At 65.7% G+C, this 54,946-nt stretch carries 58 protein-coding genes and 1 riboswitch (2 of these 59 cut by a window edge); of the genes, 22 read left to right on the top strand and 36 right to left on the bottom strand.

All coding sequences use genetic code 11. The annotated features are described in order from the left end of the window. Positions 1-379, top strand: the 3' end of a protein-coding gene (purD, locus tag AB7M16_RS14235) for a phosphoribosylamine--glycine ligase (protein ID WP_453944256.1). 905 nt of this gene lie to the left of the window's left edge; 379 of the gene's 1,284 nt are visible here — the last part of the coding sequence; its start codon lies beyond the left edge, outside the window; its stop codon occupies positions 377-379. Positions 380-579: 200 nt separating this feature from the next. Further along, entirely contained in the window at positions 580-1,482 is a 903-nt protein-coding gene (locus AB7M16_RS14230; protein ID WP_453944255.1) for an alpha/beta fold hydrolase, read from the top strand. 102 nt (positions 1,483-1,584) lie between these two features. Here AB7M16_RS14230 and AB7M16_RS14225 read toward each other — a convergent pair whose 3' ends face one another. Further along, positions 1,585-2,043, bottom strand: a complete 459-nt coding sequence (locus tag AB7M16_RS14225; protein ID WP_453944254.1) for a nucleoside deaminase — start codon at positions 2,041-2,043, stop codon at positions 1,585-1,587. A gap of 117 nt (positions 2,044-2,160) precedes the next feature. On the opposite strand from AB7M16_RS14225, the gene AB7M16_RS14220 reads away from it, so the two are divergent. Together AB7M16_RS14220 and rsmD are read left to right on the top strand one after the other, a co-directional pair. Beyond that, positions 2,161-4,188 carry a pseudouridine synthase gene (locus tag AB7M16_RS14220; RefSeq protein ID WP_453944253.1) on the top strand — a complete coding sequence of 676 codons (2,028 nt, stop codon included), beginning with the start codon at positions 2,161-2,163 and terminating at the stop codon, positions 4,186-4,188. A 1-nt stretch (position 4,189) separates the two neighbouring features. Continuing rightward, positions 4,190-4,747 carry a 16S rRNA (guanine(966)-N(2))-methyltransferase RsmD gene (gene rsmD / locus AB7M16_RS14215; protein WP_212259348.1) on the top strand — a complete coding sequence of 186 codons (558 nt, stop codon included), beginning with the start codon at positions 4,190-4,192 and terminating at the stop codon, positions 4,745-4,747. 82 nt (positions 4,748-4,829) lie between these two features. Here the strand turns inward: rsmD and mutL are convergent, their stop codons facing one another. Continuing rightward, the gene (gene mutL / locus AB7M16_RS14210) at positions 4,830-6,644 is read right to left on the bottom strand and encodes a DNA mismatch repair endonuclease MutL (RefSeq protein ID WP_453944252.1); all 1,815 of its coding nucleotides are present in this window, start codon (positions 6,642-6,644) and stop codon (positions 4,830-4,832) included. A 317-nt stretch (positions 6,645-6,961) separates the two neighbouring features. On the opposite strand from mutL, the gene AB7M16_RS14205 reads away from it, so the two are divergent. Beyond that, the gene (locus AB7M16_RS14205; protein ID WP_453944251.1) at positions 6,962-7,270 is read left to right on the top strand and encodes a hypothetical protein; all 309 of its coding nucleotides are present in this window, start codon (positions 6,962-6,964) and stop codon (positions 7,268-7,270) included. A 58-nt stretch (positions 7,271-7,328) separates the two neighbouring features. On the opposite strand, the gene arfB is transcribed toward AB7M16_RS14205, so the two are convergent. The 7 genes from arfB to AB7M16_RS14170 form a co-directional block, all read right to left on the bottom strand. Further along, the gene (gene arfB / locus AB7M16_RS14200; RefSeq protein ID WP_172788784.1) at positions 7,329-7,745 is read right to left on the bottom strand and encodes an alternative ribosome rescue aminoacyl-tRNA hydrolase ArfB; all 417 of its coding nucleotides are present in this window, start codon (positions 7,743-7,745) and stop codon (positions 7,329-7,331) included. Between the two features lie 120 nt (positions 7,746-7,865). Next, the gene (locus AB7M16_RS14195) at positions 7,866-9,230 is read right to left on the bottom strand and encodes a M16 family metallopeptidase (RefSeq protein WP_271509135.1); all 1,365 of its coding nucleotides are present in this window, start codon (positions 9,228-9,230) and stop codon (positions 7,866-7,868) included. Further along, on the bottom strand, positions 9,227-10,621 hold the full coding sequence (locus AB7M16_RS14190) for a M16 family metallopeptidase (protein ID WP_453944250.1): 1,395 nt from the start codon (positions 10,619-10,621) through the stop codon (positions 9,227-9,229). The genes AB7M16_RS14195 and AB7M16_RS14190 overlap by 4 nt, the downstream gene beginning before the upstream one ends. Positions 10,622-10,809: 188 nt before the next feature. Next, entirely contained in the window at positions 10,810-11,535 is a 726-nt protein-coding gene (locus AB7M16_RS14185) for a hypothetical protein (RefSeq protein ID WP_453944249.1), read from the bottom strand. Positions 11,536-11,632: 97 nt separating this feature from the next. Next, the gene (lspA, locus tag AB7M16_RS14180) at positions 11,633-12,127 is read right to left on the bottom strand and encodes a signal peptidase II (protein WP_260380991.1); all 495 of its coding nucleotides are present in this window, start codon (positions 12,125-12,127) and stop codon (positions 11,633-11,635) included. Between the two features lie 10 nt (positions 12,128-12,137). Continuing rightward, positions 12,138-15,146 (bottom strand): isoleucine--tRNA ligase, encoded by a 3,009-nt coding sequence (gene ileS, locus AB7M16_RS14175; protein ID WP_453944248.1) that lies wholly within the window; start codon positions 15,144-15,146, stop codon positions 12,138-12,140. Positions 15,147-15,349: 203 nt separating this feature from the next. Continuing rightward, positions 15,350-16,321, bottom strand: coding sequence for a bifunctional riboflavin kinase/FAD synthetase (locus tag AB7M16_RS14170; protein WP_453944247.1), 972 nt, complete (start codon positions 16,319-16,321; stop codon positions 15,350-15,352). A gap of 230 nt (positions 16,322-16,551) precedes the next feature. Between AB7M16_RS14170 and AB7M16_RS14165 the strand changes: the two genes are divergently transcribed. Next, the gene (locus AB7M16_RS14165) at positions 16,552-16,947 is read left to right on the top strand and encodes a response regulator (RefSeq protein WP_008567674.1); all 396 of its coding nucleotides are present in this window, start codon (positions 16,552-16,554) and stop codon (positions 16,945-16,947) included. Between the two features lie 140 nt (positions 16,948-17,087). On the opposite strand, the gene AB7M16_RS14160 is transcribed toward AB7M16_RS14165, so the two are convergent. Beyond that, entirely contained in the window at positions 17,088-17,942 is an 855-nt protein-coding gene (locus tag AB7M16_RS14160; RefSeq protein ID WP_260380989.1) for a TIGR01459 family HAD-type hydrolase, read from the bottom strand. 15 nt (positions 17,943-17,957) lie between these two features. Continuing rightward, a complete protein-coding gene (locus AB7M16_RS14155; protein WP_453944246.1) occupies positions 17,958-19,436 on the bottom strand; it encodes an EAL domain-containing protein in 1,479 nt (492 codons plus the stop codon). A 315-nt stretch (positions 19,437-19,751) separates the two neighbouring features. On the opposite strand from AB7M16_RS14155, the gene AB7M16_RS14150 reads away from it, so the two are divergent. Continuing rightward, on the top strand, positions 19,752-20,591 hold the full coding sequence (locus AB7M16_RS14150; RefSeq protein ID WP_453944245.1) for a class I SAM-dependent methyltransferase: 840 nt from the start codon (positions 19,752-19,754) through the stop codon (positions 20,589-20,591). Between the two features lie 47 nt (positions 20,592-20,638). Here AB7M16_RS14150 and AB7M16_RS14145 read toward each other — a convergent pair whose 3' ends face one another. The 7 genes from AB7M16_RS14145 to uvrC all read right to left on the bottom strand — a co-directional run bounded on the left by AB7M16_RS14145 (position 20,639) and on the right by uvrC (position 26,898). Further along, a complete protein-coding gene (locus tag AB7M16_RS14145) occupies positions 20,639-21,769 on the bottom strand; it encodes a YihY/virulence factor BrkB family protein (RefSeq protein ID WP_260380988.1) in 1,131 nt (376 codons plus the stop codon). After that, a complete protein-coding gene (locus tag AB7M16_RS14140) occupies positions 21,769-22,353 on the bottom strand; it encodes a phage holin family protein (protein ID WP_172788775.1) in 585 nt (194 codons plus the stop codon). Before AB7M16_RS14140 ends, AB7M16_RS14145 begins: the two co-directional genes overlap by 1 nt. A gap of 91 nt (positions 22,354-22,444) precedes the next feature. Then, the gene (prmB, locus tag AB7M16_RS14135) at positions 22,445-23,404 is read right to left on the bottom strand and encodes a 50S ribosomal protein L3 N(5)-glutamine methyltransferase (RefSeq protein WP_453944244.1); all 960 of its coding nucleotides are present in this window, start codon (positions 23,402-23,404) and stop codon (positions 22,445-22,447) included. Beyond that, a complete protein-coding gene (locus AB7M16_RS14130; RefSeq protein WP_172788773.1) occupies positions 23,404-23,871 on the bottom strand; it encodes a molybdenum cofactor biosynthesis protein MoaE in 468 nt (155 codons plus the stop codon). The genes prmB and AB7M16_RS14130 overlap by 1 nt, the downstream gene beginning before the upstream one ends. A 4-nt stretch (positions 23,872-23,875) precedes the next feature. Further along, entirely contained in the window at positions 23,876-24,127 is a 252-nt protein-coding gene (moaD, locus tag AB7M16_RS14125; protein WP_172788772.1) for a molybdopterin converting factor subunit 1, read from the bottom strand. Next, positions 24,124-24,741, bottom strand: coding sequence for a CDP-diacylglycerol--glycerol-3-phosphate 3-phosphatidyltransferase (gene pgsA / locus AB7M16_RS14120; protein WP_172788771.1), 618 nt, complete (start codon positions 24,739-24,741; stop codon positions 24,124-24,126). The genes moaD and pgsA overlap by 4 nt, the downstream gene beginning before the upstream one ends. 96 nt (positions 24,742-24,837) lie before the next feature. After that, a complete protein-coding gene (gene uvrC / locus AB7M16_RS14115) occupies positions 24,838-26,898 on the bottom strand; it encodes an excinuclease ABC subunit UvrC (protein ID WP_453944243.1) in 2,061 nt (686 codons plus the stop codon). A gap of 248 nt (positions 26,899-27,146) precedes the next feature. Between uvrC and AB7M16_RS14110 the strand changes: the two genes are divergently transcribed. Beyond that, positions 27,147-27,770, top strand: a complete 624-nt coding sequence (locus tag AB7M16_RS14110; protein ID WP_172788769.1) for an outer membrane protein — start codon at positions 27,147-27,149, stop codon at positions 27,768-27,770. A 73-nt stretch (positions 27,771-27,843) separates the two neighbouring features. Here the strand turns inward: AB7M16_RS14110 and AB7M16_RS14105 are convergent, their stop codons facing one another. From AB7M16_RS14105 to AB7M16_RS14090, 4 genes are all read right to left on the bottom strand, one after another. After that, entirely contained in the window at positions 27,844-28,059 is a 216-nt protein-coding gene (locus tag AB7M16_RS14105) for a cold-shock protein (RefSeq protein ID WP_008544396.1), read from the bottom strand. Between the two features lie 266 nt (positions 28,060-28,325). After that, on the bottom strand, positions 28,326-29,186 hold the full coding sequence (locus AB7M16_RS14100; protein WP_453944242.1) for a 23S rRNA (adenine(2030)-N(6))-methyltransferase RlmJ: 861 nt from the start codon (positions 29,184-29,186) through the stop codon (positions 28,326-28,328). A gap of 128 nt (positions 29,187-29,314) precedes the next feature. Next, on the bottom strand, positions 29,315-30,007 hold the full coding sequence (locus AB7M16_RS14095) for a ribonuclease T2 (protein WP_260380984.1): 693 nt from the start codon (positions 30,005-30,007) through the stop codon (positions 29,315-29,317). Between the two features lie 117 nt (positions 30,008-30,124). Then, a complete protein-coding gene (locus AB7M16_RS14090; protein ID WP_172788766.1) occupies positions 30,125-30,586 on the bottom strand; it encodes a hypothetical protein in 462 nt (153 codons plus the stop codon). A gap of 182 nt (positions 30,587-30,768) precedes the next feature. Here AB7M16_RS14090 and AB7M16_RS14085 point away from each other — a divergent pair, with 182 nt between their 5' ends. Then, positions 30,769-31,077: a hypothetical protein gene (locus AB7M16_RS14085; protein WP_172788765.1), complete on the top strand. Its 309-nt coding sequence runs from the start codon at positions 30,769-30,771 to the stop codon at positions 31,075-31,077. Between the two features lie 45 nt (positions 31,078-31,122). Then, on the top strand, positions 31,123-31,653 hold the full coding sequence (locus tag AB7M16_RS14080; protein WP_453944241.1) for a DUF3617 domain-containing protein: 531 nt from the start codon (positions 31,123-31,125) through the stop codon (positions 31,651-31,653). Positions 31,654-31,828: 175 nt separating this feature from the next. Here AB7M16_RS14080 and AB7M16_RS14075 read toward each other — a convergent pair whose 3' ends face one another. The 3 genes from AB7M16_RS14075 to AB7M16_RS14065 are packed head-to-tail and all read right to left on the bottom strand — an operon-like array spanning position 31,829 to position 34,506. Further along, complete coding sequence (locus AB7M16_RS14075; RefSeq protein WP_172788763.1) at positions 31,829-33,217, bottom strand: ATP-binding protein; 1,389 nt, start codon at positions 33,215-33,217, stop codon at positions 31,829-31,831. Between the two features lie 18 nt (positions 33,218-33,235). Continuing rightward, positions 33,236-33,967: a response regulator gene (locus AB7M16_RS14070; RefSeq protein WP_212259367.1), complete on the bottom strand. Its 732-nt coding sequence runs from the start codon at positions 33,965-33,967 to the stop codon at positions 33,236-33,238. After that, complete coding sequence (locus tag AB7M16_RS14065) at positions 33,964-34,506, bottom strand: MarR family winged helix-turn-helix transcriptional regulator (protein ID WP_172788761.1); 543 nt, start codon at positions 34,504-34,506, stop codon at positions 33,964-33,966. The genes AB7M16_RS14070 and AB7M16_RS14065 overlap by 4 nt, the downstream gene beginning before the upstream one ends. Positions 34,507-34,844: 338 nt before the next feature. Between AB7M16_RS14065 and AB7M16_RS14060 the strand changes: the two genes are divergently transcribed. The 5 genes from AB7M16_RS14060 to AB7M16_RS14040 all read left to right on the top strand — a co-directional run bounded on the left by AB7M16_RS14060 (position 34,845) and on the right by AB7M16_RS14040 (position 39,279). Further along, on the top strand, positions 34,845-35,927 hold the full coding sequence (locus tag AB7M16_RS14060; RefSeq protein WP_453944240.1) for a branched-chain amino acid aminotransferase: 1,083 nt from the start codon (positions 34,845-34,847) through the stop codon (positions 35,925-35,927). A gap of 267 nt (positions 35,928-36,194) precedes the next feature. Beyond that, positions 36,195-36,719: a YegJ family protein gene (locus AB7M16_RS14055; protein ID WP_260380980.1), complete on the top strand. Its 525-nt coding sequence runs from the start codon at positions 36,195-36,197 to the stop codon at positions 36,717-36,719. A 203-nt stretch (positions 36,720-36,922) separates the two neighbouring features. Then, on the top strand, positions 36,923-38,491 hold the full coding sequence (gene hisS / locus AB7M16_RS14050; RefSeq protein WP_453944239.1) for a histidine--tRNA ligase: 1,569 nt from the start codon (positions 36,923-36,925) through the stop codon (positions 38,489-38,491). A gap of 126 nt (positions 38,492-38,617) precedes the next feature. Beyond that, positions 38,618-38,821 carry a tautomerase family protein gene (locus AB7M16_RS14045; RefSeq protein ID WP_025033847.1) on the top strand — a complete coding sequence of 68 codons (204 nt, stop codon included), beginning with the start codon at positions 38,618-38,620 and terminating at the stop codon, positions 38,819-38,821. A 53-nt stretch (positions 38,822-38,874) separates the two neighbouring features. Then, positions 38,875-39,279, top strand: a complete 405-nt coding sequence (locus AB7M16_RS14040; RefSeq protein WP_453944238.1) for a thioesterase family protein — start codon at positions 38,875-38,877, stop codon at positions 39,277-39,279. 103 nt (positions 39,280-39,382) lie between these two features. Here AB7M16_RS14040 and proC read toward each other — a convergent pair whose 3' ends face one another. Then, positions 39,383-40,210 carry a pyrroline-5-carboxylate reductase gene (proC, locus tag AB7M16_RS14035; protein WP_453944237.1) on the bottom strand — a complete coding sequence of 276 codons (828 nt, stop codon included), beginning with the start codon at positions 40,208-40,210 and terminating at the stop codon, positions 39,383-39,385. 198 nt (positions 40,211-40,408) lie between these two features. Further along, positions 40,409-40,909 carry a type III secretion system chaperone family protein gene (locus AB7M16_RS14030; protein ID WP_212259371.1) on the bottom strand — a complete coding sequence of 167 codons (501 nt, stop codon included), beginning with the start codon at positions 40,907-40,909 and terminating at the stop codon, positions 40,409-40,411. Between the two features lie 433 nt (positions 40,910-41,342). After that, positions 41,343-41,502: riboswitch (FMN riboswitch) on the top strand. A gap of 78 nt (positions 41,503-41,580) precedes the next feature. Between AB7M16_RS14030 and AB7M16_RS14025 the strand changes: the two genes are divergently transcribed. Beyond that, positions 41,581-42,138, top strand: coding sequence for a 6,7-dimethyl-8-ribityllumazine synthase (locus AB7M16_RS14025; protein WP_453944236.1), 558 nt, complete (start codon positions 41,581-41,583; stop codon positions 42,136-42,138). A gap of 205 nt (positions 42,139-42,343) precedes the next feature. Here AB7M16_RS14025 and AB7M16_RS14020 read toward each other — a convergent pair whose 3' ends face one another. The 8 genes from AB7M16_RS14020 to lgt all read right to left on the bottom strand — a co-directional run bounded on the left by AB7M16_RS14020 (position 42,344) and on the right by lgt (position 50,537). Continuing rightward, entirely contained in the window at positions 42,344-43,315 is a 972-nt protein-coding gene (locus tag AB7M16_RS14020) for an IS110 family transposase (RefSeq protein ID WP_453944235.1), read from the bottom strand. A 312-nt stretch (positions 43,316-43,627) separates the two neighbouring features. Further along, a complete protein-coding gene (locus AB7M16_RS14015; protein WP_453944234.1) occupies positions 43,628-44,662 on the bottom strand; it encodes a D-alanine--D-alanine ligase family protein in 1,035 nt (344 codons plus the stop codon). Then, a complete protein-coding gene (locus AB7M16_RS14010) occupies positions 44,659-45,687 on the bottom strand; it encodes a putative zinc-binding metallopeptidase (RefSeq protein ID WP_172788753.1) in 1,029 nt (342 codons plus the stop codon). The genes AB7M16_RS14015 and AB7M16_RS14010 overlap by 4 nt, the downstream gene beginning before the upstream one ends. A 222-nt stretch (positions 45,688-45,909) precedes the next feature. Then, positions 45,910-46,863, bottom strand: a complete 954-nt coding sequence (locus AB7M16_RS14005; protein ID WP_172788752.1) for a ribose-phosphate pyrophosphokinase — start codon at positions 46,861-46,863, stop codon at positions 45,910-45,912. A 194-nt stretch (positions 46,864-47,057) separates the two neighbouring features. Beyond that, the gene (locus AB7M16_RS14000) at positions 47,058-47,675 is read right to left on the bottom strand and encodes a hypothetical protein (protein ID WP_453944233.1); all 618 of its coding nucleotides are present in this window, start codon (positions 47,673-47,675) and stop codon (positions 47,058-47,060) included. Between the two features lie 113 nt (positions 47,676-47,788). After that, positions 47,789-48,556, bottom strand: coding sequence for a peptidoglycan editing factor PgeF (gene pgeF, locus AB7M16_RS13995; protein ID WP_453944232.1), 768 nt, complete (start codon positions 48,554-48,556; stop codon positions 47,789-47,791). Then, positions 48,553-49,671, bottom strand: coding sequence for an SAM-dependent methyltransferase (locus AB7M16_RS13990; protein WP_439401547.1), 1,119 nt, complete (start codon positions 49,669-49,671; stop codon positions 48,553-48,555). The genes pgeF and AB7M16_RS13990 overlap by 4 nt, the downstream gene beginning before the upstream one ends. A gap of 20 nt (positions 49,672-49,691) precedes the next feature. Further along, positions 49,692-50,537 carry a prolipoprotein diacylglyceryl transferase gene (gene lgt / locus AB7M16_RS13985; RefSeq protein ID WP_453944231.1) on the bottom strand — a complete coding sequence of 282 codons (846 nt, stop codon included), beginning with the start codon at positions 50,535-50,537 and terminating at the stop codon, positions 49,692-49,694. A gap of 197 nt (positions 50,538-50,734) precedes the next feature. Here lgt and AB7M16_RS13980 point away from each other — a divergent pair, with 197 nt between their 5' ends. The 4 genes from AB7M16_RS13980 to ychF all read left to right on the top strand — a co-directional run bounded on the left by AB7M16_RS13980 (position 50,735) and on the right by ychF (position 53,811). Beyond that, the gene (locus AB7M16_RS13980; protein ID WP_100235986.1) at positions 50,735-50,995 is read left to right on the top strand and encodes an accessory factor UbiK family protein; all 261 of its coding nucleotides are present in this window, start codon (positions 50,735-50,737) and stop codon (positions 50,993-50,995) included. A 329-nt stretch (positions 50,996-51,324) separates the two neighbouring features. Continuing rightward, positions 51,325-52,044: a 50S ribosomal protein L25/general stress protein Ctc gene (locus tag AB7M16_RS13975; protein WP_172788747.1), complete on the top strand. Its 720-nt coding sequence runs from the start codon at positions 51,325-51,327 to the stop codon at positions 52,042-52,044. Positions 52,045-52,102: 58 nt separating this feature from the next. Beyond that, on the top strand, positions 52,103-52,708 hold the full coding sequence (gene pth / locus AB7M16_RS13970; protein WP_439364641.1) for an aminoacyl-tRNA hydrolase: 606 nt from the start codon (positions 52,103-52,105) through the stop codon (positions 52,706-52,708). A 5-nt stretch (positions 52,709-52,713) separates the two neighbouring features. Beyond that, positions 52,714-53,811 (top strand): redox-regulated ATPase YchF, encoded by a 1,098-nt coding sequence (ychF, locus tag AB7M16_RS13965; protein WP_172788745.1) that lies wholly within the window; start codon positions 52,714-52,716, stop codon positions 53,809-53,811. A gap of 146 nt (positions 53,812-53,957) precedes the next feature. Here ychF and AB7M16_RS13960 read toward each other — a convergent pair whose 3' ends face one another. Then, complete coding sequence (locus AB7M16_RS13960; RefSeq protein ID WP_018648333.1) at positions 53,958-54,254, bottom strand: DUF4282 domain-containing protein; 297 nt, start codon at positions 54,252-54,254, stop codon at positions 53,958-53,960. Positions 54,255-54,433: 179 nt separating this feature from the next. Between AB7M16_RS13960 and AB7M16_RS13955 the strand changes: the two genes are divergently transcribed. Both AB7M16_RS13955 and AB7M16_RS13950 read left to right on the top strand, forming a co-directional pair. Further along, positions 54,434-54,886, top strand: coding sequence for a MaoC family dehydratase (locus AB7M16_RS13955; protein WP_172788744.1), 453 nt, complete (start codon positions 54,434-54,436; stop codon positions 54,884-54,886). After that, positions 54,886-54,946 carry the start of a MaoC/PaaZ C-terminal domain-containing protein gene (locus tag AB7M16_RS13950; RefSeq protein ID WP_439364640.1) on the top strand. Its footprint extends 419 nt past the window's final position, so the window shows 61 of its 480 coding nt (coding positions 1-61); the start codon lies at positions 54,886-54,888; the stop codon falls past the right edge of the window. The genes AB7M16_RS13955 and AB7M16_RS13950 overlap by 1 nt, the downstream gene beginning before the upstream one ends.

Genomic DNA, 54,946 nt, shown 5'->3' with positions numbered 1-54,946 from the left:
CATCGTGCCGGCGCTGCTCGCCTCCTGCGACGGGCAGCTCAAGAACTTCGACCTGCGCTGGTATCCGGAATCCGCCATCACCGTGGTCATGGCCGCGAAGGGCTATCCCGGCGACTACCAGAAGGGCACGCGCATCGGCGGGCTGGAGGAGGCCGCAGAGGTCGACACCGTCGAGATCTTCCACGCCGGCACGGTTGAGAAGGACGGCGCGATCCTCGCCAATGGCGGCCGCGTGCTCAATGTCTGCGCGCTAGGTGCGACCGTGACGGAGGCGCAGCGCCGCGCCTATCAGGCCGTCGACCGCATCGACTGGCCGGACGGTTTCTGCCGCCGCGACATCGGCTGGCAGGCGGTGGAGGCGGAGAAGGCCAAAAATTAGCGCCTTGACGGCGCGCAAACGCGCCGACGCGTCGATCCGGAATCTCGACGTTCGCGTCACCGCGCCGCCACATCTACAATCCAGAATGTGCAATCGAATGTTGGGGTTAGTCGCCCCGACCATAATACCGGTACTGTGCATGGGGTTGTTTTCGAACTTTTGTTTGTCGAGCGCTCCCACGACCATAAGGATGCAACAAGATGTCCGATCTCGCCGACCTCTATCCGGACTTTGCCGCCGAATGGATCGACACCTCGTTCGGCCGCATCTTCGCCCGTGTCGGCGGCAAGGGCCCGCCGCTGCTGCTCCTGCACGGCTTCTCCGAGACCCACGTGATGTGGCACCAGGTGGCGCCTGAGCTGGCCGAGCACTTCACGCTGATCATCGCCGATCTGCCGGGCTACGGCTGGTCCGACATGCCCGCGAGCGATGCGCTGCACATCCCCTACTCTAAGCGCGCCATGGCCAAGGCCATGATCGAGGTCATGGAGCGGCTCGGCCACGTGCATTTCGCGCTCGCCGGCCACGACCGCGGCGGCCGCGTGTCGTACCGCCTCGCGCTCGACCATCCCGGCCGGCTGTCGAAGCTCGCCGTGCTCGATATCCTGCCGACCTATGATTACTGGGAGCGGATGAACCGCGCCTACGCCCTGAAGATCTATCACTGGGCCTTCCTGGCGCAGCCCTATCCGCTGCCGGAGACGCTGATCGCAGGCCAAGGCGAGTTCTTCCTGCGCTTCAAGATGGCGAGCCAGACCAAGTCGAAGACGCTGGACGCGATCGACGAGCGCGCGCTCGAGCACTACCTCGCCCCGTTCCGCGATCCCGCCCGCATTCACGCGATGTGCGAGGACTACCGCGCCGGCGCCTATTTCGACTACGACCTCGACAAGGCCGATTTCGAATCCGGAAAGAAGATCACCGTGCCGATGCTTATCCTGTGGGGCAACGCCGGCATCGCCCAGGCCGCCGCGACGCCGCTCGACGCGTGGAAGCAATGGGCCACCAACGTCGACGGCAAGCCGGTGGATTCGGGGCACTTCCTGACGGAGGAGAATCCTGATGTGACCGCGAAGGCGTTGCGCGAGTTCTTCCTGGCCTGAGCCACCGCGTCATTGCGAGCGCAGCGAAGCAATCCAGACTGTCTCCGCGGAAAGACTCTGGATTGCTTCGTCGCTTCGCTCCTCGCAATGACGGGGAAGGGCCTACCGCCGCTCCCGAAAGAACTCCTTGAGCAGCCGCGCCGCCTCGCTCTCGCCGACGCCGGAATAGACGTCCGGCGCGTGGTGGCAGGTCGGCGAGGCAAAGAACCGCACGCCCGACTCCACCGCGCCGCCCTTGGGGTCGGCCGCGCCGTAATAGAGCCGCCTCACCCTTGCAAACGAGATCGCGCCCGCACACATGGTGCAGGGCTCCAGCGTCACGTAGAGGTCGCAGTCGACCAGCCGCTCGCTGCCGATCTTCGCGGCGGCCATGCGCAGCGCGACGATCTCGGCATGGGCGGTCGGATCACGGTCGGTCAGCGTCCGGTTGGCGCCGGTGGCGATCACCTCGTGGTCGCGGACCACCACGCATCCGATCGGAACTTCGCCCGATTTTCCGGCATTTTCGGCCGCCAGAAGCGCCAAATCCATGAAAGAAGGGGCTTTCATGCCTCGTATCATCGCCAGAAACCTGCTACTAGCTCCGCCTTCAGCAAGAGTGGATACCGATTTTGCCTGAGCATGCGGCTCGGAACGAGCGCGCACACTGCTCGCGCCACCCCTTAAGTGAGATTAGTCATGCCTCGCGACAGCGACAAAGACAACGATTCCCGCGGCCGGCGAGGCCCGGCCAAAGGCGGCCGCAGCGGCAAGCCGCGCGGCCCTGAGAAGAAATTCGCCAAGCGCGGCTTCGAGGGCAAGGGCGCGCGCGACAGCCGCCCGCCCCGTGGCGACCGTGACAGCCGTCCATTCCGCCGCCGCGAGGAGGGCGATGCGCCGCGCCGCGATTTCAGTGACCGTCCCCGCTTCAAGCGCGACGACCGCGGCAGTGAGGGGCGCGGCGAGCGCAGCTTCAAGCCGCGCGGCGATCGCCCGTTCTCCGATCGCTCCTCGCGTGACGGCGAGAAGCGACCCTTCAAGCCGCGCGGTGATCGCCCGTCCTATGGCCGTGACGACCGTCCGCCGCGCAGGGATCGCGACGATGCCCGTCCCGCCGGCCGGTTCAGCGACAGGAAGTTCGGCGACAAGAAGCCCTACGCGCCGCGCGGCGACCGTCCAGAGCGCAAGTTCGACGGCGAACGGAAATTTTCTCGGGGTGGGCCGGATCGCGAACGCGACCGTGGGGATCGCGGGCCGCGCGAGGATCGTGGCGAACGCAGCTTCAAGCCGCGCGGAGACCGCCCGAATTTCGATCGCGGTGATCGCGCACCGCGCGGTGACCGCCCGCGCAAGAGCTTCGACAAGGATTTCGGCGGCCGCGATCGCGGCGAGGAGAAGCCCTGGCGTCAGCGCGACGATCGCCGCGAGGGCGGCCGTGGCGACGACCGTCCGCGTTTCTCCCGGCGCCGGGACGAGGGTGATGATCGTCCGCGTTTCTCGCGCCCGCGCGAGGAGCGTTCCGGTGACGACCGTCCGCGCTTCAACCGCTCGCGCGAGAAGCGCCCCGAAGGCCGCATGGACTGGCAGGAGCATCCGCGCAGCGAGGGCCGCTTCCGCGACCGGCCGCGCCGCGACAATGAGGACGACAGCAGAATTTTCGAGAAGCGTCCCGCCTTCGGCGGCCGCGGCGCCTACCGCGAGCGCGATCGTGATTTCGAGGGCCGGCCGCGCCGCGACGACGCGCCGAAGCCGAAGAAGGCCGGCGAGCGCATCGCCAAAGTGCTGGCCCGCGCCGGGCTTGCCTCGCGCCGCGATGCCGAGGAGATGGTCACGCAGGGCCGCGTGACCGTGAATGGCCGCGTGATCAACTCGCCCGCGCTCGACGTCACCAAGAACGACGTCGTCATGGTTGACGGCAAGCCGCTGCCGGAGCGCGAGCGCACGCGGCTGTTCCTCTACCACAAGCCGCGCGGGCTGATGACGACGCATGACGATCCCGAGGGCCGTCCGACCGTGTTCGACAATCTGCCCGAAGGCCTGCCGCGGCTGATCAGCATCGGCCGGCTCGACTTCAACACGGAGGGCTTGCTGCTGCTCACGAACGATGGCGGCCTCGCGCGCACGCTCGAGCTGCCGGACACCGGCTGGCTGCGCCGCTACCGCGTCCGCGCCCATGGCGACGTCACCCAGGCGCAGCTCGACGAGCTCAAGAACGGCATCGAGGTCGAGGGCGTCAAGTATGGTCCGATCGAGGCCACGCTGGAGCGCGACCAGGGCGCCAATGTCTGGCTGGTGTTCGCGATCCGCGAGGGCAAGAACCGCGAGGTGCGCAATGTCTGCGCCCATCTCGGGCTCGAAGTGAATCGGCTGATCCGCGTCTCCTACGGCCCGTTCCAGCTCGGCGAGATTCCGGAAGGCCAGGTCGAGGAGATCCGCGCGCGCGTGCTGCGCGAGCAGCTCGGCGACAAGGTGATCGAGAAGTCGGGTGCGCAGTTCGACGCGCCCTCGAAGTCATCCTCGCGCGCCGACGACGCACCGAGCGAGAAGAAGCCTGCCAGCAAGCGCGCCGTCATCAACGACCGCAAGGGCCGCCGCGTGCTGGTGCAGCGCACCGGCAGCGAGGAGGCCCGCGAGCGCAACGAGATGGAGGCGAACGGCTACGGCCCGCCGCGGCGTCCCAAGCGCGGCTATCACGGCAAGCGCGACCTGACGCCGCGGGAGGACTAGCTTGCGCGTCGTCGGCGGCAGGTTGAAGGGGCGCAATCTCGCCTCACCGTCCTCGCGCGACATCCGCCCGACGGCGGACCGCCTGCGCGAGTCCGTGTTCAACATCCTCGTGCACGCCTATGACGATCCGATCCAGGATGCACGCGTGCTCGATCTCTTCGCCGGCACCGGCGCGCTCGGCATCGAAGCCGCGTCACGCGGCGCCAAGTTCACGCTGTTCGTCGACAATGGCGCGGAAGCGCGTGCGCTGCTCCGCAACAATGTCGAGGCCCTCGGCCTCGGCGGCGTCACCAAGGTGTACCGCCGCGATGCGACCGATCTCGGCCCCGCGCATCCCGTCGAGCCGTTTTCGCTGGCGTTCCTCGATCCGCCCTATGGCAAGGGATTTGCCGAGAAGGCGCTCGCATCCTTGCGCGACGGCGGGTGGCTGACGCCGGGCGCGCTGCTGGTGGTGGAAGAGGCCAAGGCCGCGCAGTTCGCGACGCCGGAAGGTTTTGAGGAGCTGGAGCGGCGGGCTTATGACGACACGGAGTTCGTGTTTTTGCGTAGGGCGGATTAGCGAAGCGTAATCCGCCACTGTCTCTCACCGCGGACGCAGAAGAGGTGGATTACGCCTTCGGCTAATCCACCCTGCGGCACCGTCACCTCCGCCCGAACAATTTCTCCACGTCGCTCAGCTTCAGCTCGACATAGGTCGGCCGGCCGTGATTGCACTGGCCGGAGTTCGGGGTGTCCTCCATCTCGCGGAGCAGGGCGTTCATCTCCTCGGGCCGCAGCCTGCGTCCGGCGCGCACGGAGCCGTGGCAGGCCATGGTGGCGGCGACGTGCATCAGGCGGCGCTCCAGGGGAAGCGCCTCGTCCCATTCGGCCATGTGCTCGGAAAGATCGCGCAAGAGGCCGCCCGCATTGGTCTTGCCGAGCAGCGACGGTGTTTCGCGCACGGCGACCGCGCCGGGGCCGAAGGACTCGATGGCGAGGCCGAATGACGCAAGCTCCTCGCTGCGCTCCAGCAGGCGCTCAACGGTGGCCTCGTCCATCTCGACGATCTCGGGGATCAGCAGGATCTGCCGCTGCACGCCGTTGGCGGCGAGCGAGGCCTTCAGCCGCTCATAGACGATGCGCTCATGCGCGGCGTGCTGATCGACGATGATCAGGCCGTCGCGCGTCTGCGAGACGATATAGGTCTCATGGATCTGGGTGCGTGCCGCGCCGAGTGGGCGATCGACGAGGTCGCTGACGGGCTGGGTCTCGATCCGCACGTCCGCGCTGGGCGCGCCGACATCGAAGGCGGCCTGCGCGCGCTCCGCGAAAGCCGGTGCGGCAGCGCCATCGAACGACGGCATTGGCGCCACGGGAGCGGATGGCGAGGTCCGCCAATCCCAGCTGGCCGGACGCTGTGGCGTGAACGCGGGCCGGAACGAGGACAGCGCACTTTCGCCGCTGTTGGCGGCGGTGCGTCGGCCCTCGCGCGCCAGCGCCTCCTTCAAACCGTGCACGATCAACGTGCGGATGAGGCCGGCATTGCGGAAGCGCACCTCGGTCTTGGCCGGATGCACGTTGGCATCGACCTCGCGCGGATCGAGCGTGACGAACAGCGCCAGCACCGGATGGCGGTCGCGCGGCAGATAGTCGGAATAGGCCGCGCGCACGGCGCCGAGAATGAGCTTGTCGCGCACCGGCCGGCCATTGACGAAGAGATATTGCCCGAGCGCGTTGGCCTTGGTTAGCGCGGGAGCCGCAGCATAGCCGGCGACGACAACGCCCTCGCGCTCGGCATGGACCTCGATGGCGTGGCTGCGGAACTCGGCGCCGAGGATGTCGCCGAGCCGCGTCAGGCGACCGGCGGCACCGGGCAGGGCGGCAGCCCAGGTCACCGGCGCACGCTCCTCGCCGGCGAGCGTGAAGGCGATGTCGGGCCGTGCCATCGCGAGGCGCCGCACCACTTCGCGGATCGCTTCCGCCTCGGTGCGGTCGGTCTTCAGAAACTTGAGCCGCGCCGGCGTCGCGTAGAAGAGGTCGCCAACCTCGACGCGCGTGCCATGCGCCAGCGCCGCCGGCATGATCTCGGACTTTTCGCCGCCCTCGACCGACAGCGCCCAGGCGTGCGGCTCGCTGGCATGCCGCGTGGTGATGGAGAGGCGCGCCACCGAGCCGATCGAGGGCAGGGCCTCGCCGCGAAACCCGAGGGTGCGGATCTGAAGCAGGTCCTCGTCGTCGAGCTTGGAGGTGGCGTGACGCTCGACCGCGAGCCCAAGATCTTTCGCGGTCATGCCGCTGCCGTCGTCGGTGATGCCGATCCGCCGCCGCCCGCCGCCGTCGGTGAAGACGTCGATCCGGCTCGCGCCGGCATCGATGGCGTTCTCGACCAGCTCCTTGACCACGCTCGCCGGACGTTCCACCACCTCGCCGGCGGCGATGCGGTTGACGACCTGTTCTGGCAGTTGGCGGACGGGCATGAGGCTCACTCGGCGAATATTCTCAAGTCTAATGCCGCGCAGCAACAAATGCATGGGGGAGGTCGAGCTTCCCACACCCGAAATGGGGACATTTTCGGCGCGCCTCGCCCGTCGGGACGACGTGGCATGTTCCGCGTCGCCGCATATGAGGAGCACAATTCCGCGAAAGCGCCGCGAAAATCCTAAACGATCACCACACGGCGCAGCTTGCATCACACCGCGCCGTTCGAACTCTCTTTCGCGATGAACCGGTCCGGTGCAGGCGAACGGTGCAGAACGCAGCCGAACGGTTCATCGCGACATTCCAGGAGACATGGATGAAGTTGGTGAAGACCTCTGCGATCGCTTACGCTCTCGCGGCCCTCGTTGCAACGCCCGTTCTCGCCCAAGGCACCTCGTCTGGGGCGAGGCCCGGCGGCACCGTACAAAGCAAGCCCATGCAAGGCGGTGCGTCAGGCAGCGAGGATGAGGATCTCGGTGCCCAGCAGGGCGCTGCCGGCGAGAAGGTCGGCATGAAGTCGAGCAAGGGCACGAAGGGGTCCGTCGGAACCACCGGCAGCGCGACGCGCAAGGGCACGGCCGACGATTCGGCGGCGGGTGGTGCTGCCACCGGCAAGCGCTACTGACGCCAGCGTGCGAATTGGCAAACCTCCGGTCGCTTCGCGGCCGGAGGTTTTTCATTGCCTAGTCGTCGAAACCGCGCCCGCGCTTCGCCTTGATATCGCTGCGGCGTTTCTTGCCCTCGAGCCGGCGCTGCTTGGAGGCGAAGGTCGGCCGCGTCGCGCGGCGAGGCGTCGGTCGCACCATGGCCTCCTTGAGGATCTCGACGAGACGGTCGATAGCATCCTGACGGTTGCGCTCCTGGGTGCGGAAGCGCTGGGCGTGGATCACGATCACGCCGTCCTTGGTCATGCGCTGGCCGGCAATGCGGGCGAGGCGCAGCGCCGCGTCCTCGGGCAAGGTCAGCTTGCGGGTGTCGAAGCGCAGCTGCGCGGAGGTCGCGACCTTGTTGACGTTCTGCCCGCCCGGGCCGGAGGCGCGGACAAAGCCGATCTCGATGTCGTCCTCGTCGATGACGAGATCGCGGGATATCCGCAGCATGCTGGCACCATTCGTGATGTCAGGACATACCGCGGACATCTGCCTTCAGCAATGGCGCTGCCGCGACACGCAAATGGCCGGGGCGAGCCCGGCCATTCAGAAAAACGTCCAGAAAAGAGATCAGTTCGACTTCGGTGTCGCAGCCGCCGGTTGCGCGGCGGCCTGGGGGGCCCGGCCGACCACGACAGTCAGCAGCCCCTGGCCCCAGAGCCGCTTGGCGGCCGCCTTGGCATCGTCCAGCGTCACGGCGTCGACGATGGCGTTGCGCTTCTCGATATAGTCGATCGGCAGCTTGTCCTGCTGATATTGCAGCAGCGCCTGCGCCAGCTTGGACGAGGTGTCGAGCGCCAGCATCTGCGAGCCCTTGAGGTAGGACTTGGCCTCATCGAGCTCCTTCTGCGTCGGGCCCTCCTGGGCGATGCGGCGCACCTCCTGTTCGATGGCCTCGATGGTGTCGCCGGCGCGATCGGCGCGGGTGCCGGTATTGCCGATGAAAACCGCCGAGTGCTGCATCCAGAGCAGCGACTCGTACACCGAATAGGCCAGCCCGCGCTTCTCGCGCACCTCGCGATAGAGCCGGGAGGACAGGCCGCCGCCGCCGAGGATGTGGTTGACGACATAGGCCGCCATGAAGCTGGGGTCGCTGCGCTTCACGCCCGGGCCGCCGAAGGTGATCACGGTCTGCGGCACGTCGAGCGTCACGAAGGCGCGTTGCGGCGGCTTCGCGGCCTCGACGTCGGGGACCGGCGTCAGATTGGCCTTGGCCGGCAGGCTGCCGAAGGTGTGGTCGAGCAGCTTTCCGAGCGTGGCCGGATCGACGTCGCCGACGACCGCTACTTTGAGTCCATCCTTGGCGAGGACACGGCCGACATAATCCCTCATGTCCGCGACCGTGATGGTCGGCACGCTGTCGAGATTGCCGTTGCTCTGCCGGCTATAGGGGTGATCGCCGAACGCGACCTCCAGGAATTTGCGGCTCGCCAGCGAGGTCGGATTGGTGGTCTCGCGGCGCAGGCCCGAGATCACCTGCGAGCGGATGCGTTCGACGTCGGCCGTGTCGAAATGCGGCGAGGTCAGCGCCATCCTGAGCAGGTCGAAGGCCTCGTCCTTGTTGTCGCGCAGCATGCGCAGGCTGCCGCGGAAGGTGTCGCGGGAGGCGCTGAAGGAGAGTTCGATGGCGCGGCGGTCGAGCCGTTCATGGAACGTCTTGGAATCGAGATCGCCGGAACCTTCGTCGAGGAGATCACCGACCAGGTTGGCGACACCGGGCTTGTCCTTGGGATCCTGCGCCGAGCCGCCGGCGAAGGAATATTCCATCGCGATCAGCGGCACGGTTGCGTCCTGCACGAACCAGGCTTCGATGCCGCCCGGCGAGATCAGGTGCTGGATCTTCGCGGCGGCCTGCGACGGCGAGGCCGCAGAGAATGCGAGGACCGCGCCGGCAGTAACGGAGAATGCAACGCGTCGAAGGAAGGAATAGGTCACGAGCGCTTCTCCTCGCGCTTGGCGGTTGCAGTGTCCTTGATCAGGTAGCCCGTCACCGAGCGCTTCTTCTCGAGCCATTTCTGCGCAACGGCGCGGACCTGCTCGGCGGTGACGGCGCGGATGCGATCGGGCCAGCTCCGGATGTCCTCGATCGACAGGCCCGTGGTCAGCGCGCCGCCGTACCAGCGCGCCAGCACCGCCTGGTTGTCCTGGGCGTAGATCGCTTCGGCGATGAGCTGGGTCTTGACGCGCTCCAGATCCTCCGCACGGATCGGGTTCTGCGCCACGTTGGCAATGACGCCGTCGACCGCCTGTTCAACTTCGGCGAAGGTGACGCCGGGTTTCGGCGCAGCCGAGATCGCGAATTGGGTCGGGTCGAGCGAGATGCTCGAATAGCTGGCGTTGGCGGAGACCGCGAGCGGCTTGTCGACGACGAGGGCGCGGTAGAGATAGGAATTGCTGCCGCTGCCCATCAGCTGCGCCAGCACGTCGAGGGCCGCGCTCTCGCCGGCCGCGGCCGTGGTCGCCGAGGGCACCAGATAATAGCGCCGCATGTTCGGCTGCTCGACGCGCGGGTCGGCCAGCGTGACGGTGCGCGGGGCGGCGGGCTCCGGCTCCTGCGGACGCACCCGCCGCGCCGGGATCGCGGGCTGGGCGGGAATCGAGCCGAAATTGCGCTCGACCAGCGGTCGGATTTCGGCGGCATCGACGTCGCCGGCGATCACCAGGATCGCGTTGTTCGGCGCATAGAAGCGACGATAGAAGGCGAGCGCATCTTCGCGATCGAGCTTCTCGATCTCCTGATGCCAGCCGATCACCGGACGCCCGTAGGGATGGTTGAGATAGAGCGCGGCCATGATCTGCTCGTTCAATCGCGCATCCGGATTGTTGGCGACGCGCATGTTGTACTCTTCGAGCACGACGTCGCGCTCGGGCAGCACGTTCTCGTCCTTGAGGATGAGGCCCGTCATGCGGTCGGCCTCGAACTCCATCATGGTCGGCAGCTGCTCTTTCGGCACGCGCTGATAGTAGTTGGTGTAGTCGACCGAGGTCGAAGCGTTCTCGTTGCCGCCGACGCGCAGCACGGTCTGGGAGAATTCACCGGCCGGATGCTTCGAGGTGCCCTTGAACATCAGGTGCTCGAGGAAGTGGGCGAGGCCGGACTTGCCGGGCGTCTCGTCGGCCGAGCCGACCTTGTACCAGATCATCTCGGTGACGACGGGGGTGCGGTGATCCGGGATCACCACGACCTGCATGCCGTTGGGAAGCGTGAAGCTGGCGGGTGGAGCCGATGTCACGGTGGTCTGGGCAAGGGCGGCGCCGGCCGAGAGGACACTCGTCGAAAGCAGCGCGGCAAGGAGGCAGGCAGCCGATCGGTAAGAGGACATCATGATCCCTGGTTGAGGTGCCGAGCCCGGATCTCCGGCTCGGAAGGCACGGCATGCTACACCGTGCGGCGGAGGCTTCGCGTCACGAAGCAGAGAACGCTAGTCAACTCGGGAGCAGCCAGCAGCTGAAGCTGCGTGCAGTGCCGGCAGCAATTGCGCGGCTGCCCAAATGTCGGGGCGGGGCAGGAGCGTTATCGCTCCTTCTCCTTGCCGGATAGGACGTCGAAATAGGTTCGCTTCGAATCATCCGGGCCGGAGCCGTAGGCGTAGTTCGGCGACGGCGTCTGATATCCGGGCGGCGGCTCCACCAGCGATTGGCGTGGCGGCTCCGACGTAAACTGCTTCGACTCGGGCGCGTTCCCTTTGAACAGTTTAAACAGCCCGCCGGTATATCCGAGTTCGGCTGGGCTCATCGTCGGATTGGCGATGTTGGTGCCTGGCTGGACCGGATCATTGCCGGTCTTTTCGGCGGCGGCCGTCTTGTGGGCGTTCATCTCGGCGGGCGACAGCGGCTGGGCATTTTTCCAGTACTCCGTTGCCTTGTTGCCGGACTTCTTCCGCTCGGCGACAGCCTCCTTGCGGCGCTTCTCGTCGGGGTCCTTCGGCCAGTTTGGCGCAGCCGCGGCCTCGGCTGCGGCGGGCGGCGGCAGGTCGAGCTTGGGCGGCACGACCAGCGGCGAACGCTCGCGGTATTCGATGCCGGGTTTTCCCATGCTCTTGGCGCCAAGACCGGACATCAGGCCGTCGATGAGCTTCTCTTCGAAGGTCATGTCGTCGTCGTCATCGTCAGCAGCACGGGCGGCGCCGGTCGACATGACGAGGCCGATGCCGAGCGCGACGGCGGACAATTTCAGTGCCCGCCAGACCCCCGATTGGGGGTCTCGAACCATCGAACCACTGGTCTTCGAGCTGCGCATGACCGTACCTGTTTCAAATTGTAGCAGATTGCCGCTCGCACGCGGCTCAAACCCTTGCAAAAGCAGGGTTCCACCTGCTGGTCCGTATCGGCCGGGATCAGGGCGCTTTTGCGGCGGGTACCCCCAAGAAGGAATCATACAATAGCGCCGCCACCCCAGCAACGATGGCCACGTCCGCGAGGTTAAACACATACCAATTATAGGTATTTCCGGCGATCTCGATGTGGAACAGGGCGAAATCCACCACCGCGCCATAGGCCAGGCGGTCGATGCCATTGCCGATGGCGCCGCCGATGATCAGGCCGAGCGCGACGGTCGCGAGCACGGTGTGCGAGCGCGCCATCCAGATCGCCAGCGCAACCACGGCAATGGCCTTGACGGCCATCAGCGCGAGCTGCGCGGCCTGGCTGTCGTTCTGGAGCCAGCCGAAGCTGATGCCGATGTTCCAGGCCAGCACCAGGTCGAAGAACGGCGTCACCCGCACAGCGCCGCGACGGGCGAGGTCGAACACGTTCAGGAGCCAGAGCTTCGAGGCTTGGTCGGCCACGAGCGTGACCATGGCCGCGAGGATGCCGGCGCGGAGCGGGGTCATGGCCGGCCGGTCAGACCGCCACCCCCAACGCCTTCCATTCGCGCAGCGCCTTGGCGTCGCGCGGGGTGACGTCGGGATATTCGGCGTCTTCGCCGACCATCGGCGAGATCTTCCAGGAGCGGGCGCATTTGGTGCCGACCGCCTTCTCCACCACGACCGCGACGCCGGGGACGGCATCGAGGCGGAATGCCGAGGCCGGCGCCTCGCCCTCCCGCACCTCGTAGTTCGAGGTGATGCAGACTTCAGCCAGATCGATGTCGAACAAGGTCGCCAGCATGCCGCGATCGGCGACATAGATCACAGGCGATGCCTCCAGCGACGAGCCGATGTTCTTGGCGGCGCGTTCCAGCTCGAGCGCGCCGGTGACGACGCGGCGGACGTTGCGGATCGCCTCCCACTTCGCGGCGAGCTCGTCGTCGCGCAAGGCTTCGAGGTCGGCGGGGAACAGCGTCAGATGCACCGACGGTTCGGCGTCGGGCCGGTACATGCGCCACGCCTCCTCGGCAGTGAAGCTGAGGATCGGCGCCAGCCATTTCAGGATCGAGGCGCATAACAGGTCGATCGTCGTCAGCGCCGCCTTGCGCGTCAGCGAGGAGGGCGGATCGCAATAGAGCGTATCCTTGCGGATGTCGAAATAGAATGCGGAGAGCTCGCTGTTCAGGAAGGCGGACAGGATCGCGACCACGGTCTTGTAGTCGAACTCCCGATAGGCCTTGCCGATCGCAGCGGCGCGCACCGCGAGCTCGTGCAGCATCAAGCGCTCGAGCTCGGGCATCTCGGCGGGCGCGACGGCGTCGGCCGGCTTGTAATGATGCAGCGTGCCGAGCATCCAGCGCACGGTGTTGCGCAGCTTGCGGTAGGTCTCGACGGTGTTCTTGAGGATCTCGGGGCCGATGCGCTGGTCGTCGGTGTAGTCGCAGGACGCGACCCAGAGCCTCAGGATGTCGGCGCCGGATTCCTTGATGACGGCCTGCGGCTCGATGGTGTTGCCGAGCGACTTCGACATCTTGCGGCCGTCCTCGGCCTGGGTGAAGCCGTGGGTCAGCACGATGTCGTAAGGCGCGCGGCCGCGCGTGCCGCAGCTTTCCAATAGCGAGGAATGGAACCAGCCGCGATGCTGGTCCGAGCCTTCCAGATACATCACCGTGTCGGCGCCGCCATCGACCTTGCGCTTGATGCCGGCGAGCCCGGGAAACTGCACGGGATCTTCGAGCACGAAAGCGTGGGTCGAGCCGGAATCGAACCAGACGTCGAGAATGTCGTCGACCTTCTGCCAGTCCTCGTTCGCGCGGGGCCCGAGGAAGCGCTCGCGCGCGCCCGTCGCGTACCAGGCGTCGGCGCCTTCCTTCTCGAAGGCTTCGCCAATGCGCGCATTGACGGCCTCGTCCTGGAGGATCTCAGCGGAGCCGTCACCCTTCTCGCGCACGAACACGGCGATCGGCACGCCCCAGGCGCGCTGGCGCGAGATCACCCAGTCCGGGCGCGCCTCGATCATGCCGTTGATGCGGTTCTCGCCCGACGGCGGCACCCATTGCGTCACCGAGATCGCATGCAGCGCGCGGGCGCGCAGCGTGTCGCCGCTCTTGGCCTTGCCGCCCTGCGCAATGTCCTTATCCATCGCGATGAACCATTGCGGTGTGTTGCGGAAGATCACCGGCTTCTTGGAGCGCCAGGAGTGCGGATATTGATGCTTGAGCCGACCGCGCGCGAGCAGCATGCCTCTGTCGACGAGCGCCTTGATCACGGCCTCGTTGGCATCGCCCTTCTCGCCCTTGTCGGTGATGACGCGCTTGCCGGCAAAGCCCGGCGCATGATCGGTGTAGGCGCCGTTCTCGTCGACGGTATAGGGGATCGCGGTGTTGATGCCGCGCGCATCGAGATCGCGCGCCTGTGCCATCCAGGCATCGAAGTCCTCGCGGCCATGGCCGGGCGCGGTGTGCACGAAGCCGGTGCCGGTGTCGTCGGTGACATGGTCGCCGGGCAGCAGCGGCACGACGAAGTCGTAGCCACCGCCAACGCCCCTCAGCGGATGGGCACACTCGATCGCGTCCATGGTGTCGCCGGGGACGTCGCGGACTTTCTCGTAAGCCGTCACCCGCGCCTGCTTGAAGACGTCTTCCGCGAGCGCATCGGCCAGGATCAGGAGGTCGCCAATCTTGGCCCAATTGTCGGCGGGGGCGTCCGTCACCTTGTAGAGGCCATAGGCGATCTTCGGCGAGAACGAGATGGCGCGGTTGCCGGGCAGCGTCCAGGGCGTCGTGGTCCAGATCACGACGCTTGCGGAGGCGAGCGCACCGTGCGCGGGCGAGGTCACCGGGAACTTCACCCACACCGTATCGGAGGTGTGGTCCTCGTACTCCACCTCGGCTTCGGCCAGCGCGGTCTTCTCGACCACGCTCCACATCACCGGCTTGGAGCCGCGATAGAGCGTGCCGTTGGCGGCGAACTTCATCAGCTCGCGCGCGATCTGGGCTTCGGCCGGATAGCTCATGGTGGCGTAGGGATGGTCCCAATCGCCGATGACGCCGAGGCGCTTGAACTCCTCGCGCTGCACGCCGAGCCAGTGCGTGGCATAGGCGCGGCACTCCTTGCGGAAATCGATCATCGCGGCGGAGTCGCGGAAGTCGGGCTTCTGCTTGCCCTTCTTGCGATAATGCTCCTCCTCGACCTTCCACTCGATCGGCAGGCCGTGGCAGTCCCAGCCCGGCACGTAGTTGGAATCGAAGCCGAGCATCTGCTGGCTCTTGGTGACGAGATCCTTCAGGATCTTGTTCAGCGCCGTGCCGATATGGATGTTGCCGTTGGCGTAGGGCGGGCCGTCGTGCAGTACGAACTTGGCGCGGCCCTTCCCATTCTGGCGCAGCTTCTCATAGAGGCCGATCTCGTACCAGCGCTTGAGGATCTCCGGCTCGCGCTGCGGCAGGCCGGCGCGCATCGGGAATTCGGTCTGCGGCAGGAACAGGGTCTTCGAATAGTCTTTGGCTTCAGACTTTTGGGACTTTTGCGGCTTTTCGGACATGAGGCTGACTGGCTCGGAAAGGGCGCGGGAACGGATGGCGATGCGGAATCGCGGGTGAAACGACGAAATCCCGGTCTTGCGCCGAGCCTTCAGGCTCAGGCGGAAGCCGGGCCGCTAATCCCTATGATGCGCCGCGCAAACATGGGCTCTCCATAGCAGGGGGGCGGAGGAAGCGCAAAGGGCCGGCGAGGCCGGGTTTCGGCTCAATCGATCGCGCCCAGCCGCGGAAACGCGTCCGGCGCGGCGGCGAGCATGGCGCGGGCGCGGGCGGAATCGTCGTCCATCTGCCGGATCAGGGCCTCGATGCCCTCAAATTTCAGCTCCTCGCGGATGAAGCCGATGAAGGCGCAGTCGAGCGCCTGTCCGTAGAGGTCGCCCTTGAAGTCGAACAGGAAGATTTCGAGGAGCGGGGCGCCATTGTCGAAGGTCGGGCGGCGGCCGAAGCTGGCCACCCCGTCCAGACGCTCGGTGCCGCGGCCGACCCGCACGGCGTAGATGCCATGCTTGAGGCCGCAATTGGCGTCCAGGCGGATGTTGGCGGTGGGATAGCCGAGATCGCGGCCGCGCTTTTCACCGTGGATCACCTCGCCGGTGATGAACCAGGGCGCGCCCAGCATGGTCGTGGCCTCGTCGAGCTGGCCCTCGGCAAGGGCGATCCGGATCGCGCTGGAGGAGACCGGCCGTTCGTCGATATCGACATGCGCCTGCACGTCGACCTCGATGCCGAGCCGGGGCGCCTCGTTGACGAGAAGGCTGGGCGAGCCGACCCGACCCTTGCCGAAATGGAAGTCGTAGCCGACGGCAATGCCGCTGACCCCGAGACGCCCGATCAGGTCATGGTGAATGAAATCTTGCGCGCTGGTTCCGGCACGGGCCTTGTCGAAGGTCATGACCACGGCGCCGGCAAGCCCGGTGCCAGCCAGAAGCCGCAGCTTGGCCCGCTCGTCCGTCAGGCGGAATTGCGGGGTGTTGGGACTGAAAAACCGCCGCGGATGCGGCTCGAAGGTCAATGCCAGCGCAGGGCGGCCATGCGCCCTGCCCATCTCCAGGGCAGCCGCGATGACGGCGCGATGGCCGAGGTGAACGCCGTCGAAATTGCCCATGGCGACCACGGCGCCCCTTGGAATCGCGGAATCCGGCGTTGTATCGCGGATGACGGTAAAAGGCGGAGCCATCAGGGGAATTCTCGAACCGGGCAGGACCGGCCCGGACCGTGGCGCGACCGGCCGTGCGAAGTCAAGCGGCGGGGCGGGCAGACATTGAACACGATTTCAGTCCTTCGGAGCTGCCCGCAGTTAACGCGCTGTTTAAGGCCTTGGTGCTAGTGCTTGAGGCGTGGAACTGCCGGGCGCCGGCCTGGCAGGTCCGATCGTAATATTCCTTGGTTTGCGTTGGGGGAGTCGAGATGGCGGTTGATTTGTCGATGCCGGTTCTGGTGGTGGATGACTACAGCACCATGATCCGTATCATCCGGAATCTGCTGAAGCAGCTTGGCTTTGAGAACATCGATGATGCCAGCGACGGTTCGGCAGCGCTGAACAAGATGCGCGGCAAGAAGTACGGGCTCGTGATCTCCGACTGGAACATGGAGCCGATGACGGGCTACGACCTCTTGCGCGAAGTCCGCGCGGATCCGAACCTCGCCACCACGCCCTTCATCATGATCACCGCGGAATCGAAGACCGAGAACGTGATCGCGGCCAAGAAGGCCGGCGTGAACAATTACATCGTCAAGCCGTTCAACGCGGCGACGCTGAAGACCAAGATCGAGGCGGTCTTCCCGGACATGGCGAGCGCGTAAGCGCGATCGTGTCCCGGACAAGGCGCGGCACGTTAGTGACGCGACGCTGAGCCGGGACCCAGTCTATCCCACGACATCGCTTACGGCTTCTAGGCCCCGGCTCTGCAGCTCTTCGAGCTGCGTCCGGGGCACGATATTTTCTACCACTTCAATTCGCGCATCAGCGCCTTCGGCGGGTGGCCGAACAGCTCCATCACCGAATTCGGGTCGAGCTGGTCGAGGCCCTCGAACTCCTCGGCATGGATGCCACGGGTGACGAACAGACAGTCGATGCCGAATTCGCGGGCGCCGGTTAAGTCGGTGCGGACGGAATCGCCGATCGCCAGCACCTTCTTCCGGTCGATCTGGTAGCCTTGTCGCTCCCCGGCGAGCGCCATGGCGCGCTCGTAGATCGGCCGGTGCGGCTTGCCATAGAAGATCACCTCGCCGCCGAGCTCGCGGTAGAGCTCGGCGATCGCGCCGGCGCAGTAGATCAGCCGGTCGCCGCGCTCCACCACGATGTCGGGGTTGGCGCAGACCAGCGTCAGCTTGCGCTCGCGCGCCTTCAGCATCATGCCGCGATAGTCTTCCGCCGTCTCGGTCTCGTCGTCGTAGAGGCCGGTGCAGACGATATAATCGGCTTCCTCCAGCGGCGCGGTCACCGCATCGAGGCCGCGATAGATCGAGTTGTCGCGCTCGGGGCCGAGCCAGAACATCTTGCGGCCGGGATGATCGGCGACATAGAGCCGGGTCAGATCGCCTGAAGATACGATCGCGTCATAGGTCTCATCGGGGACGCCGAGCTTGCGCAATTGCCGCTGCACGGAGTCGGCCGGGCGCGGCGCGTTGGTGATCAGGATCACCGTACCGCCGCGGCTGCGATAGGTGTGCAGCGCCTCGCAGGCCTCGGGGAAGGATTCCAGCCCGTTATGGACCACGCCCCAGATGTCGCTGAGCACGACCTCCACACCGCCCACGAGCTCGCGCAGGCCTTCGGCAAAATGCAGCGCGGTCATGACGTGCGCGGCCGATCAGATGCGGCGCGCGAGCGCCGCGTTGCCTGTGATGCGTTGGGACGGAGGCGCAGCGGACGTTGCGCCTGAGCTGGGTGTGGCGGAGCCATTGGATCCCTGAATGTCCTGCGCCTGGTTCGGCGAGGCCCCGCCGGTAGCAGATGCCCCTTCGGGCCGCAATGGCCGGGGCGGTGCGAACAGGAACCCTTGGCCGAACCGTACGTCATAGTCGAGCAGGTCGACCACCGCGCGCTCGCCTTCGATCCGTTCGGCGATCAGGTCGATGCCGAAGCGGCCGAGCAGGTCGGAGAGGTCGGAGGGGTGGATGTCGGAGGCGGAAGCCTGCTTGGGATCGAGCAGCAGCGCGGCCGGCACCTTGATGAAGCGGACCCCGCGATCGGCCAGCTCGCGCGGCTCGATGCGCAGATCCGTGACATGGTCGATCGAGAAACGGAAGCCGCGCTGGGCCAGTGCCGCGAGGTTCTCGGTCTCGGCCGGACCGAGATTGCGGAAGGTCGACTGCTTGAACTCCAGCACCAGCGAGGGCGCCAGCGCGCGGTTGGCTTCGAGGAAATCGAGGCATTGGGCAAACGTGGTGGAGTTGCCGAGCGTGGAGGCGGCGACGTTGCAGAACACGCCGACGTCCTTGTTGCGCACCATCAGGCGCCGCAGCACCTGCACGCAGCGCAGCATCACCATGTTGTCGATGCGCCCGATCAGGCCCGAGGCTTCCGCGATGCTGATGAACTCCTCGGCCGCGATCAACTGGTCGCGCTCGTCGCGCAGGCGCGTCACCGCCTCGTAGAACCGCACCTTGCGCTGCGGCAGCGTCACCATCGGCTGCAGGAAGATATCGATGCGATTCTCGTCGACCGCATTGCGCAGCGTCGCCAGCAACTGGGTCTGGTTGCGTCCATTGGCGGCCTGAACCGGGCTGGCCGCTTGGACCTGGACCGGCGGCGGCGCCGGCCGTGGCGGGGGCTCCGGAAGCGGAGGAGGAGCGAACGGCTTCTCCTCGAAGGGGGCAGCCAGATCGATCGGCGTTTCCGGCTCGGGCCGCGTGACCGGGGCGGGTGCGGGCGCCGGCGCGTGGCCGGCGAGCAGATCCTCATGGGCCGCGACGGTGGTGGCGAGCTGCCTGACCAATCCGCCCAGTTCGTTGATCTCGCCGATGACCGACTGGATTCGGTCGGAATTGGTCGAATTCGACGAGGCGATGCGGCTCTCGATGGCAGCCAACCGGCGGCCGAACTCGGCCACCTGGCGGGCGAGGTCGGCGGTGCCGCGCGACAGGTCGGCGATCTGGCCGCCGACGTCGCTGCGGTCGCGCAGTCGCATCGACACCGCGTTGTAGAGGATCAGGAAGGTGAGCGCGGTCAGCGCCACAATCGCCGATTCCGTTCCGCTGATGCCGGCGACCGAATAGAGCACGAGCCCGAGCGAGGCCGCGACCAGGACCATGCAGATGGCGATGAAGATCGTCGAAATGCGAATCATGCCGCGCGCTATGCCTTTAAGAGCTGACTGCTTCACCCGGGAAAACACGGGTCGCGCTCGACTCCGTCACGCCTCATGCTCCCCCAAGCATCCATGAGCCTAACATCATTGTTGATTCGAGGGGATAGTGGCTGTTTCGCAGCCCGGTCGGTCCGCCGCCGAAAGCTTTCGAGGCAGCGGCTGCGAAACCTCGCACGGCCTCTGCGGCCGAGGGGCGGAAATCAAGACGCTCTCAGCGGAAAATCATGCCGCCCTCAAGGCCAGCGAGCCGCATGCGCTCTATCGTCCCGGCGTTCTCAACCGCAGGAGATTGCCATGTCGACATCCGCCGCCCTCAAGCCAGCCGCCCCCGGGCCCGATCTTGCCGCCGTCAAGCAGCGCCAGCACGGCGCCTGGTCGTCGGGCGACTATGCCGTGGTCGGCACTACCTTGCAGATCGTCGGGGAACAGCTCTGCGAGGCCATCGACTTGCGCGCCGGCAGCAAGGTGCTGGACGTCGCCGCCGGCAACGGCAATGCGACGCTGGCAGCGGCGCGGCGCTGGTGCGACGTCACATCCACCGACTACGTGCCGGCGCTGCTCAAGCGCGGGCGCGAGCGCGCGATGGCCGAACATCTCACCGTCGAGTTCCGCGAGGCGGATGCCGAAGCGCTGCCGTTTGCCGACGCCAGCTTCGACGTCGTGCTCTCCACTTTCGGCGTGATGTTCACCCCGGATCAGGACAAGGCCGCGTCCGAGCTCGCGCGGGTCTGCAAATCCGGCGGCAAGATCGGTCTTGCCAACTGGACGCCGCAAGGCTTCATCGGCCAGCTGTTCAAGACCATCGGCAAGCATTTGCCGCCGCCGGCGGGCGTGAAATCGCCCGCCATGTGGGGCACGACGGCACGGCTCGAGGAAATGTTCGGCGGCGTGGCCGCGGAGATCGCCGCCGAGCCGCGCATGTTCGTGTTCCGCTATCGCTCGCCGGACCATTGGCTCGACATCTTCAAGACGTTCTACGGGCCCACGCTGAAGGCGTTTGCTGCGCTCGACGCGAGCGGCCAGGCCGCGCTGACGCGCGATCTGCTGGCGCTGCTCGGGGAGTTCAACCACGCCGATGACGGCACGATCGTGGTGCACAGCGAATATCTGGAAGCCGTGATCACCAAGCGCTGACCGCGCCCGAGATGCGGTCGGGCCAGCTCCGGCCCGACCGCCACCGATCAAAATGGCGCGGTAGCGCCGACCGTGTCGGCGGAGACGGCGTCGCGGGTGCCGAGCGGCTTGGGAGACCCCTCGGTGGTGTCCTTGAGCGTCTGCCGCTCGATCTCCGAATTCAGCTCGGCGCCGAACATGATGACGATCGCCGACATCCACATCCACATCATCAGGCCGATCGCCGCGCCCAGAGAGCCGTAGGTCGCGTTGTAATTTGCGAATTCCGAGAGATACCAGGACAGCAGGGCAGAGCCCGCGATCCAGAGGATCGCGGCCATCACGGCGCCGAGGCTCAGCCATTGCCAGCGCGGCGCGTCACGGCTGGGCGCGAAGCGGTAGAGAATGGCGAGTGCGACCAGCAGGATGACGAACAGCAGCGGCCATCGTGCCAGCGCCACGATCAGCTTGCTTTCCGGCGCCATGCCGAGATGATTGAGCGCAAGCGGGAAGGCGACGACGGCTCCCACCATCAACAGCAGCGCCACGATGCCGCCGACGGTGAAGGCCAGCGAGATCATGTTCAGCTGGATGAAGCTGCGCTTCTCGCGTTCCTCATAGGCGACGTTGAGGGCGTCGAAGATCGCCTTGACGCCGGCGTTGGCGCTCCAGATCGCAAGCAGCAGGCCGACCAGGAAGGTGACACCGAGCGTCGTATTGCCGTTCGACACCACGCGCGCGACCTGGTCCTCGACGATCTGGAACGAGCCCTCGGGCAGCATGGTCGCAAGCGTCTGGAGGTTGGCGCTGATCGTCGCGGGATCGGCAAACAGGGCATAGGAGGAGACGAGTGCGGTGACGGCGGGGAAGAGCGCGAGCAGGCCGAAGAAGACGACGCCGCCCGCCGTCGCGAGCAGGCGATCCTCGTCGATGCGCTGATAGGTCCGCCAGAAAATATCCTTCCAGCCCGCCCAGGGGATCTCGAACGGGCTTTTCGCCCGGCGGCCGCGGCCCGGCTGCATCGCCGCGCCGGCCGGGTGCGTTTCCGGGGAATTCGCTTCGCCCTTGCGGTGGTCTGGCGGAGGCCCGGGCCTCGCCAGGCCGGAATCCTGAAAGTAGTGCTCCGCGGTCAGTACGAACACGGCCGTCGCCGCCACCAGCAGCCAGGAGTCGATCTGTTCGGAGCGCCGCGCCAGCATCACGCCTCCAGACTGCGCCTGTTGCGTCGCCGCCGGGCGGCCGTCAGCCCGACCAGGCCGACCGCCGCGAGCATCAGGCCGAGCTGCACGGGATGGTTGGCGCGGGCCGGCCAGGTCTTGATGCCGCCGCGCTCGCCCGGTGCGAGTGGCGCGAGGGGAATCGTCGTTGCGACCTCCTTCACGGCCTCCTTGACCGTTCCACGCGGGATCCGGGGCGTGGCGACCGCCACGCGCAGACGGCTCGCGAGCGGCACCACCGGCTTGGCCTTGCGTTTCATCTGCGCCATGGCCACGCCGGCACAGACCGCAGCCAGCACCAGCAGCACTGCGGCGACCGCGCCAAATCCCCAGAATTGCCCGTAGGTGATCGCGACCCAGCGGTACAAGGCGATCAGTCCGACGAAAAACGCCGCGACAACGAACAGGCCCGCGACTGCGAACAGTCCGCCGGCCACCGCGTAAGACGTCACCTTGCCCGTGGCCTGGCTGGTCTGGTCACGCAGATAGGATTGAGCAGCGCGTTTGACGTGATTGAGCTTGAGCGCCATCCCGGCGCGCAGCAATTCGCCCGATGGCGCGAGCATGCGGACATCCTCCAAGGACTAGAAAATTCGTCGGGGGATGAACGTGGCGATATTTGACTTGTTCCGTTTGAGCGTGACCGGCCGTGATGAATCAGGCGAGATCGGCGGCTGCGATCCAGAACACCTCGCCCTCGGAATCTTCGGTGTCGAGCCAGAGCAGCGGCAGTTCCGGAAAGGCCTCGTCGACCAGCTCGCGGCCGCGGCCGATCTCGCAGATCAGCCCGCCCTGCGGCGTCAGGTGATCGGGCGCATCGCGCAGGATCCGGCGCACCACGTCGAGACCGTCGGCGCCGCCATCGAAGGCGAGCTTCGGCTCGGCCCGGCACTCCGGCGGCAATGCCGCCATGCCCTCGGCATCGACGTAGGGCGGGTTGGTGATGATCAGGTCGTATCTGTTGCCGCCGAGCGGGGCGAACAGGTCGCCGCGATAGAGGCTGATCCGGTCCTCGAGCCCGTATTCGCCGACATTGCGCGCAGCGACCTCGAGCGCGCCCTTGGAGATGTCGACGGCGTCGACGGTGGCGTTCGGGAAATGATGCGCGGCGAGGATCGCAAGGCATCCCGAGCCCGTGCAGAGATCGAGCACGCGCTCGACCGCCGTCGGATCGTCGATCAGCGATCCGGCCTCGCCGTCGGCGCCGAAATGCGACTCCAGGAGCTCGCCGATGAAGGAGCGCGGAACAATGACGCGCTCGTCGACATAGAAGGGCAGGCCGCGCATGTAGATCTTGTTGACGAGATAGGCGGCCGGTTTGCGCGTCGTGACGCGCTGATGGATGAGATCGAGGAGGGTCTTGCCTTCCGCGGCGGTGACGCGCGCGTTGGCAAAGATCTCGAACTGGTCGGGAGTGAGATGCAGCGCCTCGCAGACCAGGAACGCGGCTTCCGCGACGGGATCGGTCGTGCCATGGGCAAAGGCGAGCTTCGCCTCGACGAAGCGGCTCACCGCGTAACGGACGAAGTCGAGCAGCGTGAGAAGCTCGCCGGGTCCCACCTTCGCGAGTTTCGGCGCGGCGCGGCCGCGCGCGGTCTTCTTCGTAACTTTAGCCATCAGGATTTCGTCCAGCGTGCGGCGGCTTCGTCGTCACGGGCATGGGCCTCGACCCAGCCGGTGCCGGTGGCGCTCTCTTCCTTCTTCCAGAACGGCGCGCTGGTCTTGAGATAGTCCATCAGGAACTCGGCCGCCTGGAACGCCGCCTGCCGGTGCTGCGAGGCGGTCACGACCAGCACGATGTTCTGGCCCGGCATGAAGCGGCCGACGCGGTGGATCACCGTGACGCCGTTGAGCGGCCAGCGCGAAATGGCTTCGTCGGCATGGCGCCTGATCTCTTCCTCCGCCATGCCGGGATAATGTTCGAGCGTCAGCGCCGCGACGTTGGCGCTGTCCTCGTCGGCGCGGCAGATCCCGGAGAAGCTCACGACAGCGCCGATATCGGTCCGGCTGCCGGTCAGGACCGAGATCTCGCGCGCGATGTCGAAATCGTCTTCCTGGATACGGATGGTGACGGGGCAGGTCATGAGCCTAGCCGCCGGTCATGGGCGGGAAGAACGCGACCTCGCGGGCGCCTGCAATGGCGGCATCCTGCTTGACGTGAGCGCGGTCGATCGCGGCGCGGATCACCTTCGGCTTCTCGAACGCATGCGCATAAGCCTCGCTTTGGCCGGAGAGCCAGGCGATCAGCTCCTCGACGGTGCGCACGCTCGCGGGCGGCTCGATCGTCTCTTCGGCCTTGCCGACGCGCTCGCGCACCCAGGCGAAATACTTCACCTTCATCCCTCGTCCTCCTTGATGAGGTGATGGATGCCGGCGCGGAAATAGTCGTAGCCGGTGTACATGGTGAGGATCGCCGAAGCCCACAGCAGTGCGAGGCCAATCATCGAGACCACAGGCACGACCTCGTCGCCGGCAGGACCCGCGAGCAGGAACCCGATCGCTACCAGCTGGACCGTGGTCTTCCACTTCGCAAGCTTGGTCACGGGCACGCTGACGCGGAGCGCAGCCAGATATTCGCGCAGGCCCGAGACCAGGATCTCGCGGCACAGGATCACGATCGCGGCCCATAGCGACCAGCCGTGAATGATGCCGTCCGCGGCCAGCATCAACAGGCAGGAGGCGACCAGCAGCTTGTCGGCGATCGGATCGAGCATGCGGCCGAAGGCCGATTGCTGATTCCAGATCCGCGCGTAATAGCCGTCGAGGTAATCGGTCACCCCAGCGGCGATGAAAATGGCGACCGCGAGCCAGCGCAGCCAGAGCGGCTGATCCAGAATCGACTGCGCATAGATGCATCCGACCACAACCGGGATCGCGGCGATCCGGCCGTAGGTCAGGATGTTGGGGAGGGACATCGCGCGGCTGGTGGTCCCTCGTGTCGTGGCGATGTTCATCCGTCCTACCAATACCGCTCAAGCCTGAAGGTCAACCGTTCCACTCCCAAATGGGATGCAGGATGCGACGACCATATGACCGCCGCCTCCTTTAGTTCACCCCGGCTGGGGATGGAAATACTCGAAAATCCTGCGGGCGCTCTCGGCGCTGACCCCCGGAACCTTGCCGAGATCGGCGATCGAGGCCCGCTCGATCTCTTTCAGGGTACCGAAATGATGCAGCAAGGCACGTTTGCGTGACGGGCCGATGCCCGGAATCTCCTGCAAGCCGGCCTCGCGGATGTCCTTCTTGCGCAGCTTGCGGTGCGAGCCGATGACGAAACGGTGGGCCTCGTCGCGCAGGCGCTGGATGAAATAGAGCACGGGATCGCGCGGCTCCAGCTTGATCGCCTCGCGCTCCGGCATGAACAGGGTCTCGCGGCCGGCATCCCGGTCCGGCCCCTTGGCCACCGACATCAGCGACACCTGGGTCAGGCCGAGATTGGCGAAGATCTCGCGCACCGCGTTGAGCTGGCCGCGGCCGCCGTCGATGATGACGAGGTCGGGCCATTGCGGGAAATCGTCGTCCTTGGCCTTGGTGGCGGCGTCCTCGGGCGGACTGATCAGGCGCTTGAAGCGGCGCTCCAGCACCTCGCGCATCATGGCGAAGTCGTCGCCGGGCGTGATCCCTTCCGACTTGATGTTGAACTTGCGGTACTGGTTCTTCACGAAGCCGTCAGGGCCCGCGACGATCATGGCACCGACCGCGTTGGTGCCCTGGATGTGGCTGTTGTCGTAGACCTCGATGCGCTTGGGCACGTGCGGCAGGCTCAGCGTCGCGGCCATTCCCTCGAGCAGGCGGCTTTGCGTCGCCGTGTCCGCGAGCTTGCGGCCGAGCGCCTCGCGCGCATTGGTCAGTGCGTGGGCGACCAGCTCCTTCTTCTCGCCGCGCTTGGGCGCGGTGACCTCGACCTTGTGGCCGGCCTTGATCGCTAGCGCATTGGCGAGCAGCTCGCTCTCCTCGATCTCGTGCGAGAGCAGGATGTTCTTCGGCGGCGGCTTGTCGTCGTAGAACTGGGCCAGGAAGGACCCCAGCACTTCCTCGGGCGTAAAGCTCTTCTCCGCGCGCGGAAAATAGGCGCGGTTGCCCCAGTTCTGTCCGGTGCGGAAGAAGAACACCTCGACGCAGGAGAAGCCGCCCTCCTGGTGGATGGCGAACACGTCAGCTTCCTCCACCGTGCGTGGGTTGATGCCCTGCTGCGACTGGATCGCCGACAGCGCGGCGAGGCGGTCGCGGTAGAGTGCGGCGCGCTCGAATTCGAGCTCGTTCGAGGCCTTCTCCATCTCGCCGGCGAGCTCCTGCTTCACCGCATGGCTCTTGCCGGAGAGGAAGTCGCTCGCCTCGCGCACCAGTGTCGAATAGCCGCCGAAATCGATCTCGCGGGTGCAGGGTCCAGCGCAGCGGCGGATCTGATGGAGCAGGCAGGGCCGGGTGCGGCTTTCGAAGAAGGAATCGGTGCAGGAGCGGATCAGGAACGCCCGCTGCAGCGCCGTGATGGTGCGGTTGACCGCGCCGGCGGAGGCGAACGGGCCGAAATAGCGCCCGGGCCGGGTCTGCGCACCACGATGCTTGAGGATCTGCGGCGCCCAATGGTCACCGGTGATCAGGATGTAGGGAAACGATTTGTCGTCGCGCAGCTGCACGTTGAAGCGCGGCCGCAGCTGCTTGATGAGGTTGGCTTCCAGCAGCAGCGCCTCGGTCTCGGTCGTGGTGGAGACGATCTCCACGGTGACGGTGGCCGCGATCATGCGCAGGATGCGGGCCGGCAGCGGCGCACTCTGGCGCGCATAACTGGACAGGCGCTTTTTGACGTTCTTGGCCTTGCCGACATAGAGCACGTCGGCGTTCGCATTGAGCATGCGATAGACGCCGGGCGAGGTCGGCGCGAGGCGGACCGCGCGTTCGATCGCCTCGTGACCGGTCGCGAGCGGGCCTTCGCCGACGGCGCCGCTCTCTTCCAGGATGTCCGGCAGCAGCGCATCGTCCTCGTCGTCGCCGCCTGCCGCCGCGGGATCGACGTCCGGCGCGGCCAGCCGCTCGGGCGGGGCCTCGCTCGCAGCAGGCTGCGGCGGCTTGCGCGCGCGGTCGTCCGGATTGTCGGAGGAATCGTGAACCATGGGGCGAATTTAGGCGCTGGGGGTGCGGATTTGAAGTTCCGGCCATGCCGCACGCAAGAGGATGGCGGCCAGTTTTCGGTAACGCTTCCTTAAGTCTGTTAAGCGGGCGGTAACCCGACTTAACAGCCCTTTAACTTAAAACTCTCGATAAATCCTACGCGAAAAGTTCTTGGTTCCGTAACCGTCCGGTTTTGCTCGCGCGGCGGCGCGGACATCGCTCGGTTGCGACAGTTGCGTTGGAGTGAGTGATGAAGAGGCTCGTTGTGGGCGCAGCCGCGTTGGTTGCAGCCGGCTGGACAGCTTCGGCAGAGGCCGCCGATCTCAATTACGGGCAGCGTGCGCCCTATACCGTCAATCAGCCGCTCAATGCCTATAGCTGGGCAGGTCCCTATCTCGGCGGCAACATCGGCTATCAATGGGGCTCGGTCGACAACAACCCCACCAAGCCGTCCGGCTTCGTCGGCGGTGTGCAGGCCGGCTACAATTTCCAGAACGGCCCGTGGGTGTTCGGTGTCGAGGGCGACATCCAGGCCGCCGGCGCCGACGACACCTTTGCGCCGTGGAAATTCTCCAACCCATGGTTCGGCACCCTGCGCGGCCGCGCCGGCTATGCGTTCAACAACGTGCTGTTCTACGGCACCGCCGGGCTCGCCTTCGGCGAGCTGCGGGCGCAGACCTTCGGCTGGACGGAGTCGCACACCACCGCCGGCTGGACCATCGGTGCCGGTGCGGAAGTCGGCCTCACGCCGAACTGGAGCGCCAAGCTCGAATATCTCTACATCGATCTGTCGACCAGCCAGTTCGCAATTACTGGCGTATCAAACGGCTATAGCGCCAGCGTTGTCCGCGCAGGCGTGAACTATCGCTTCTGACATCCAAAGAAGAAAATACCGGACCAGCCTCCCGGCCGCTTGCGGCCGGGATTTTTTTTTCGCGCCAGGCTCGCTAGGAGAGGATCACAAGATTGACCGCCTTCGGTCCCTTCCCCTTCTTGTCCGGTTCGACTTCGAAAGTAATACGCTGTCCTTCGGCAAGGTCCTTCAGTCCCGCCCGCTCCACAGCGGTGATGTGAACGAAGACATCGCGACCGCCGTCGTCAGGCTTGATGAAGCCGTAGCCGCGCTCGCCGTTGAAGAACTTGACCGTTCCCGTCATGGCCATCGGGAAACTCCCCCTCATTGCTCCTCCGCCGCGACGCAGACTCACGTCGCGACATGACCGGGCCATACGGAGCCCGGGAGCTGGCCATCCCTTGGACGGACCTGATCGGTCCGGCGGGATCTTTCTTAGGGCCTTCACTCCGCCGCAACCATTCGCGGAAGCGGAACGTAAAGCCAGTCACGGAAATAGCATAATACGGTTCTTCGCAGATTGACTACCGGTCCTGCATATTTTTCCCAAGAATGCCGGAGTGTTACGGCCTGACGTTAAGGCTTGGGTACCTCCAGTCGGAATCTGGCAGCCCCGCCCTGGCCGAGCGGTATTTCCAGCTCCGGCAGAATGGTCTTGAGCTCGCCGTGCAGCGTGTAGGGCGGGTTGACGATCAGGAGCCCGGTGGAAGTGAGGGCGGCGCTGTCGGCTTGCGGCGCGACGCTGAATTCGAGGCGCAGGCATTTTCCGGTCGGCTTTGCTGCAGCTGCGAGCCGCGCCACGGTTTGCGCCAGCGTGTCGGTAGCGCGCCGGTTCTTGGCGGGATACCAGATTACGTAGATACCGGTCGGCCATTTCGCGAACGCCGCCGAGAAGACTTCGCCGAGCCGCTCGAACTCGTCTTTGGCCTCGAAGGGCGGATCGATCAGCACGAGGCCGCGCCGCTCCTTCGGCGGCACGAAAGCCGGCAGCGCCACCCAGCCGTCGAGATCGACCACGCGGGCCTGCTCGTCGCGGCGCAGCGCGTCGATCAGCGCTTTCCGTGCCTTCGGCTCGAGCTCGCAGGCGACGAGCCGGTCCTGCGGCCTGAGCAGGCCGCGCGCGATCAACGGCGAGCCTGGATAGACCTTCAGCTCGCTCTTCGGATTGAAGGCGCGGACGATGTCGAGATAGGGCTTCGTCAGCGCCGCGCTCTCGTTCGACAGGCGCGCCTGCAGCAGCCGGGCAATGCCGGTCAGCCATTCGCCGCCGCGGCGCGCCTCGTCGCCGTCGAGATCGTAGAGGCCGGCGCCGGCATGGGTGTCGATGACGCGGAACGCTGCCGGCTTGTCCTGCAGATAAGTGAGGATGCGCGCCAGCACGATGTGCTTGATGACATCGGCGAAGCTGCCGGCGTGGAAGGCGTGGCGGTAGTTCATGGGATAGGACTACGTTGTCTGGCGCGATCCCATCCCCTTGTCATTGCGAGCGCAGCGAAGCAATCCAGAATCTTTCCGCGGAGGCAGTCTGGATTGCTTCGTCGCAAGGGCTCCTCGCAATGACGGGCCTACCCGCCCCTGATCGGCGGCATCGTCACCTGGTCGCGGCGGCAGGCGCGGCGCTCGATCTCGTCGCAGGCGCGGAATTGCAGGTCCTTGCTGAGGCAGATGCGGACCTCGGACAGCCGTGTCCGGTTGCAGGTGACCGAGACGGCGGCATTGCTGAGACCCGGATTGGCCTTGATGAAGGCCTCCTCGACCTCCGCCGGCGCGACGGTCTTGGGCTGTGACAGATCGAGATACTCGGTCGGAATCTTGATCGCGGCGCGCGCCTTGCGGATCATCTCGAAATAGCTGCGGCCCTCGAGCCCGGAACAGGTGCCGTGCTTGTCCCACTCGTTGAAGATCAGGCCCGGCGCCGGCATCAGGTCGAGCATCGAGGAGACGATGTTGCGGTTCAGGCGCGGCGCCGGCCGCTGGCAGTATTCCGGAAAACCGTTCTCGTATTGCGGCCACAGCCCATGCACCACGAACGCGTAGGGCCGGCCGCCGCATTGCATCTGGGACCGGCCGCCGCGTTCGGCTGCTTCCTCGCAGAACGAGGGCGACCACGACAGCGACAGCACATAGAAATCGAACTCGCCGGGTGCGTTCTGCCGCTTGTCCTGCGCCTTCGCACCGCCGGCGAGGGTGGCCAACCCCGCGGCGAGGATCAGCGAGATCATCAGATGGGACAACGAACGCAATCTGGAGTGAAACATGGCGACGCCCCTCAACTAGACTGTGCACACAGCCTAGCAGGCAATGGGAACATTTCAAGAACAAAATTGGGGCGGCAGTCGTCGGCCGGCTGATCAGCCCGAATCAGCCGCTTCCGGTCAGGGCTTGGCGGCGCGGCAGGCCGGATTGTAGGCCCAGTTGCGGTCGACGCCGACCACGCACCACTCGACGCCGTTGCCGTAGCCGGCGAAGCCGCCATCCTCAATGAGCGAGAAATGCACCTTGCGTACCTTGCCGTCGGTGAGCATGGCGTCAGCGGTGCAATAGCGGCGCGGAATGTTGTCGGACTGCCAGGGGCGGAACGCGACCTCGCGAACGGCGGAGAAGCCGGTGATCTTCAACGGGGAATTCCAGAACCCGCTTTCCTTTTCCCAGAATTGGGTGGCGATCGTCGGCAGCGCCCTGTCGCAATCGGCCACGGCGCCGTCATAGCGCGGCCCGCTCAGCCAGAAATTCAGCTCGAGCGGATTGGCGGCCCTGGCCTCGCCGAGCGACAGCGCTCCCAACATGAGGCCGAGCACGGCGGCAAAGCGGAGCGATTTCTGGGAGGGGGCGCGCATGGTCAATCCGGACAGCTGGCTCTTGCGAAGGTCGGACGGTGCCGCGAAGGTTGGGGGAGGTCAAGTGCAGCGCGGCAACACTTCGCCAGGACTTGGCGAAGATGTCGCGGCCAACAGGGTTCGGTTCTTTTCACGCCCCTCCCGGCACCGTAAACTGGCGCCAGCCAATTGGAGTGACGGGAATGCGAATCATTGCGGCCGCGGGCCTTCTTGCCAGCCTGGTTGTGTCGGGCATGATGGCGAGCCAGTCGGCGCGCGCCGACATCTTTGCTCCGGTGCCGCCGTTCAAGGGCAACGACACCGGCGGCATCATCGCCTATTCGATGGCGACCCAGGTCGATGCGCGTCAGGTCGCGGTCGATCACTGCGCCCGCTACGGCAAGGTCGCGAAATTCCTGGGCGTGCAGGCCTATGAGGGCGGCTACATCTCGTTCGCCTGCCGCTGGGTGCCCTATGGCGCCGCCGATCGGCCGATCCGCACGCTCTACTGAGGCGCTGTCGTAGCGCCGCACTTCTCTCAGCCGGGAGCCTTCGACATGACGCGCAAATTCGCTTTGCTCGGCTCGACGCTCTGCCTCGCGTTGTCGGCAGGCGGCGCCAGCGCCGACGACCTGCCGGTACGCAAACCCGGTCTTTGGGAGATGAAGCTGGTCACATCAGGCTCGCCGGTGCCCGAAATGACTATGCAGCACTGCACCGACGAGACCGTCGACAAGGAGATGGGCAACAACGTCTCCCCGATGGCCAAGCAGATCTGCGCCAAGCAGGAGATCAAGAAGACTGCGACCGGCTATGTCAGCGATTCCGAGTGCAGCGTCGCCGGCGTCAGCACGACCTCGCATGCGGAGATCACCGGCGATTTCAACTCGGCCTACACGGTGAAGACGACCTCGCATGCGCAAGGCGGCGTCGCCGGCACGGCCGGGCGCGATAGCACCACGACGCTGCAAGCCAAGTGGCTCGGGGCCTGCAAGCCGGATCAGAAGCCCGGCGACATCGTCATGCCCGGCGGCTTCAAGATGAACACGCGCGACATGGACAAGCTGAAGGCGCTGCTGCCGAAGTAGGCGTGCTCGGCGCGCGCGGACGGAGCGCTCCCTCGCCCCGTTCTTACGGAGAGAGGGTTGGGGTGAGGGGCCTCTCTCCGCGAACGAGATTTTTGTGAGACCGGTACCCCCTCACCCGAATTCGATCTGCGATCGCATTCGACCTCTCCCCGCAAGCGGGGAGAGGTAAGAAAGCCTACACCGGAATCCGCACGCTCGCCCTCAATCCCCCCATCGGGCTGTCACCCAGCGTGATGTCGCCGCCATGCGAGCGGGCGATGTCGCGGGCGATCGCGAGCCCCAGGCCGGTGCCGCCTTCGTCCTGGTTGCGGGCGTTGTCCAGCCGCAGGAACGGCTTGAACACCTCTTCGCGCAAGTGCGCGGGAATGCCCGGACCGTCGTCATCGACGGTGACCGTCAAATAACGGTGATCGCGCTGGCCGGTGATGGCGATGTTCTTGCCGTAGCGCGCTGCGTTGGTGACGAGGTTGGCGAGGCAGCGCTTGAACGAGGCCGGCTTCACCGTCACCACGGGCAGACCGTTGAACGCGACGGTCGCGGTATGGCCGTGGCGTTCGGCATCGCTGCGCAGCTCCTCGAGCGCCTGCGCCATGTCGGTCGGCTGCGACTGCTCGCCGGAATCGCCGCGCGCAAACGCGAGGTAATCCTCCAGCATCATCGACATCTCGTCGACGTCCTTGCGCATGCCCTCGAGCTCGGGATTGTCGCCGATCAGTGCCAGCTCGAGCTTGAAGCGGGTCAGGATGGTGCGCAGATCGTGGCTGACGCCGGCGAGCATCGCGGTGCGCTGCTCCATCGTGCGCTCGATGCGCGACTTCATTTCGAGGAAGGCGACGGCCGCACGCCGCACCTCGCGCGCGCCGCGCGGTCTGAAGTTCGGCGCCTCGCGGCCCTTGCCGAAACTCTCGGCGGCATCGGCAAGCCGCAGGATCGGCTTGATCTGGTTGCGCAGGAATAACACCGCCACGATCAACAGGATCGAGGACGTGCCGACCATCCAGAACAGGAAAATCTCCGAGTTCGAGGCATAGGCGGCGCTGCGCTGCGCGAACACGCGCATCACGGCATCGTCGAGCTGGATGCGGATCTCGACCAAGTTGGAGCGGCCGACCGTATCGATCCAGAACGATCGCCCGATCTGGCGGCCGAGCTGCACCGACAGCGTCTGGTCGAGCAGCGAGAAGAACGGTTTTGGTCCCGGCGGCGGCATGTCGCCGGCGGGCAGGAAATCGACGACCAAACCGAGCCGCTGCTGCGCGATGCGGCGGATCTCGTTGCGGTCCTTGTCCTGCGGATAGCCCTTGTAGACGTCGATGAGTGCGGCGATGTCCTGCACCACCGCGGCCGACAGGCGGCGCGTCACCGTGTTCCAGTGCCGCTCCATGAACACGAAGGCGACGACCGATTGCAGCACCACCATCGGCACGATCATGATGAGGAGCGCGCGGGCGTAGAGGCCGGTCGGCATCCAGCCCTTGAACGCGTTGCCCATCCAGCCATTAGCGGCGGAGACGCGGCCGGCGGCGCTCTTCAGAAGCGTCAGGCCGGTATCGATCGTGCTCATCTGGCGCGCTTCACTGGTTTATGGCGAGGCCACCAGCCGGTAGCCGATGCCGCGCACCGCCTGCAGGAACAGCGGATTGGCAGGATCGGTTTCGATCTTGCGCCGCAGGCGGTTGATCTGCACGTCGACGGCGCGCTCATTGACGCTGCCGTTGCCGGTCAGCGCGCTGCGCGGCACGGTCTCGCCCGGCGTCTCGGCGAGAATCCGCAGCATCTCGCGCTCGCGGTCGGTGAGGTGGATGACCTCCTCGCCCTGCCGCAATTCGCCACGTTCGAGATGGTAGACATAGGGGCCGAACGCGATCTTCTCGACGGCCGTGGCCTGCGGCGGCGGCGCGGCGCGCTTGAGGATGTTGTTGATGCGCAGCGCCAGCTCGCGCGGCTCGAACGGCTTTGCCACGTAATCGTCGGCACCGATCTGCAAGCCCTCGATGCGGGCTTCCGCCTCGTGGCGAGCCGTCAGCATCACGATCGGCACCGACGATGAGGTGCGAATGAAGCGGGCGAGGTCGAAGCCGGTCTCGCCGGGCATCATGACGTCCAGGATCAGGAGATCGAAATGCAGGCCCATGAGCTTCGAGCGCGCATCGCCGGCGCTCGCCGCGGTGGTGACGCGGTAGCCTTCACTCGCAAGAAAGCGCGAGAGCAGGTCGCGGATGCGGCGGTCGTCATCGACCAGCAAGAGATGCGGGGCATCATCGGCCGGTTGCACCGGCGGGCGGGCGATCGTGGCAGCGAGCGGCACGGTCACTCCTTGGCGTCTTGGTTGACGGAAGCGAAGATCGTCTCGAGCACCTTGTCCGGATCGTCGCGGTCGATCATCGCGCGCAGGAAGCGCTTGACCGTCTCGGCATCCTGGGGCCCCATCTCGGCGAGCGCCCTGGTGATCCGCGTGGTCTGCAGTCCGGCGAGCTTCTGCACCAGCGCCTCGCCCTTCGGTGTCGCGTAGAGCAGGCGCTGGCGACGGTCATTGTCGCCGGTCTTCTGCACGATATAGCCCTCGTCCAGGAGCTGCTTCAGCACCCGGCCGAGCGACTGCTTTGTGATGCGCAGGACGTCGAGCAGATCGGCGACCTTCAGCCCGGGATAGCGGTAGACGAAGTGCATGACCCGGTGATGGGCCCGGCCAAAGCCGAATGCCTCCAGCTCCTGGTCGGGATCGCCGACGAAATCGCGATAGGCGAAGAACAGCAGCTCGATGATATCCCAGCGCAAATTGCCTCCGTCGCCTGCGGCCGGCTTGGTCCCGGCGGCATCTTGAGGGGGAGTCGCGAAATTTATGTCAGGCATATTGACGTATCTTGGGTTCAATGTTACAAAAGGATCGACCCACACGAAACTTTAGATCGTTTCGCGCCGGGTGGCATCGGAGCAGGACGGCCGGAGATAGCCGGACAGGCGGCGACGGCCGAAGCAGATCTACCGTGCGATTGTCGAGCGGCATTTCGGCAAAACATACTGGACTTCCGCCTTCCGCAAAAGCATGTCCTCGGGGACATGCTGGCCGCGGAAACCGGCCGTAACATGGCTGGTGGCGGTCCGGCCAGAAACCCAATCAAGCCAGCCGGGCCCGAACGGGCAGGCGGGCGCGAGAAACAGCGCCGCCACCGGCAGCGGGAGGCAAGGACATGAGCATGACATTCGACATCCAGCCCGCATCCAATCCGACGCCTGAGAAGGACCGTGTCGCCAAGCTGGTGGATCCCGGCTTCGGGCGGGTGTTCACCGATCACATGGCCATCGTCCGCTACAACCAGGCCAAGGGCGGCTGGTACGAGGCGAAGATCGAGGCGCGCGCCAACTTCCAGCTCGATCCCGCCGGCGCGGTCCTGCACTACGCCCAGGAGATCTTCGAAGGCCTGAAGGCCTACAAGCGCGACGACGGCGGCGTGAACCTGTTCCGCCCCGACGCCAATGCGCGGCGCTTCAAGGACTCGGCCGATCGCATGGCGATGGCGCAGCTGCCGGAAGACGTCTTCATCGAGGCGGTCGAGCAGGTCGTGCGCATCGACCGCGCCTGGATGCCGGGCGGCGAGGGCAGCCTTTACTTGCGCCCGTTCATGATCGCGAGCGAGACCTTCCTCGGCGTCAAGCCGTCGTCCGAATACATTTTCGCGGTGATCGCCTCGCCGGTCGGCTCCTACTTCAAGGGTGGGCCTGCGCCGGTCTCGATCTGGGTGTCGGAAAACTACACGCGCGCCGCGATCGGCGGCACCGGCGCAGTGAAATGCGGCGGCAATTATGCCGCGAGCCTGCGCGCCCAGGCCGAGGCGATCCAGCATGGCTGTGACCAGGTCGTCTTCCTCGATGCGGTGGAGCGCCGCTACATCGAGGAGCTCGGCGGCATGAACGTGTTCTTCGTGTTCGACGACGGCTCGCTCTCGACGCCGCCGCTCGGCACCATTCTGCCCGGCATCACCCGCGACTCCATCATCGCGCTCGCCCGGGATGCGGGCAAGACGGTGCGCGAGGAGCCTTATTCGCTCGATCAGTGGCGCAAGGATGCGGCCTCAGGCAGGCTCAAGGAAGCGTTCGCCTGCGGCACCGCCGCCGTGATCTCGCCGATCGGCAAGGTGCGTTCGGTCAGCGGCGACTTCGAGATCTCGGGCGGTGCGGCCGGCCCCGTCGCCATGGGCTTGCGCAAGCAGCTCGTCGACATCCAGTACGGCCGCACCAACGATCCGCACAACTGGATCCGCAAGGTGTTTTGAACTGGAATATTCGCTGCGCTCTTCCTTCTCCCCTTGTGGGAGAAGGTGGCACGCGAAGCGTGCCGGATGAGGGGTCTCTCTCCACGCAGCCAAATCTGCATTTGCGGATAAAACCCCTCACCCGTCTCGCCGCTATCGCGGCGATCCACCCTCTCCCACAAGGGGAGAGGGGAAAAGCGCAAGGTTTGTGGACTTTTGCGCTATGAACTCCTCGCCACAACTACGCGACAAAGCCAGGACACAACAAGCATCCTGGACATCGCGATCATGGCAATGAAACTCTCCCAACCCATGAAATGGGTCGTACTCGCCGCCATCACCGGCGCTTCCGTTTTCGGCATCCTGACCATCGGCCCGACGGGCGAGGTCGCAGCGCAGGACCGCTCGCCGATCGTCGACGTGCGCACCGGCGATCCCGAGATGAATGCGGCGATCGCGCGAGCCCGCGCCACGCTCCCCACCTTCTGGACTTCCTATGAATCGCCAAAGCCGTCCGAGACCGGACACGCCCTGAAGGTACACTTTACGACCCGCAGGGGCGGCGAGCACGTCTGGATCGGCGAACTGAAGAAGCAGCCCGGCGGGACATATTCGGGTCTGTTCGCCAACGAGCCGCGCGATCTGCCGGGCAAACACGCAGGCGACGCGGTCAAGTTCACCGAGGCCGACATCTCGGACTGGATGTTCATGCGCAACGGCAAGATCGTCGGGGGCGAAACCATCAAGCCGCTGCTCAAATCCATGCCGAAAGCCGACGCCGACGCGCTCCGGGCGCGGATGGAGCAGCCGTAGAATGACCTTCTTCCTTCTCCCCTTGCGGGAGAAGGTGGCGCGAAGCGCCGGATGAGGGGTTGTTTCCGCGAACTCAGCATGGCGTTTGTGGATAGAGACCCCTCACCCGTCTCGCCGCTTCGCGGCGAGCCACCCTCTCCCGCAAGGGGAGAGGGTAAAAGCCCCCGGTTGCCGCCCCGCGCCGCGGCTGGTAAACGCCGCGCATGGCCGAGAAACCCAAAAAACCCCAGAAGCTGAAGGCGCGTCTGCCGCGCGGGCTCGAGGATCGCGATCCCTCAGCGATCCGGGCGACGCGCGAGATGGTCGAGAAGATCCGCGCCGTCTACGAGCTCTACGGTTTCGAGCCGGTGGAGACGCCGGCGATGGAATACACCGATGCGCTCGGCAAATTCCTGCCCGACCAGGACCGCCCGAACGAGGGCGTGTTCTCGTTCCAGGACGACGACGAGCAATGGATCAGCCTGCGCTACGATCTCACCGCGCCGCTCGCCCGCTATGTCGGTGAGCGCTACGGCACCGACGGTCTGGTGCTGCCCTATCGCAGCTACCGCGTCGGCTATGTCTTCCGCAACGAGAAGCCCGGCCCCGGCCGCTTCCGCCAGTTCATGCAGTTCGATGCCGACACGGTGGGGGCACCCACACCTGCGTCGGACGCCGAGATGTGCATGATGGCGGCCGATACGATGAAGGCGCTCGGGCTTGAAGGGCAGTTCGTTGTTAAAGTGAACAACCGCAAGGTGCTCGATGGTGTGCTGGAGGTCGTAGGGCTTGCAGGAGAGGCCAACGCGGGGAAACGCCTAGTGGTACTGAGAGCGATCGATAAGTTGGATCGTTTGGGCGTCGAAGGCGTCAAGCAGTTGCTGGGAAGCGGACGCAAAGACGAGAGCGGGGACTTTACAAAGGGGGCCGAACTTGATGAGCAGCAAATTTCCCGACTAAGTGAATTTGTCGAGATGGCTGTTAAGACCTCCAACGATTTGGCGGCAGGCAAGGGCAGTGAGTTCTTGGCGCCTCAAAACATTGATCAAGACGCCTTTATGATTCCGGAACAGGGATCATTTTACGCAGGCTCGACTCTGTGCATGGAGGGGTGGGCAGAGCTTGAGTACATGCGAGCCTTGTTTCGCAAGTCCGGATATGGGGTCGATCAAATCCGCATCGATCCGTCCGTCGTGCGCGGCCTCGAATATTACACCGGCCCCGTCTACGAGGTCGAGCTGCTGCTCGACACCAAGGACGAGAAGGGCCGCCCGGTGCGCTTCGGCTCCGTCGGAGGCGGTGGCCGCTATGACGGCCTGGTCTCGCGCTTCCGCGGCGAGCCGGTGCCGGCAACCGGCTTCTCGATCGGCGTGTCGCGGCTGCAGGCGGCGCTGACGCTGCTCGGCAAGCTCGACACGCGGCCCGAATTCGGACCCGTCGTCGTCACCGTGTTCGACCGCGACCGCGTCGCCGACTATCAGAAGATGGTCGCGAGCTTGCGAGGTGCCGGCGTCCGCGCCGAACTCTATCTGGGCAATCCCAAGAACATGGGCAACCAGCTCAAATATGCCGACCGCCGCAACTCACCTTGCGTCATCATCCAGGGCTCGGATGAAAAGGCGCGTGGCGAAGTGCAGGTCAAGGATCTGATCGAAGGCGCCAAGGCGGCCGCCGCGATCGCCTCCAACCAGGAATGGCGCGAGACCCGGCCGGCACAATTCTCATGCAGCGAAGCCGATCTCGTCGCCAAGGTGCGCGAAGTCCTGGCCCGCCATGACGTGAAGTGGGGATAGCTATTCCGGCAGGTCGTCATGCCCGGGCTTGTCCCGGGCATCCACGTCTTGTTTGATGGAAAAGAACGTGGATGGCCGGGACAAGCCCGGCCATGACGGCAGCAGCAGAGCAGCAGGGAGAGAAAAATGCCTGAGATCACCATCAGCATGGCCGAAGGCCGTACCGACGAGCAGAAGGCCGGCATGATGCGCGACATCACCCAGGCGCTGGTGAAGAATCTCGGCGTCGATGCCGATGCCGTCGTCATCCAGATCAACGAAGCCCCGCTCCGCCACAAGATGAAGGGCGGCAAGACCTTCGTGGAGCGCGCGGCAGCAGCGAAGAAGTGACACGTTAGCGTCATTCCGGGGCGCGCTGCGTCCCGGAATGGCGAGCAAGCACCATGGACGCACGCGACTTCATCACAACAGGCATGAGCGCCGAGCGCACGCTGGTGGTTCCGGTGGAGCGCACGGTCGGGCATTTCGTGTCCGGCATGCCATTTGTCTATGCGACGCCGATGATGATCCTGGAGATGGAGATGACATCGGGCGATGCGATCCGCGCCGCGCTGCAGCCGGGCTGGGTCACTGTCGGTACCGAGGTCGACATCCGTCATCTTGCCGCCGCGCTGGTCGGCGCGACGGTGCGGACCACCGCAAAGGTGGTCGCGGTCGAGCGCCGCGTCATCCGCTTCGAGGTCGAGGCGTTCGAGGGCACGCGCAAGCTCGGCGAAGGCCGCCACGCGCGCGGGCTGGTGAATGTCGAGATGTTCAACAAGCGGCTAGCCGCGGGCACGAAATCGTAGGGTGGGCAAAGGCGCAAAGCGCCGTGCCCACCATCACTCCTCAGACTCGTATAAAGGTGGTGGGCACGGCGCTTTGCCCACCCTACGGCACTACCGCAGCTTCCTACTTCGCCAGCTCCTTCGACCGCTGCGTCGCCGCCGCGATGGCGCGGATCATGAGATCGCGCAGGCCCGGCTCGCCCATCAGCACGCCGAGCGCTGCGGCCGTCGTGCCGCCGGGCGAGGTGACGTTCTGGCGCAAGGTGGCAGGGGGCAGCTCCGACTGGTTGAGCAGCTCGCCGGAGCCGGCGACGGTCTCGCGGGCGAGCTTGGTCGCGAGCGCTTCGGGCAATCCCGCTTCGACGCCGGCGCGAGCGAGCTCTTCGGCGAGCAGGAACACATAGGCCGGGCCCGAGCCGGACACCGCGGTGACCGCATCCATCAAGCCTTCGTCCTCGACCCATTCGACCGAGCCGGTGGCGCGCAGCAACGCATCCGCTATCGCGCGCTGCGCGGCGCTGACGTCGTTCGCCGCGACCGCGACGGTGATGCCGCGGCCGATTGCGGCCGGCGTGTTCGGCATCGCGCGCACCACGGCGCCGCCGCAGACCGCCTGGAGCGAGGCGATCGTGGTGCCCGCCATGATCGAGACCACCGAGGTCTTGTCCGAGACGAACGGCTTCAGCTTGGCGCCAGCCTCGCGGAACATTTGCGGCTTCACCGCCACGACCAGCGTCTCGACCGCTCCCAAGGTCTTCACATCAGGATTGAGAACGACGCCCTTGGCGGCCAGCGCAGAGATCTCGGGCGCCATGTGCGGCTCGATCAAAGCGACGCGGCGCGGATCGAGCCCGCCCGAAAGCCATCCGGTCAGCATCGCGCCGCCCATCTTGCCGGCGCCGGCGAGCAGGATGGTGCCGGCGATGTTCTGGAGAGGATTGTTGGTTGCCACTGTGATCACCCAAGCAAAGGTGTCGTCCCTGCGAACGCAGGGACCCCCGCGCGAGCGTTTGCGCTCGTCGCATAACCACGACCGGTTCTAATGGATCAAGGTGTTGGCAACAAGCCGCGTGCCACAAGATGAATCACGGTATGGGTCCCGGATCTTCGCTTCGCTCGTCCGGGACGACGGCGGAGGGCGAGGCGAGCCCTACGCCTCGCCGACCGTGTCGAACATCGCCGCGTCCATGGCCTGCGCGGTGGTCTTGCCGGCCCACACCACGAACTGGAACGCGGGGAAGTAGCGCTCGCAGGCATGGATGGCGCCGGCGAGCATGACTTCGCATTGCGCGGGCGAAGCGGTGAGGCCGCCCGGCAGCACCAGGGCCTGGCGGTGCATCACCATGCCGGTGTTGGTCCACAGGTCGAAATGGCCGACCCACAGCTGCTCGTTCACGGCGGCGACGAGCCGCTGCACCTCGCCGCGGCGCGCGGGCGGAATCTTCATGTCGAAGGCGCAGGCCAGATGCAGCGCCTCGATCTCGCCCATCCAGGTGAAGGAGAGCTGGTAGTCGGTCCATTGTCCCTTGGAGACAATCGTGAGTTCGTCTTCGCCGGAGCGTTCGAACGGCCAGTTGTTGCTGGCGGCGATGTCCTCGACCACCGCGAGCGGATGGTTTCTGGAATCGATAGTGCCTTCGAGCAGGGACATGCCGTCTCGACCTCTTGCCTTCTTGTTGTCTTTGATACGCACGCGGTTGGGCCCGGCACGCGCTCCCTAAACGTCGCTACGGCGTCCCCTCGGATTAGCCTATGCAATCTCCTCGGAGTCGCTGTTGCGATCCCTCGGATCAGCGCGGGCCTGTCGCGGATCAAGTGATGTGATTTGCGGAATCTGCGCAACGGGGTCGCGAGTCCGTCCACAAGCCAGGACTCGTTCGTCCACAGCTCATCTCCGCCACAATTCTTAACGGACGAGAACAAACCGGAATCGGATTCCGCAAAAGCGCTCGCCGCAAATTCCGCCGGGCGAGGGCTGGGCCGCCGTCCGGGCATGGGACCATGCGCTTTGCCCATGCGGAACACGCTTGCCGCGACTGCCCGCCGGCGGCATATTTCCGACCAGGCCGTTCATCCCGGACGGCCGATGTTCTCAGGGCGGGGTGAAAGTCCCCACCGGCGGTAAGGGCCGAAAGGCCCAAGCCCGCGAGCGCCTTCCGCGAGGGGTTATCCCGAAGGGAAGGGTCAGCAGATTCGGTGCAACTCCGAAGCCGACGGTTAAAGTCCGGATGAAAGAGAACGGTCGCTGGCAGACGCATCGAGACGATGCGGCTGTTTGTCGTTCCGTGTGCCCTGATTCTGGTCCTTAAACCGAGGAAAGCCATGAATCAGATGCTGCAAGATCCCCAAACCGAAACGTCCCAAACGCCGCCGCCGGTTCCCGTGGACCCGGCACCTGCGCATCCGCGCTTCGCCAAACCGCAGCGGGTGGCCTTCGTGCAGGCCTGCTGGCACCGCGACGTGGTCGCGGAAGCCCGCATCGCCTTCATGAAGGAGGCGGAAGCCCGTCACCTCACCCATGTCGACCTGTTCGAGGTGCCGGGCTCGTTCGAGATCCCGCTGCACGCGCAGGTCCTCGCCAAGACGCGGCGCTACACCGCGATCGTCGCGGCCGGCCTCGTCGTCGATGGCGGCATCTACCGGCACGAATTCGTCGCCGACACCGTGATCAAGGCGCTGATGGACGTGCAGCTGCGCACCGAGGTGCCGGTGTTCTCGGCCGTGCTGACGCCGCAGCAATTCCACGAGACCGAGGTGCATTACGACTTCTTCCGCAAGCACTTTGCGATCAAGGGTGTCGAGGTCGCGACCGCCTGCGCGGAGACGTTGCACGGCCTGGAGCGCCTGCGCGGCCAGGTCGCCGCGGGGATCGTGGGGTAGGCACACTGCCGTAGCAACCATTAAAGCGGCGCCCGATTGCCTTGAGCATGACGCCGCGCTTGCGACCGTCAAGGCGTGGCCTTTCAGCAGCGGGTGTGAGGCGAGAGCAGAGCGACGGCCAGCCTTGACGGCCGCTGCGCGCGGCGTCGTTGTGGCGGCAGGTCGGGACGAAGAAACGGTCGCCTGATCGAACAAAGAAACGCGGTCAGACGGCGGGCAGCTTGGCGCGTTGAGGCACCTCGGCCACCCAGGGAGTTCCGCGGGCGACGACGGCGTTGATGGTGACGAGCAGCTTTCTGGCGCAGGCGATGCGCGCGCATTTGTGGCGTTTGCCGGCTGCGATCAGGCGGGCGTACAGAGCCTTGAGCTGCGGATTCCAGCGGAAGGATGCCGCGAGAGCCGCGTTGTAGAGCGCCCGGCGCAGGCGTTCGCGGCCACCCTCGATGTGACGGGCGCCGGCGTGATTGCCGCTGTCGTCGTCATAAGGCGCCAGCCCGCCGAGAGCTGCAGCGGGCCCGCGCGTGATGTTGCCGACCTCGGGCATCCTGACCAGGACGGCAACGGCGGTCGGCAGGCCGCAGCCGGCGACGCTATAGATCAGATCGAGCCGTGCGGCCAGATCAGGGTGCTGGCGGATCGCCGCCAGCAGCGCTTTGAGTTCGGCTCGTTTGGACTTGGCCAGGAGCGCGATCTGCGCCTTCCAAATCCCTTGAATCCGCGTGTCGCGGCAACTCTCGAGCCGGTTCTTCAGTCTTGCGATGTCCTCCGTGATCTGGTCGATCATCGTCAGATGCTCGGCAAAGGGCTGCAGGCGCGGATCCGGAGCGGGATGGATCGTCTTGACCGCAGCAGTGCACATCGCGATCAGCGCCGCGTCGATCTTGTCGTTCTTGGCCAGCAGCTGATGGAACGTGGCATAGGCACAGACCTGCTTCGGCTGAAACAGGATGACGACGAACCGCTTGCGCCGCAGCTCGGCGACCACCGCCTGCTCGTAGCCTCCACTGGCCTCGATCCCTATCCGCTTGACCTTGCGGCGCTTCAGCCACTCCACCAGCGCCTGGTGGCCTTCTACCGTGTTGTCGACCTGCCATTGCTCCGAGCTGCCGTCGACCGCCACGTCGAGCTTATGTTTGCCGGTATCGATCCCGGCACAGATCGTGATACGCTTGGCCATCTTCCTCGACCCTCCCTTGTGAATGCGAACCTGAAGTTCGTTCAACCATGCGGGTCCCGATGAAGTGCCGACCGCGATCTTGCTACGAAACGCAGCCCTTCAAGGCTTCGGTGGGCATCGATCCGATCGATCGGCGGCCCAGCTCGGGCGGCCACCCGGGCTGGGCCATTCCTCACGGAACGGGGCCATCCTAACCCGGCGCGCTAATACAAGGGTGGGCAAAGCGCAAGCGTGCCCACCTCTTCTCGCGAGACAAAAGGGTGGGCACAACGCTTTGAGCCTTTGCCCACCCTGCGATGCGATCGCCTCTCGTCACCCCAGCGACACACCCGCCTTGGCTCGGGTGATCCCAAGCGTCAGGATGCGACGCAGAAGATCTCCATAGTTCAGCCCGTCGTGCTGAGCCGCGGTGGCGAATTCCTGGCTCTTGGCGATCTCCGGGTTGGGATTCGCTTCGATGAAATACGGCGTGCCGTCGGCGGCGAGACGAAAATCGATGCGCGCGTAACCGTCGAGGCCGAGCGTCCGGTAGATGCGTTTCGCGGCACGCTGGATGCGTGCGGTGACTTCGGGCGCAAGGTCATTCGCCGGCCCGTCGACGATGCCGACGCGTTCCTGGTACTCGGTGTCGTGCTTGGCTTTTTCGGTGGCGATGTGGCGTGACCTGCGCCCGCCCATGCTGCCGAACTTCAATTCCCAGACCGGCAGGACGCGCAGCCGGTTGTTGCCGAGCACGCCGACATAGAGCTCACGACCCTCGATGAACTGCTCGGCGATGGCGGCGGTCTCCACGCGCTCATGGATGAAGGCGACCCGTTCCGCCAGCTTCTCGTCGGTATCGACGATCGAGGCCTGCGATATGCCAAAGGACCCGTCCATGTTCAGCGCCTTGACGATCAGCGGCAGCGCAAGATGTTTTGGCCGTTTCACCTTGCGGCGCATCGGGAAGACGGCGAAGGCGGGCGCCGCGATACGGCGGTGATGCGCGAGCGTCTTGGACAGATCCTTGCCGCGCGCCAGGATCAGGCCACGCGGGTTGCAACCGGTGTAGGGCACCTTCATCAGCTCGAGATAGCTGGCGATGTGCTGGTCGTAGGCGACGTTGTAGTGGAACTCCTCCAGCAGCGTGAAAACCACGTGCGGCTTGAACTCCTCGATCGCTTCGCGGATCGGTCTGATTTCCTCCTGCGCACCGAGCGGGCGCACCTCGTGGCCGGCCGCACGCAAGGTGCTGACGACGTCGTATTCCGTTTTCCAGATGTTGATCTCCTGCGGCGTGTATCCGTCGGAGGAGTCCGGCGGCAGGAAGTCCGGATGCATCAGCACGAGAATACGGAGGCGTCTCATAGCGCGATCCATTTGCGCCGAGACGGGCCAAACAGCGCGTGCATCGTCTTGGCGGTCACGAGGACAATGAAATCGAGAACGAGCTTCTGTTCGGGGCCCACGGCACGCAAATCGAGATCGCGGCAGCGGGAGATCATCTCGTCAAGCACGGCATCGAGCGTGAGCTGGTTCTCGCCCGTCCAGCGCGCGACCAATTGCCTGATCTGGGCGCGGTGCCGCCTGATCAGGGTCGAGGCCGGCGTTGACCGATGGTGCCGCGGGTCGGCTGAAAACAGCCGGGAGAGGTCGCGGTCGTAGGTCTTTGGTGGCGTGAACGCGTAGAACGCCTGCTTTTTCTTGTAGTGCTCTTCGAGTGTCTGGCTGAGCCGACCCAGCGGATCGACGCGCTCCCGCGTCGTGATCGACGGCCGCTTTCCAGCGATCTCGCTCATCAGCTCGTCGACATATTCGAGCTTCTTCAGCGCCGGCCAGCCGGCATATCGCGTTCGCCAGTTCGAGCGCGGCCGTAGCCACACCGCAAAGGTTTCGGCGAAATCTTCGTCCGGATGGCTCTGTGCGTACCAGAGCCGAAGGTGTTGAACGTAACGCCGGCTGGCGGGATTGGGCCGGTAGTAGCGCGGGTAGTGCTTCGACGATGGGCCGAACAGCTGCTGCCAGCGCCGCCGCCGCTGCAGCTGGTAACCATGCTGCAAGGCATGCCCGGCCTCGTGACGGAGGATGGCCATGCACTCGCGCCAGGTTCCGCCCTCGACGTCGAACATCATCTTCTTCTCGAGCTTCATCAGGCGCGGATGGGCGAGATAGAAGGGGATGGCGATGCCGGGCACGTCGCCCGGACTGAACCATTCGCTCGAGATCCATGTGTGCGGCCGCAGCCGGATGCCGCGCTCTTCGAGTTCCTCGTAGAGCGTGCCGACGCAGTCCTCGAGCCAGGTGCCTTCGACCGTAACCCTCAGGCTGCGGAGGCGTTGCTTGAGCAACTCGTCATCCGACAGCTTCTCCCAAGCAAATTTCCGGCGTGGCATCAGGCATCCAGAGGGCAGAGATGACTCGGTATCTGGATGATGTCATGGGTCGCCGACGGCAACAACCCGCGGGGGCTGTGATGCGGGGACCGTGGCGTTGCGGGATGGTCGTCGTTCCGGGGCGTGCGTAGCACGTGCCGGGATCCATCGATCTACGCGGACCGGAAGATGGATTCCCGGTTGGCCTCCCTCCAGGCGTCCGGAATGACGGCCGCAAAAAAATCAGTCGAACAGGCTCGACACCGATTCTTCCGCCGCCGTGCGCGCGATCGCGTCCGAGATCAGGCTGGCGATTGGCAGCGTGCGGATGTTCGGCGCCTTGGTCACCGCCTCGGTCGGCAGGATGGAGTCGGTGATCACCAGCTCCTTCAGCCTGGAGCCGGCGATGCGGGCGGCGGCGCCGCCGGAGAGCACGCCGTGGGTGATGTAGGCGTAGACGTCCTTGGCGCCCTTGGCGAGCAGCGCATCGGCCGCATTCACCAGCGTGCCGCCGGAATCGACGATGTCGTCGACGAGGATGCAGGTGTGGCCGGAGACGTCGCCGATCACGTTCATGACCTCGGATTCACCCGGGCGCTCGCGGCGCTTGTCGACGATGGCGAGCGGGGTGTTGATGCGCTTGGCGAGGCCGCGCGCGCGGGCGACGCCGCCGACGTCGGGCGAGACCACCATCGTCTTGGTCAGGTCGAACTTGTCCTTGATGTCGCGCACCATCAGCGGCGCGGCGAAGAGGTTGTCGGTCGGAATGTCGAAGAAGCCCTGGATCTGGCCGGCATGCAGGTCGAGGGTCATGACGCGGTCGACGCCGGCCTGCGTGATCATGTTGGCGACGAGCTTGGCCGAGATCGGCGTGCGCGAACCGGACTTACGGTCCTGCCTGGCGTAGCCGAAATAGGGCAGCACCGCGGTGATGCGGCGCGCCGAGGAGCGGCGCAGCGCGTCGGTGATGATGAGCAATTCCATCAGATGGTCGTTGGCGGGGTACGAGGTCGACTGGATGACGAAGGCATCCGAGCCGCGGACGTTCTCCTGGATCTCGACGAAGATCTCCATGTCGGCGAAGCGCCGCACCACCGCCTTGGTCAGCGGCAGGTCGAGGCCTTGCGCGATCGCCTGGGCGAGGGCCGGATTGGAGTTGCCGGCGACGAGCTTGATGGAGCCGTTTTTGGCCGACATGGACGCTTCCTCCCGCGCTTTGCTGGATACGACCTTCAACATCAGAAAATACCCGCTGGCAGCACGGTTACGACGGGCGAGGAAATATCAGGCGGAAGGCCGCAATGGCAACCCGGGATGATACGTTTTCCCTTTGAAAATCCTGAGTCGGGCCAACGGCTTGGCCGCAAGTTGCGGCCGTGGTTTAGCGGGGGTTATTGCTCGGCATAGCCGAGCGCAGAGGCCGGCATGTTAGGCGCGGGCGCGTCCTTGACGACGCTTGCCACTGCCGGTCCCCGCAACGCCGGAGCCGCGCCTGGTGCATCCGGCGCTCCGTTGATCATGTTGGAAAGTCCGCTGAATCCGGCCTGGGCGATCTTCCGCAGCACGAGGTCGTCGGCAGCAGCCCAGGCGTCGCGACCAGCCTTGGCCGAGGTCGGTTCCTCGCCGGAGAGGCGTAGCGCGCGCTGCTGGTTGGCGTCGTAGACGTCCCAGACCCAGGCGATCACGGTCTTGCCGCGCACCACCTGGGCGGAGAGGTAGCTGCGCACGCGATAGGCAGCCGTGCCCTCGCGGGAGACCACGGACAGGCTGCGCAGCTTGGATTCGCTGTCGAGCACGCCGACCATGCGGTCGAACACTTGCGGCGGTGGGCCGTCAATCGATTCGAAGGCAACGGTCGCCCCGCTGCCGGCGCTCGGCGCCATCGCATAGGAATTGGCGACACTGCCGCCACCCCCGGCGCAGCCGCCAAGCGCGGCCGCTGCCGCCAGCAGCATGACCGCCAGCACGCGCGAACCCGCGCGGCGGAAGATGAATGACGCGTCCCTCATTATGGAGGGCAGCGATATCGTTAAAATCGATTAAGGTCTAGGGCAGGCGCGACACAGGCCACTGTCATCGTGTCGGGGCATCGCCCCGGAAAAACACGGAGTTGCCCGTGTGTTCACGCTTCCAGCGCAATCGCGTGAACGTGGCGGCCGTAATCCGGCTCCTTGCGATGCACCGAGCGGCGATAGCTGAAGAAGCGCTCGTCGGCGTAGGTGTCGAGACCGAGGTCGTCGATCATCAGGATGCCGGCGGCCTCCAGACGCTTGCGGATGAAGCCGGCGAGGTCGAACATCGCGTGGCCCTCGCGTACCGACGGGATGAAGAACACAGCGTTCTCCGCATCCGCCTCGATGAAGCGCGCGACGAACTCGTTGCCGACCTCGTAGCTGTCCTGGCGGATCAAGGGGCCGATCGCGGCGATGATGCCGCCGCGCGTGGCGCCGAGCTTCTCCATCGCCGCGATGGTCGCTTCCAGCACGCCTGTCAGCGCGCCCTTCCAGCCGGCATGCGCACCGCCGATCACGCGTGCCTGGGGATCGACGAACAGCACCGGCCCGCAATCGGCGGTGGAGACGCCGAGCGCGATGCCCGGCGTCTTCGTCACCAGCGCATCGCCTTTCGGCCGCGGCCCGCTCGGCCACGGTGCCTCGGCAATGAGCACGTCGGGCGAATGGATCTGGTGCAGGCTGATGAAGCGCTCCGGCGCGACGCCGACATGCTCGGCCATGCGGCGCCGGTTCTCGGCGACCAGGGCCTGGTCGTCGTTGGAGCCGAGCCCGCCGTTCAGCGCGGAATAGATCCCGCCGGAGACGCCGCCTTCGCGGGTGAAGAAGGCATGGCGGAGGCCGGGCACTGCCGACAGCAGCGACGAAGCGATCGTCATGAGGCCTCTCCTGCCTGTTCGAGATCGCTGAGGCCGGCAAGGCCCGTCAGCCGCGGCTCGGAGATGCCGAGCACCTTGAACATCGAGCCCATGCCGCCACGCCCGGTATCGGTCAGGCGCTTGAGCGCCACTGAAATGTCGGTGGCGACGTCGGGCGCAGCTTTCTGCATCAGGGCGGCGGCGCGGGTGTCGATGCCGATCCGCTTGAGGAAGTCACCTTGCGTCACCGGCCCATGCACGCGCGCGCCGACATCCTCGGCCGCGCGCGCCAGCGCCTGGAAATCGACATGGGCGGTGACGTCGGCCTGGCCCGGCGCCTTCAAGGGATCGGCGAAGGTGTGGCGTGCGATGGCCTGGAAGGTATCGCCGGCGTCGCTGCGTAGATGGCCGTAATCGATGATCAGCGCCGCGCCGTCCTGATCGCGCACGCGCGTGGCGAGCTTCATGATCTCGCCGTCGGGGCGCCACTCGAACACGGCACCGATGGGGGCGGCGCGCACCAGGGGCGGCAGCAGCACGTCGAAGCGGGGCGTCGGCTCCGGCGCCGCGCCGAACTGAAGCTTGCCGTTGGGATCGATCTCGATCACGCGCTCGTGCCAGCCGTTCTCGAGCCGGACCATCTGGTAGATCGGCAGCACGTCGAAATATTCGTTGGCGAGGATGATGCTCGGTCCTTCCGGCACCTCGTCGATGCTGTCGTGCCAGGCGATGTTGCGCACGTTGGCGAGCGTCGCGCTCTGCCGGTCGCGCAACACGGGATTGACCTCGACCATGTGGATGTGGAGCGCCTGGTAGAGCGGCGGCAGCACGCGGAGAGCGCGCAGCGCATCCGCCATCATGGTGCCGCGGCCGGGGCCGAGCTCGATCAGCCGCAAGAATTGCGGCGAGCCCATCTGCTTCCACACCGAGGCGGTCCACAACCCCAACAGCTCGCCGAACATCTGGCTGACTTCGGGCGCCGTGGTGAAATCGCCCTCGCGCCCGAGCGGATCGCGCGAGACGTAATAGCCGTAGCGCGGATGCATCAGGCACAGTTCCATGTACCGCCAGACCGGCATCGGTCCAGAGGATTTGATCAGCGCCTTGATCTCGTTGAGGAGCGGCTGGTCGGTCACGGCGGTCTTCTCGAAATCAATTAACGAATGGCCTGGACGGGCGTCGGCGCACCGCGCCTGACAGCCCATACAATAAGTATGGCGCCGACGATAAGCATCGGGATCGACAACAGCATGCCCATGGTTAATCCGCCCCAGAGAAAACCGAGCTGCGCGTCCGGCTCGCGGAAATGCTCGCCGGCGATGCGGGCCAGGCCATAGACCAGGATGAAGGCGCCGAGGATCATGCCGGGCCGCTTCAGCGCACCGAACCGGATCATGATCGCGAGCACGGTGAACAGCAGGATACCCTCCATGCCGGCTTGGTAGAGCTGGCTCGGATGGCGCGGCAGCTGCGTCGGGTCGTTGGGGAAGATCATCGCCCAGGGCAGGCTCGGGTCCGTGGCGCGGCCCCACAATTCGCCGTTGATGAAATTGGCGATGCGTCCGAGCAAGAGCCCGACCGGGGCGACCGCGGTGGTGATGTCGCCGAGCGACAGGATCGAAATGCCGTTACGATAGGCGAACCACATCACCGCGACGACGCAGCCGAGGAAGCCGCCGTGGAACGACATCCCGCCCTCCCACAATTTGAAGATCGCGGCGGGATGATCGATGAAGAAGGGCAGGTTGTAGAACAGCACGTAGCCGGTGCGGCCGCCGAGGATGATGCCGAGCGTGACCCACAGGATGAAGTCGTCGATCTGCACCAGCGACATCGGCGCCGGTCCGCCCCACAGGTGCTCCTTCTTCAGCAGCGAGCGCGCATAGAGCCAGCCGAACACGATGCCGCAGATATAGGCGAGGGCATACCAGCGGATTGCGAACGGGCCGATCTCGATCGCGATCGGCTTGAAGGCGGGAAAGTCGATCAGCAGAAACGGCATCGCGCCTTCTATGTCCAAGCGGGATCGCGGCGGTCGGGCGCCGCAGACGCCCCGTGATTCCTCTTATGCAGGGACGTTGAATACGATTGCAAGGAAACCGGCGCATGACAAGGATACCGCCGCTTCGCCCTTGAACCGTTCTCGTCGGATTGCCATTGTCTCCCGTGAGTTCGCGCAAAGTTTATCGGAGGCCAACAATGACCCAGACCAGCAACCGGTTTTTCGACGAGATCGGCCGCCTGATGAACGACGCCGCCGGTGCTGCCCAGGGCGTCAAGCGCGAGTTCGATACGGTGATGCGCAGCCAGGCCGAAAAATTCCTGCGCGACATGGACCTCGTCAAGCGCGAGGAGTTCGAGGCGGTCAAGGACATGGCGCGCCTGGCGCGCGAGGAGAACGAAGCCCTGAAGGCGCGGATCGCGGCGCTGGAGGCAAAGCTGGGCGGTACCCCGACGTAAGCCGCGGTCTCTCTTAACCCTCCCCTGGAGGGGGAGGGTCGGCGCGCAGCGCCGGGGGGTGATCTCTCCACTCGGGCACCGCCTCGATCGAGAGACTGTCACCCCACCCCGCTCGCGCTTCGCGCGATCGACCCTCCCCCTCCAGGGGAGGGTAAGAAGCAAGGGTGCACCCCCCCGGGGCTGCCAGCCCATTCTCCTTGTCATTTCCGCGTCTTCCGGGTAAAAGCCCGCCACGTCCGCGGCCCCCGCACCCCTGGAGGCTTGCTGTGGACCATGCCATGGGCCGCCTTGCGGCCCATTAACTTTTGCAAAAACAAGGACTTAACGACATGGCGACGACCGTCAAGGAATTGAAGGCGACCGCACGTCCGAAGAGCGGCAAGGGGGCCGCCCGGGCTGAGCGTCGCGCCGGGCGAGTGCCCGGAGTGATCTACGGCAACAACCAGCCCCCGCTGACGATCTCGATCGAGGATCGTGAACTGCGCCAGCGCATCCTCGCCGGCCGGTTCCTGACCACGCTGGTCGACATCGACCTCGAGGGCAAGAAGCACCGCGTCATTCCGCGCGACTACCACCTCGATCCGGTCAAGGACTTCCCGATCCATGTCGACTTCATGCGGCTGGGCGAAGGCGCCACCATCCGCATCAGCGTTCCCCTGCACGTGGTGAAGGCGGAAGGCTCCCCGGGCGTGAAGCGCGGCGGCACCGTCAACATCGTCGCCCACGCGATCGAGCTCGAATGCGGCGTCGAGAGCATCCCGCAATACATCGAGGCCGATGTCGGCGCGCTCGAGATCGGTCACTCCCTGCATCTGGCCGACATCAAGCTGCCGGCCGGCGTGAAGGCGCTGACCCGCGAGGACGCGACCCTCGTCACCATCGTGCCGCCGTCCGGTTACGCCGAAGAGCAGAAGGCCGCTGCTGCGGCTGCCGCTGCTGGTGCGGCCCCGGGCGCTGCGGCTGCTCCGGCCGCTGGTGCCGCGGCTCCGGCTGCTGCTGCTCCTGCCGCTGCCGCCAAGGCTCCCGCCGGCGGCGACAAGAAGAAGTAATCTCTCGAAGCTGGCGCGCGGTCCTTGACCGCGCGCCGAGCGGGGGGCGCGCCGCGTCATGCGACTCTTTGTTGGGCTCGGCAATCCCGGCGCGAAATACGCACGTAACCGGCACAATATCGGCTTCATGGCCGTCGACGAGATTGCGCGGCGTCATGGCTTTGCGCCATGGCGCCGCCGCTTTCAGGGCGAGACCTCGGAAGGTGCGCTCGGCACTGAGCGCGTGATCCTGCTCAAGCCCACGACCTACATGAACGAGTCCGGCCGCAGCGTTCAGGAAGCGGCGAGCTTCTTCAAGATCGCGCCAGGGGACACCACCGTGTTCCACGACGAGCTCGAGCTGCCGCCGGGCAAGGTGCGGGTGAAGATCGGCGGCGGCATCGCCGGCCATAACGGCCTGCGCTCGATCTCGGCGCATATCGGCAACGATTATCGCCGGGTGCGGCTCGGCATCGGTCATCCCGGCGTCAAGGAGATGGTGCACGGCCATGTGCTGTCGGACTTCGTCAAGGCCGACAACGAATGGGTGGCGACGCTCTGCGACGCGGTCGCCGAGCACGCCGCACTGCTCGCCAAGGGCACGGACGCGACCTTTGCCAACAGGGTGCATCTTGCGATGCAGGCGAAGGGATTTTTGACCAAGGACGAGAACGGCAAGGAATAACGCTCGTGGGATTCAAATGCGGGATCGTCGGATTGCCCAATGTCGGCAAGTCGACCTTGTTCAATGCGCTGACCGAGACGGCCGCGGCGCAGGCCGCGAACTATCCGTTCTGCACCATCGAGCCGAATGTCGGCGAGGTTGCTGTCCCCGATCCGCGGCTCGACAAGCTCGCGGCGATCGCCAAGTCGGGCCAGATCATCCCGACCCGGCTGACCTTCGTCGACATCGCCGGCCTCGTGCGCGGCGCCTCCAAGGGCGAAGGGCTCGGCAACCAGTTCCTGGCCAACATCCGCGAGGTCGACGCCATCGCGCATGTGGTGCGCTGTTTCGAAGACTCCGACATCACCCATGTCGAAGGCAAGATCGCCCCGCTCGCCGACATCGAGACCATCGAGACCGAGCTGATGCTCGCCGATCTCGACAGCCTCGAGAAGCGCGTCGACAACCTCACCAAGAAGGCCAAGGGCAACGACAAGGACGCCAAGGAGCAGCTCGATCTCGTCAACCGCACGCTGGTGCTGCTGCGCGACGGCAAGCCCGCGCGCCTCGTCGAGCGCAAGGCGGAGGAGGAGCGGGCGTTCTCCATGCTCGGCCTGTTGTCGTCAAAGCCCGTGCTCTATGTCTGCAACGTCGAGGAAGGCTCGGCCGCCACCGGCAATGCCTTCTCCAAGGCGGTCGAGGAGCAGGCGGCGAAGGAGGGCGCGGTTGCCGTCGTCATCTCCGCCAAGATCGAATCCGAGATCGCGACCATCTCGCGTGACGAGCGCGCGGACTTCCTGGAGACGCTGGGCCTCGAAGAAGCCGGCCTCGATCGCCTGATCCGCGCCGGCTACTCGCTGCTTCATCTCATCACCTATTTCACGGTGGGTCCGAAGGAAGCGCGCGCCTGGACCATCCATCGCGGCACCAAGGCGCCCGGCGCGGCCGGCGTGATCCACACCGATTTCGAGAAGGGTTTTATCCGCGCCGAGACCATCGCGTACGAGGATTACGTCGCGCTCGGCGGCGAAGCCGGTGCCCGCGATGCCGGCAAGCTTCGCCTCGAAGGCAAGGACTACGTCGTCGCCGACGGCGACGTGATGCATTTCAGGTTTAATACGTAAGCTGGATATCGTGCCCCGGACGCAGTGCAGCGCTTCTTCAGCGCTGCGCTGCAGAGCCGGGGCCCAGAAGCTTCGTTTGCGGATGCATGGGTCCCGGCTCTGCGCAGCGTCACTGCGTGCCGCAGCGCGTCCGGGACACGAAAGCCTCACCGCATTCCGCCGCCCTGGTCCCTGATCGCGCCGAGATGCTCGTTGATGCGGAAGACGATCAGGATCAGCTCCGCGACGATGCGCGAGAACACGATGCCGACCACGACGCTGGCGATCGACGACAGCAGCACCAGGAAGCCGCCGAACGGGCTGATCGCCATCGCAGCCAGCCCTGAGAAGATGCCGGAGAGGCCGAACAGGCAGATCAGCGCGATCACCAGCCAGTAGAAGGTCTTGATGATCGTCGGCGTGATGAAGCGGTCCCATTGAAACAGGTCGCTGAATGAAAACATTGCTTTCCCCAAGGCAAATCGGGACGTCAAATTTGGGCCGCGTCGATGCATTCTGGCCCTCGGCTGATCCGACTCAAAACCGCGGCCACCCCGTATGTAGCACGAGCCATGCGGGCCGGCGGGTTGAGATTGCCGCAAAGTGCGGCCACAATCTGTCATTCCCGCAAAGCTTTCCCGAGATGACCCTGACCTTCGAAGATTTCCCGCCCGGCCGGTTCGGAACGTTCGGCCCGCGCCATGTCACCCGCGACGAGATCCTGGCCTTTGCCGCCGAGTTCGATCCGCAGCCGATGCATTTGGACGAGGCGGCAGCGGCCAAAAGCATGCTCCGCGGCCTGTCCGGTTCGGGCTGGCATCTGTGCTCGCTGATGATGCGGATGATGGCCGACGGCTTCATCACCCGCGCCGCGTCACTGGGATCTCCCGGCGTCGACGAAGTGCGCTGGTTGTCGCCGCTGCGGCCCGGCGACGATCTCACGCTCGATGTCGACGTCCTGGAGGCGCGGGTCTCGAAGAGCCGTCCTGAACTCGGCATCGTCAAGTTCAAATGCACCGCGCGCAATGCGGCGGGGCAGGCGCTCGCCGAGATGACCTCGCCGATCCTGATCAAGCGGCGCGAGGGAGCGGCCTGATGCGGTACTTCGAAGACATCGCGATCGGACAGCGCCGGGAGATCGGCGCGTACACGTTCA

It is taken from the genome of Bradyrhizobium sp. USDA 372, from assembly GCF_053629095.1.
Note: the sequence above shows the minus strand (reverse complement) of the source record. Positions and strands in the feature narration are given on the sequence as shown.

Bases quoted from the DNA above. Each gene is read 5' to 3' on its own strand.
- AB7M16_RS14230 (WP_453944255.1), top strand. From the start codon at position 580: ATGTCCGATCTCGCCGACCTCTATCCGGACTTTGCCGCCGAATGGATC.
- AB7M16_RS14225 (WP_453944254.1), bottom strand. From the start codon at position 2,043: ATGATACGAGGCATGAAAGCCCCTTCTTTCATGGATTTGGCGCTTCTG.
- AB7M16_RS14220 (WP_453944253.1), top strand. From the start codon at position 2,161: ATGCCTCGCGACAGCGACAAAGACAACGATTCCCGCGGCCGGCGAGGC.
- mutL (WP_453944252.1), bottom strand. From the start codon at position 6,644: ATGCCCGTCCGCCAACTGCCAGAACAGGTCGTCAACCGCATCGCCGCC.
- AB7M16_RS14205 (WP_453944251.1), top strand. From the start codon at position 6,962: ATGAAGTTGGTGAAGACCTCTGCGATCGCTTACGCTCTCGCGGCCCTC.
- arfB (WP_172788784.1), bottom strand. From the start codon at position 7,745: ATGCTGCGGATATCCCGCGATCTCGTCATCGACGAGGACGACATCGAG.
- AB7M16_RS14190 (WP_453944250.1), bottom strand. From the start codon at position 10,621: ATGATGTCCTCTTACCGATCGGCTGCCTGCCTCCTTGCCGCGCTGCTT.
- AB7M16_RS14185 (WP_453944249.1), bottom strand. From the start codon at position 11,535: ATGCGCAGCTCGAAGACCAGTGGTTCGATGGTTCGAGACCCCCAATCG.
- lspA (WP_260380991.1), bottom strand. From the start codon at position 12,127: ATGACCCCGCTCCGCGCCGGCATCCTCGCGGCCATGGTCACGCTCGTG.
- ileS (WP_453944248.1), bottom strand. From the start codon at position 15,146: ATGTCCGAAAAGCCGCAAAAGTCCCAAAAGTCTGAAGCCAAAGACTAT.
- AB7M16_RS14170 (WP_453944247.1), bottom strand. From the start codon at position 16,321: ATGGCTCCGCCTTTTACCGTCATCCGCGATACAACGCCGGATTCCGCG.
- AB7M16_RS14165 (WP_008567674.1), top strand. From the start codon at position 16,552: ATGGCGGTTGATTTGTCGATGCCGGTTCTGGTGGTGGATGACTACAGC.
- AB7M16_RS14160 (WP_260380989.1), bottom strand. From the start codon at position 17,942: ATGACCGCGCTGCATTTTGCCGAAGGCCTGCGCGAGCTCGTGGGCGGT.
- AB7M16_RS14155 (WP_453944246.1), bottom strand. From the start codon at position 19,436: ATGATTCGCATTTCGACGATCTTCATCGCCATCTGCATGGTCCTGGTC.
- AB7M16_RS14150 (WP_453944245.1), top strand. From the start codon at position 19,752: ATGTCGACATCCGCCGCCCTCAAGCCAGCCGCCCCCGGGCCCGATCTT.
- AB7M16_RS14145 (WP_260380988.1), bottom strand. From the start codon at position 21,769: ATGCTGGCGCGGCGCTCCGAACAGATCGACTCCTGGCTGCTGGTGGCG.
- AB7M16_RS14140 (WP_172788775.1), bottom strand. From the start codon at position 22,353: ATGCTCGCGCCATCGGGCGAATTGCTGCGCGCCGGGATGGCGCTCAAG.
- prmB (WP_453944244.1), bottom strand. From the start codon at position 23,404: ATGGCTAAAGTTACGAAGAAGACCGCGCGCGGCCGCGCCGCGCCGAAA.
- AB7M16_RS14130 (WP_172788773.1), bottom strand. From the start codon at position 23,871: ATGACCTGCCCCGTCACCATCCGTATCCAGGAAGACGATTTCGACATC.
- moaD (WP_172788772.1), bottom strand. From the start codon at position 24,127: ATGAAGGTGAAGTATTTCGCCTGGGTGCGCGAGCGCGTCGGCAAGGCC.
- pgsA (WP_172788771.1), bottom strand. From the start codon at position 24,741: ATGAACATCGCCACGACACGAGGGACCACCAGCCGCGCGATGTCCCTC.
- uvrC (WP_453944243.1), bottom strand. From the start codon at position 26,898: ATGGTTCACGATTCCTCCGACAATCCGGACGACCGCGCGCGCAAGCCG.
- AB7M16_RS14110 (WP_172788769.1), top strand. From the start codon at position 27,147: ATGAAGAGGCTCGTTGTGGGCGCAGCCGCGTTGGTTGCAGCCGGCTGG.
- AB7M16_RS14105 (WP_008544396.1), bottom strand. From the start codon at position 28,059: ATGGCCATGACGGGAACGGTCAAGTTCTTCAACGGCGAGCGCGGCTAC.
- AB7M16_RS14100 (WP_453944242.1), bottom strand. From the start codon at position 29,186: ATGAACTACCGCCACGCCTTCCACGCCGGCAGCTTCGCCGATGTCATC.
- AB7M16_RS14095 (WP_260380984.1), bottom strand. From the start codon at position 30,007: ATGTTTCACTCCAGATTGCGTTCGTTGTCCCATCTGATGATCTCGCTG.
- AB7M16_RS14090 (WP_172788766.1), bottom strand. From the start codon at position 30,586: ATGCGCGCCCCCTCCCAGAAATCGCTCCGCTTTGCCGCCGTGCTCGGC.
- AB7M16_RS14085 (WP_172788765.1), top strand. From the start codon at position 30,769: ATGCGAATCATTGCGGCCGCGGGCCTTCTTGCCAGCCTGGTTGTGTCG.
- AB7M16_RS14080 (WP_453944241.1), top strand. From the start codon at position 31,123: ATGACGCGCAAATTCGCTTTGCTCGGCTCGACGCTCTGCCTCGCGTTG.
- AB7M16_RS14075 (WP_172788763.1), bottom strand. From the start codon at position 33,217: ATGAGCACGATCGATACCGGCCTGACGCTTCTGAAGAGCGCCGCCGGC.
- AB7M16_RS14065 (WP_172788761.1), bottom strand. From the start codon at position 34,506: ATGCCTGACATAAATTTCGCGACTCCCCCTCAAGATGCCGCCGGGACC.
- AB7M16_RS14060 (WP_453944240.1), top strand. From the start codon at position 34,845: ATGAGCATGACATTCGACATCCAGCCCGCATCCAATCCGACGCCTGAG.
- AB7M16_RS14055 (WP_260380980.1), top strand. From the start codon at position 36,195: ATGGCAATGAAACTCTCCCAACCCATGAAATGGGTCGTACTCGCCGCC.
- hisS (WP_453944239.1), top strand. From the start codon at position 36,923: ATGGCCGAGAAACCCAAAAAACCCCAGAAGCTGAAGGCGCGTCTGCCG.
- AB7M16_RS14045 (WP_025033847.1), top strand. From the start codon at position 38,618: ATGCCTGAGATCACCATCAGCATGGCCGAAGGCCGTACCGACGAGCAG.
- AB7M16_RS14040 (WP_453944238.1), top strand. From the start codon at position 38,875: ATGGACGCACGCGACTTCATCACAACAGGCATGAGCGCCGAGCGCACG.
- AB7M16_RS14030 (WP_212259371.1), bottom strand. From the start codon at position 40,909: ATGTCCCTGCTCGAAGGCACTATCGATTCCAGAAACCATCCGCTCGCG.
- AB7M16_RS14025 (WP_453944236.1), top strand. From the start codon at position 41,581: ATGAATCAGATGCTGCAAGATCCCCAAACCGAAACGTCCCAAACGCCG.
- AB7M16_RS14020 (WP_453944235.1), bottom strand. From the start codon at position 43,315: ATGGCCAAGCGTATCACGATCTGTGCCGGGATCGATACCGGCAAACAT.
- AB7M16_RS14015 (WP_453944234.1), bottom strand. From the start codon at position 44,662: ATGAGACGCCTCCGTATTCTCGTGCTGATGCATCCGGACTTCCTGCCG.
- AB7M16_RS14010 (WP_172788753.1), bottom strand. From the start codon at position 45,687: ATGCCACGCCGGAAATTTGCTTGGGAGAAGCTGTCGGATGACGAGTTG.
- AB7M16_RS14005 (WP_172788752.1), bottom strand. From the start codon at position 46,863: ATGTCGGCCAAAAACGGCTCCATCAAGCTCGTCGCCGGCAACTCCAAT.
- AB7M16_RS14000 (WP_453944233.1), bottom strand. From the start codon at position 47,675: ATGAGGGACGCGTCATTCATCTTCCGCCGCGCGGGTTCGCGCGTGCTG.
- pgeF (WP_453944232.1), bottom strand. From the start codon at position 48,556: ATGACGATCGCTTCGTCGCTGCTGTCGGCAGTGCCCGGCCTCCGCCAT.
- lgt (WP_453944231.1), bottom strand. From the start codon at position 50,537: ATGCCGTTTCTGCTGATCGACTTTCCCGCCTTCAAGCCGATCGCGATC.
- AB7M16_RS13980 (WP_100235986.1), top strand. From the start codon at position 50,735: ATGACCCAGACCAGCAACCGGTTTTTCGACGAGATCGGCCGCCTGATG.
- AB7M16_RS13975 (WP_172788747.1), top strand. From the start codon at position 51,325: ATGGCGACGACCGTCAAGGAATTGAAGGCGACCGCACGTCCGAAGAGC.
- pth (WP_439364641.1), top strand. From the start codon at position 52,103: ATGCGACTCTTTGTTGGGCTCGGCAATCCCGGCGCGAAATACGCACGT.
- AB7M16_RS13960 (WP_018648333.1), bottom strand. From the start codon at position 54,254: ATGTTTTCATTCAGCGACCTGTTTCAATGGGACCGCTTCATCACGCCG.
- AB7M16_RS13955 (WP_172788744.1), top strand. From the start codon at position 54,434: ATGACCCTGACCTTCGAAGATTTCCCGCCCGGCCGGTTCGGAACGTTC.